The following is a 54,040-nucleotide window of genomic DNA, read 5'->3' as shown; positions in this document are numbered from 1 at the left end:
GCTCGCCGAAGGCGGCGGCCAGGTCGTCCAGCCCCGAACCGATGTTGTGCTGCCGGTCGATGTTGGAGCCGAGGCTGAGAAATACCGTGGTCATCAGGTGCGCTCCCCTCGCTCGATGATAACGCCCACATCCCGCGACCCGCGCAGGGCGCCGGGCTTGCTGAGGCGCAGCTTCAGCCAGGCCACCCCGAACTCCTCGCGGACCACGTCGGCGACCCGTTCGGCCAGGGTTTCCACCAACTGGAAGTCGCTGTCTTCGATGAACTGAATCACCCGCTTGCCGATACTCTTGTAGTCCAGAGCGTCGTCAATGTGATCGCTGGCGGCGGCCTTGCGTATGTCGGTGGCCATTTCCAGGTCCAGGCTTACGGTCTGGCGGATGCGGCGCTCCCAATCGAAAATGCCGATTACCGTGTCCACCTTCAGATCACTGATATAGACGATATCCATGTTGGTCCTTGATAATGCCCGGGGTTTCGAGACTTTAAAAAAACAGGATTATAGCCGGTGGACACCATAGCATTACAGGAAAGCTGGGGCTGGTTGCTGCCTTTGTGCGCGGCCGCTTACCTGCTGGGTTCGATCTCCAGCGCCATTCTGGTGTGCCGGCTGTTCGGCTATCCGGACCCGCGCACCCAGGGGTCCAGCAACCCCGGCGCCACCAATGTGCTGCGCATCGGCGGCAAACCCGCCGCCGCCCTGACCCTACTGGGCGACGTGCTCAAGGGCACCGTGCCGGTGCTGGTGGCTTACGGCCTGGGGCTGTCCGCCACGGCGGCGGCGCTGGTCGGCTTCTGCGCCTTCCTCGGCCACCTGTTTCCGGTGTTTTTCCAGTTCCGGGGCGGTAAGGGCGTGGCCACCGCCTTCGGTTTGCTGTTTCCACTGCACTGGCCCAGCGGCCTGGTGGCGGGGGCGGTCTGGCTGGTGGTGTTCGGCGCCACGCGGATCTCCTCGGTGGCGTCGCTGCTGGCGTTCAGCGCCGCGCCGATCAGCCTGTGGTTCTGGCTGCCCACCGCGTTCTGGCCGATGGCGGCCCTCACCCTGATCATGGTGATCCGCCACCGGGCCAACCTGGCCAAGCTGCTCAGCGGCGAAGAGCTGGGCTTCCGCGGCAAGCGCTGAACTGCAAGCTGCACAGGCCTTGTGGGAGCGGGCCCTGCCCGCGAGAGGCAAGCAGAGCTTGCCGCTAAAGGCTGGCCAGCTCCGCCAGCGGCCAGCGCGGCCGCACTGCGATCGGCAGGCCGCAGCGCTCACCGCCGGCGAGGCGCAGCGCGCCGGCGTAGGCAATCATGGCGCCGTTGTCGGTACAGTAGGCCAGCCCCGGATAGAACACCCGCACGCCCTTCTTGGCCATGGCCGCGTCCAGCCGCTCACGCAGCATCACGTTGGCGCTGACGCCGCCGGCCACCACCAGCCGCTTGGCGCCGGTCTGCTCCATGGCGCGGCGGCACTTGATCACCAGGGTGTCCACCGCCGCCTCCTGGAACGCCAGGGCGATGTCACAGCGGTCCTGTTCGCTCAGGGCGTCGACGCCGCCCAGATCGTTGATGGTGTTCAGGGTGAAGGTCTTGAGCCCGGAAAAGCTCATGTCCAGGCCGGGCCGGTCGGTCATCGGCCGGGGAAAGCGGAACCGCCCGGCCGTGCCACTCTCGGCCAGCTTCGCCAGGCGCGGGCCGCCGGGGTACCCCAGGCCCATCATTTTCGCCACTTTGTCGAAGGCTTCGCCGGCGGCGTCGTCCACGGACTCGCCCAGCGGCGCGTAGTCGCCCAGGGCGCGCGCCTCCAGCAGCAGCGAATGGCCGCCGCTCACCAGCAGCGCCACGAACGGGAAGTCCGGACCGTCCTCTTCCAGCATCGGCGCCAGCAGGTGCCCCTCCATATGGTGCACCGGCACCGCCGGCAGGCCCCAGCCGTAGGCCAGGCTGCGGCCGACGCCGGCGCCCACCAGCAGCGCCCCGGCCAGCCCCGGGCCGGCGGTGAACGCCACGCCGTCGAGCTGCTCCGGGGTGGTGCCGGCCTCGCTCATTACCTGGCGCACCAGCGGCAGCAGCCGGCGCACATGGTCGCGGCTGGCCAGCTCCGGCACCACGCCGCCGTAGGCGGCATGCATGTCGATCTGGCTATACAGCGCCTGGCCGAGCAGGCCCTGTTCGGTGTCGAAGATGGCCACGCCGGTCTCGTCACAGCTGGATTCGATGCCCAATACGCGCATGGAGACTCCCTGAATAAGGAGGCGCATGATACCGCCAAGCCCGCCTCTTTGCATTTCCTCCGAGCTCAGGTAGAATTCGCGCCCTGCTGTCCGGGCCCTCCACCTGAGCCCCTCAGCGCACTCATTAATCCAATTTCAAGGTAGGTGATACTTCATGCCTCAGGTGAAAGTGAAAGAAGGCGAACCCTTCGACGTGGCCCTGCGTCGTTTCAAGCGTTCCTGCGAGAAAGCCGGTGTGCTCTCCGAAGTCCGTCGTCGCGAGAACTACGAGAAGCCCACCCAGGAGCGTAAGCGCAAGCGTGCCGCCGCTGTAAAGCGTCACCTGAAGAAGCTCCAGCGCGAGCAACTCGCCCGTAAGCGTCTCTACTAAGCCGCTCCGGCCGTAGAGACCGCCCGCTAACACGGGCCGCACAGTCAGGAATCGCCATGAGCGCTCTTAAAGAACAGCTCACCACGGCCATGAAAGACGCCATGCGCGCCAAGGACAAGGCGCGCCTGGGCGTTGTGCGTATGGCCCTGTCCGCCATCAAGCAGATCGAAGTGGATGAACGCATCGAGCTGGATGATGAGCGCGGCCTGGCGGTGCTCGACAAGCTGATCAAACAGCGCAAGGATTCCGCCACCCAGTACCGCGACGCCGGCCGGGACGACCTCGCCGACATCGAGGAGGCGGAAATCCAGGTGCTGCAGACCTTCCTGCCCGCGCCGCTCAGCGAGGCGGAGGTCGACGCCCTGATCGATGACGCCATCGCCCAGACCGGCGCCGCCGGCATGCAGGACATGGGCAAGGTCATGGGCGTGCTCAAGCCGCAGCTGCAGGGCCGTGCCGACATCGGCGCCGCCAGCGGCAAGGTGAAGAAACGCCTGACGGCCTGATCGGGCCGTCCGCCCGATCTTGATTCGCGGCCCCGCCGCGAGGAATATCCCCCCATGGCCGGTCGCATTCCCGAACACTTCATTCAGGATCTTCTCGCGCGCAGCGATATCGTGGCGCTGATAGACAGCCGTGTGCCGCTCAAGAAGACCGGCCGCAACTACGCCGCCTGCTGCCCGTTCCATCAGGAAAAGACCCCGTCGTTCACGGTCGCCCCGGACAAGCAGTTCTACTACTGCTTCGGCTGCGGCGCCTCCGGCAACGCGGTGGGCTTTTTGATGGAATACGACCACCTCAACTTCCCCGAGGCGGTGGAGCAGCTGGCGATCCGCGCGGGCCTGGAAGTGCCCCGCGAGGAAGGCCACGACGCGCGCAAGGACAAGGCCAAGCGGGACCGTCTGCAGACCCTTTACGACCTGCTCGCCCGCGCCGAACGCTTCTACCGGCAGCAGCTGAAAAGCGCCCCGGAAAAGCAGAAAGCAGTGAATTACCTGAGGGGCCGCGGCCTCACCGGGGAGATCGCCGCCCGCTACGGCCTGGGCTTCGCGCCGCCGGGCTTCGACAACCTGATCAACGGCCTGTCCCTGGACAAGGAAGGCCTGGAACAGGCGGTCACCGCCGGCCTGCTGGTGCGCCGCGAAGACAACGGCCGCACCTACGACAAGTTCCGCGACCGTATCCAGTTCCCGATCCGCGACCACCGGGGCCGCACCATCGGCTTCGGCGGCCGGGTGCTGGGCGACGGCAAGCCCAAGTATCTGAACAGCCCGGAAACCCCGGTCTTCCACAAGGGCCGCGAGCTCTACGGCCTGTGGGAATGGCGGCAAAGCCGCGACCGCAGCGACCGCCTCTACGTGGTGGAGGGCTACATGGACGTGATCGCCCTGGCCCAGCACGGGGTGCCCAACGCGGTGGCCACCCTGGGCACCGCCACCAGCGAGGACCACGGCCAGCTGCTGTTCCGCCAGGTCAACGAGGTGGTGTTCTGTTTCGATGGCGACGAAGCCGGACGGCGCGCCGCCTGGCGGGCGCTGGAATCGATCCTGCCGGTGCTGGACGACGGCAAGCAGGCCCGCTTCCTGTTCCTGGACGAAGGGGAAGACCCGGACACCCTGGTACGCACCCAGGGCCCGGAGGCGTTGTTAGCGCTCACTGACAAGGCCGACGCCCTGTCCACCTACCTGTTCCGGCACCTCTCCGAGGGGCTGGACCTGGCCACCGTGGACGGCCGGGCGCGGCTGGCGCGGCTGGCGCTGCCCTACCTGGACAAGCCGGCCGGGCCGGTCTACCGCGCCCTGCTGGAAGAAGAGCTGGCGCGCCTCACCCGCCTGGAGCAAAGCTCCCTGGAAAAGCTGCGCCAGAGCCTGCCCGCCCAACGGGGCCGCCCGGCGGCGCCCGCGGAGCCGAGCGCCCCGCCGCCAGCGGACGACTACGGCTATGGCGACGGTTACGAGCCGGCAGGCGATCCGGCAGGCGACCCCGGCGGCGAACCACCCCCGGACTGGGACGCCGCCGCCGTGGCCCGCGCCGCCCGGGCACGGCCCAGGCGCCCGCAACGGCAACGAGGCAGCGCCGGCGGCCTGGGGCTGGTGGAACGGCTGGTGCTGGTGCTGCTGTCGCACCCGGAAGTGCTGGAGGAGCGCCCCCTGCCGGAGGGCCTGGAAGAGCTGGATATCCCCCAGCTGGACCTGCTGATCCAGGTGGCGGGCACCGCCCGCGACCAGGCCAGCTCGCCGCCCGCCCTGCTGGGCGCGGTGATGGCGCTGGAACAGGGCGAATCCCTGTCGGTGCTGCTGCGCGAGGCGCTCAAACCGCCCATGGACGCGACCACGGCACGGCGCTACTGGCACGACGCCCTGGAGCACCTCAACGCCCTGGCGCTGGAGCAGGCCCTGGAACTGGAGCAGCGCCGCCCGACACCGGACGGGGCGCGGCTTTCAGAGCTGATCAAGGCGCTCGCCGAGGCCCGCAACCGGGCCCGCCAGGCGCCCATCAGCGACTGACGCCGCCCGTGCCGGGCTCTGGCGCCACCCCTTGTACAAACTGGCCCCGGACCCCATATCCCAGTATAATACGCCGTTTCCCAACGACATCTCGTTTTCCTCGACACTCTTCCAATCTGCACGGGCTTTTTCGCATGACGACTCAGAAACAGCAGCAATCACAGCTGAAGCAGTTGATCGCGCTGGGCAAGGAACAGGGCTACCTGACCTATGCCGAGGTGAACGACCACCTGCCCGAGTCCATCACCGACACGGATCAGGTGGAAGACATCATCCAGATGATCAATGACATGGGCATCAGCGTGGTGGAGAAAGCCACCGACGCCGATCAGATCATGATGGATGAGAGCGCGGAAAGCACCGACGAGATGGCCGCCGAAGAAGCCGCCGCCGTGCTCGCCTCCGTGGAGAACGAACCGGGCCGCACTACCGACCCGGTGCGCATGTACATGCGCGAAATGGGCACCGTGGAGCTGCTCACCCGGGAAGGCGAAATCGAGATCGCCAAGCGCATCGAGGAAGGCACCCGTGAAGTCATGCACGCCCTCGCCTTCTGGCCCGGCGCCGTGGAAATGGTCCTCGACGAGTACCAGCGCATCACCGACGAAGAGCGCAAGCTCACCGACGTGATCGCCGGCTACCTGGACCCCAACGACGACGGCGCCGCCGCCACCAACGCCAACAAAGAGCCGCGCTTCAGCCAGAAGAAGCGCGAGGAAGCTGAAAAGGCGGCGAAGGAAAAAGAGCGCGAGAAGGAAAAAGAGAAAGCCAAGCAGAAGGACGACGACGAAGAGGACGACGCCGACAAGAACACCGCCGACGCTGACGAGGAAGAAGAGGACGAAGGCGGCCTGGACCCGGTCCTGGCGGCGGAGCGTTTCGCCGAGCTCAAGAAGCTCTACGAGAAGGCGCAGCGTTCGTTCAAGCGCAACGGCCGCGACCACGCCAGCACCGCCAAGGCCCAGGAAGCCCTGGCCGCGCACTTCACCCTGTTCAAACTGGTGCCGCGCATCTACGACCAGCTGCTGGTCGGCGCCCGCACCCACCTGGACACCGTGCGCCGCTTCGAGCGCCACATCATGGCGCTGGCGATCCGCCGCGCCGGCGTGCCGCGCCGTGACTTCATCAAGATCTTCCCCGGCAACGAAACCAACATGGACTGGGTGGATCAGACGCTCAAGAGCAAGAAGTCCAAGGACTACGCCGACAAGCTGCGCCTGGTGAAAGAAGACATCCAGCGCAACCAGCGCAAGATCATGACCCTGGAAGAGGTCATCGGCCTGCCCGTGGCCGACATCAAGGAGATCAACCGCCGCATCTCCATCGGCGAAGCCAAGGCGCGCCGGGCCAAGAAAGAAATGGTCGAGGCCAACCTGCGCCTGGTGATCTCCATCGCCAAGAAATACACCAACCGCGGCCTGCAGTTCCTGGACCTTATCCAGGAAGGCAACATCGGCCTGATGAAAGCCGTGGACAAGTTCGAATACCGCCGTGGCTACAAGTTCTCCACCTACGCCACCTGGTGGATCCGGCAGGCGATCACCCGCTCCATCGCCGACCAGGCCCGCACCATCCGGATTCCGGTGCACATGATAGAGACGATCAACAAGATCAACCGGGTGCAACGCCAGATGCTGCAGGAAATGGGCCGCGAACCGACCCCGGAAGAACTGGGCGTGCGCCTGGAAATGCCGGAAGACAAGGTCCGCAAGGTGCTCAAAATCGCCAAGGAACCGATCTCCATGGAGACCCCGATCGGCGACGACGAGGACTCCAGCCTGGGCGACTTCATCGAAGACGGCAACGTGGACTCGCCGGTGGATTCCGCCACCTCCCTGGGCCTGGAAGAAGCCACCCGGGAAGTGCTGGCCAACCTCACCGCCCGCGAAGCCAAGGTGCTGCGCATGCGCTTCGGCATCGACATGAACACCGACCACACCCTCGAGGAAGTGGGCAAGCAGTTCGACGTCACCCGGGAGCGGATCCGTCAAATAGAGGCCAAGGCGCTGCGCAAGCTCCGCCACCCCTCGCGCAGCGAACATCTCCGCAGTTTCCTCGACGCGGACATGTAATTCGGTATATAACTACCGGCCCGGACAGTCCCGCTGTCCGGGCACCCTTGTGGGAGCGGGCCCGGCCCGCGAAAGCAGGCGTAGCCTGCGGCAACAACAATCAAAACTATCTCGGGCCTATAGCTCAACTGGTTAGAGCAGCGGACTCATAATCCGTTGGTTGCAGGTTCAAGTCCTGCTGGGCCCACCATCTCCCCATTTCCCGAACCACCCATCCAGAGCCTAACCCCAGCGCGCCTGCGAATAACGGAACACCGGCAGCGAGACACGCCAGCGGATGGCCACCATGCGCAGCAGCAGGCCGACGCTGAACGCGGCCAGTTGCGTCACGCCCTCGCCCACGCCCTGGCGCAGCAGGAACAGGTACAGCACGGCCACCACCAGAGACACACAGGCGTAGATTTCCCGGCGCAGCACCTGTGGCACCCGGCCGCACATAATGTCCCTGATGATCCCGCCGAAGATGCCGGTGGTGATCCCCGACATGACCACCACGATGGGCTCATAACCCAGCTCCAGCGCGACATTGCAGCCGATAATGGTAAAAGCGACCAGGCCGATGGCATCGAGAACCAGAAACAGCTGGCGCAAGTGGCGCATGAACCGGGCGATCGCAATGGTAACCAGGCCACCGATGAGGGTCATGTAGATGTAGCTGGGATGCTGGGTCCAGGTGACCGGGAAGTTGCCCAACAGAATGTCGCGAACGGTACCGCCACCCAGAGCGGTGAGAAAGGCGATCACGGCCACCCCGAACAGATCCATGTTGCGGCGTCCGGCGGCCAGGGCTCCGGACATGGCTTCGGCGGTGATGGCAATGAGATAGACAGAGGTCAGCACACAGTACTCCTGCGTTTACTTGGCCTCTCCCCCTGTCCTGCTACCTGAGAGTTTACAGAGCGGGTCTGCTTGCCCCTTCGGTGGACTGCGTGAGCAGCCTCTCTCCAGACGGCGTTGGATGGTGTCCGCAGTACCTGTGCCTGAGCGTTTATGGGAGGTTGCGCCTTCGGCGGGGCCCGCGGCCCTCTCTCCTGCGGATGAGCGGAGTATAGAGGCGGACAGGTCGGCCGTCGAGAAACCCGAAGACATAGTGACACCGCGCCGACGGGCCTATTTCAAGAATCGGAATAACGGTAGCAAGCCACAAAGGTATTGCGACATCGTGAACGCTCGTACTTTTTTCGTACTAACCACTGTTCAGTGTGCGATTTTCAGGCTACCTTCACGTTATGTTCACACTAACCGTCAATGCGGCACATCCGCTGGCTGCAAGGGCCCTAAAACCAACACTGGCGTATAAGAACGAGTATGCAGCTATGTCACATTCCAATGGCAACCATACCGCGAACGTGATCCAGCGCCTGGTAAGTCACGACCACGACATAACTCTGTTTTCCAAGCGCCTGGCCCACTCCTTGAAGGCGGAGGTAACGGGCTCGATACAAAAACCGGACTGCTTCTCCTGGAAGTCAGCGCCGCCGGAAGAGACCTGACGCATTACGTTCGTGATGGTTATTTTTCGTTCGATATCGAAGCAAAAATCACTCCCGAGGGTCACGAAAAAGAGGTACACAGTTTCGACAGGATCCCGGCAGAGGTGCACAAAAAGGATGCCGATACATACCTGATTCGATGCCGGCTTCCGGAATCGGTCTTTGTTACCGAAAGCCGTGGCGCATTGCGAATACCCTTCATACTCGGCATGAACGCCAGGGTATCGATCTCGGCCTATGAATCCGAGCTGACTATAGAAGCGCGGGTTCGGAACTTCTCCGCGGGCGGCTGTCTGGCCGACATGTCGATCGAAGACAGTCTTTCACTATATGTGGGGCAAACAGTGCCGGACCTGGCCATCACCTTCCCCAATGGTGAATGTCTTTTTTCGAAAGGGCGGGTCCGCCACATACGTCCGTTCGGCAGCCTTGGACGCGCGGCGGTCGGCCTTCAATTCATCGACGTGTCCAGCTCCATGAGCAAGGAGATATTCCAACATATCGCAGAATGCGAACGGGAAGCCGCCAGCCGGTCCGGTCTGAAGGAGAACGTCACACCTTCGGAGCTTTTCATTGCAAAAAGAACCGGCGCCACGGCCACCAGTATTAGTAAAAGCGAGAAGTCCAAAATGTCCCGGCAGCCCGCCATGGTTCCAGAAGTGTTAAAGGTCGCTCAGCAGCTCAAAGTCATCATGATGTTCATAAAAAACCGCGGTATCTTCAGCGAAGACACGCTGTTCGAATGTGGTGACATCTTGATAGACGGCGTGAAAGAGAACCGAAAACAGTTGCTCTACGCACTCTCTTTCCTCAGAGGGCAGCCCGAATGGGTGCGTCACGCGGTGCAATCATCGGGCCTTCTCGCCGACATGTTGATCACGCGGGACCCATACTCAAGGCAGATTCGAGAGGCTGTCATCGGCGCCTTGATCCATAACATGGGCAAGCCTCTTTTAATCGGCAAACAGATACCGTCTTTAAAAGTGAATATGAATCCCGCCCAGAGAGACCTCCTCAAAAGGCACCCGGATACCCTTCTAAAGAAGCTGGCCGCTTTGAACTGGGAGCCGACAAAAACCTGCCGGGATATCATCGAGAACGCGAACGAGCGCCTGGATGGCAGCGGTTACCCCGCCGGCAAAGCCGCGTCACGGCTCTCGGGCCAGGCCAAGCTGCTATCCGTCATCAAGGTGGTAAATAAACTCACCCATGAGCGAAACGGCGCGGCGCCGATGCCGCCTTTGGATGCGTACCGCTGGGTCTATGTCCGTCCCGACCTCTATGAGACCGAAATCGTGGTCGAGTACATTAAACATTACGGTTTCTACCCGATCGGGAGCCTGGCCAGATTCTCCGGCGGCTTTCTGGCCTGGGTCATGGATATAGACGGCAAAGGCACACCGAATAAAGTGCAGCTCACAAAAAACCTGGCGTTTCCGGACACCTCCATTGATACCGTGTTGACGTCCGCGGACTTCCACCAGATCGGAACCCTGCAAGGCATCGTCAACCCGGATGATTTCGGCGTAAAACCAGTGTTCTGAGACAGCCAACGGCAATAACCGATGGCAAAAAAAGGCGGGGCTGGTAGGGTAGCCGAATGACGCTTTCAAACCTTCAAAACCGGGCTATCGACACCGACCAGTGGTCGGCGTCGACGCACGCCTTCCATACCTGACGCCGCACCCCAATGGAACGTCCCCGGGGGTTCGGCGCCGCCGGGGACAAACGCACCCTCACGTTTCCATTGGAGAATATGGCATGGCCAACCTGCCCCCTATTACTATTTCCACCCTTGACCGCGACCGCCTTTACGCTCTGCTTGAGCACCACCACGAGGACCAGGAAGTGGTCGAGCACCTCTATGACGAACTGGACCGGGCCGAGTGCCGCCCCCTGAAAGAGATGCCCGACGACGTGGTGACACTGCACCGCTGGGCCTATTTCAAGAATCAGGACAACGGCCGGGAGCACCGTCTTATGCTGGTGATGCCGGACGAAGTGAGCGAAGGCCCGGACCGGCTGTCCATCCTGAGCCCGGTGGGCGCGGCCCTGCTCGGTTTATCCGTGGGCGCCACCATCGACTGGCCCAGCAAGGGCAAGGTGCTGCGTTTGACGCTGATCAGCGTGGCTCGAGGCCTCTGATGCGCCTGCGCCCCGACCCGTTCACCCTGATCCTGCTGGCCGCCATCCTGGCCGCATCGCTATGGCCCGCCGAGGGCACGTTGGCGGCGTGGCTGGGGCGGCTCGGCACCCTGGCCGTGGCGGTGCTGTTCTTTATCCATGGCGCGGCCCTGTCGCGGGACCAGATCCGCGCCGGCGCCACGCATTGGCGCCTGCATCTGTTTATCGCCGCGCTGACGTTTCTACTGTTTCCGCTCCTGGTCCTGCCGATCGACGGGCTGGCGCCGCGCTGGATCCCCGAGGATCTGGCCCTGGGGTTTCTTTACCTGGGCGTATTGCCGTCGGCGGTGTCCTCGTCGATCGCCTTTACCGCCATGGCCCGGGGCAACGTGCCCGCCGCCATCTGCAGCGCCGCGGCTTCCAACGTGTTCGGCATGATGCTCACCCCGTTCTTGTTGATGTTACTGGTGAGCACCACCGGCGACGGCGGCTTCGATACCTTGCAAGCGCTCAGGGATATCGTCCTTCAGTTGCTGCTGCCTTTTGCCCTCGGCCATGGGCTGCGCCGCTGGCTCGGTCCCTGGCTGGACCGGCACCCCGGCTTTTCCGCCCGCTACGACCAGGGCGTTATTCTGCTGATCGTCTACGCGGCCTTTTCCCAATCGGTGGCCAGCGGTCTGTGGCAGCAACTGCCGGCCACCGCCATCGTGCTGGCCGTGGCGCTGTGTCTGCTGTTGCTGGTGATACTGCTGGCGCTCACCACCTGGCTGTCGCGGCGCGCCGGTTTTAGCCGGGCCGATGAAATCGCCGCGGTCTTTTGCGGCTCGAAAAAGAGCCTGGCGTCGGGGCTGCCGATGGCCAAGGTGCTGTTCGCCGGCCATCCCGGGTTCGGCATGATCATTCTGCCGATCATCTGCTACAACCAGATCCAGATTCTGGTGGGTGCCGCCCTGGCGCAACGCTATTTAAAGCAAGCCGAGGACAGCCAGTGAACCAGGAGGAACAGGCGCGTCACTGCTTCTCAAGGTACATCTTCAACGCCACCGCGTTGTTGTGCTCGGTATCCTTGGCGGCATAGAGCAACGTCAGCGTGCCGCCATGAGCGCTTTCCAAAACAGACTCGACGGCCTCGCCTTGCTGGTCCAGCTCGGCGTGGAATTTCTGGTAGAACGCCGCCCAGCGCTGCGGGTCGTGGTTGAACCACTTGCGCAGCTCGCTGGAGGGCGAGAGTTCCTTGCGCCATTCATCCGCCCGCAGGTCTTCTTTCTTGATACCGCGCGGCCAGACCCGGTCCACCAGCACGCGGTGGCCGTCTGACTTTTCCACGCCGTCATAGACGCGCTTGCACTGAATCCGGTGCGGTTGCTTCATGGACACTCCTTGTTTCGGGCGCGCCGGTACGGATGAAAAGCCGGGTTAACCGCCCAGGCTTTCCCAGGCGCGCTGCGCGCGCATGGCGCGCGGCTTGCCGGCGACCTGGAACAGCGGGCGGTCGCGCCGCCAGCGTTCGGCGGCGGCGTCCCGCTCATCGGCCCAGAGCGCGTCCGCTTGCTGGTAAAGGTCGTTGGTGCGCGCCAGGGCGCCGGTCAACGCGATATGGGTGGCCGGCGCACCGGCGGGTTGCGCCGCCACGGCGGCGAGCCCGGTCAGGCTGGCGATGAGACTTTCCAGAAAAGACCGGGGCCAGCCCCGGGCGCGGCCTTCCCGCACCAGCCAGGCCTGCACCGCCAGGGCGATGAAGGTGTCCTCCACGGTACGGAACGGCTTCACGAAGTCGCTGTAGCCGTCACCGGGCATCAATGCTTCGGCCTTGGCACCGTCGAACACGGCGGCCACATGGGGGACTTCGGGAACGAACTCCAGCGGCGGCTTTTCCACCAGGCTGACGCCCTGGGTGTGGGTGCCGACGCGGGCGATCTTGAGCGCCGGGAGGTCGGTCTCGCCGCCGCCGTCCACGCGCCCCACCACCAGCAGGCCGGTGCAGGCGGAGCCCAGGGTGGTCCAGGTTTTCCGGCCGGTGACGGTAACGCCGCCCGCGCCGTCGTCGGCGATGCGCGTTTCGATGTCCCGGGGGCGGTTGCCGCCGGCTTCGGTGGCGCACATGGCCAACAGTTCGTGGTCGTCCACGGTGCCGCCGTTCACTTGAATCAGCTGTCGCAGCGCCGACTGATAGCCGGCGGCGAACGCCCAGCCCACCCGGTCGGCGGCGAAGCCGCCGCGCAGGGCCAGCCCTACCGGGTCATGGCGCTCGGCGGCCAGTTGGCGCCATTGTTCGCACCAGGCTTGCAGGCCGTCCGGCGCGGGGACCTCGGTGGGCCGGGTCAGACAGAACGTCAGGTCGTCATTCATGGTCAAAACGCCGCTCTCCCCACCGACGCACCGCCGTCGATAAACAGGGTCTGGCCGGTGATGTAGCCGCTGTGCTCGCCGAGCAGAAATTCCATGGCGGCGGCGATTTCGTCCGGCTTGCCGAAGCGGTCCATGGGTACGGACGCCAGATAGCGGGCCTCGCCCTCGCTGCCGGGCGGATTGTTTTCGCGGAACAGTTCGGTCTCGGTGGGCCCGGGGGCCACCGCGTTAACGGTGATGCCGGTGCGCGCCAGTTCCAGCGCCCAGGTGCGAGTGAAATTCACCAGCGCCGCCTTGGCAGAGGCGTAGGCGGTGCGCCCGGGCATGCCCAGCACGGTCAGGCTGGACACATTGAGCACCCGGCCCCAGCCCTGTTCGCGCATGTTCGGCAGCACCGCCTGGGTGGCCTGGATGGCGGAGTGCAGGTTGACGCCCATGACCGCGTCGAAGCTGTCCAGGTCGATCTCGCCGAGCGGCTGCGGGCGCACCAGGCCCACATTGTTGACCACACCGTCGAACCGGAAGCGGCGCGCCAGGTCGGCGAACACGTCCTCCGCCTGCTGGCGGTCGGACAGATCCGCCGACACCAGGGTGCCGGGAAAGTCCCGGTCGTCCGCGCGGCGGGCGATGCCCACCACGCCGTGGCCGGCGGCCGCCAGCCGCTGGGACAGGGCCCGGCCGATGCCCTTGCTGGCACCGGTGATCAAATAGGTTCTTGTCGTGGTCATTCAACGCTCCAATTGAAAAGGCCCGTTCAGCGGGCCGGCACGCCCTTCACGGTGGCGCCGTCGGGGACATCGTGCAGCACCACGGCGCCGGCGCCCACCACCACATTGTTGCCAATAGTGACGCCTTCGCGCACCACCGCGCCGATACCGATAAAGCTGCCCTCGCCGACGGTGACGTTGCTGGCCAAATGGGTGCCGGGGCAAAGGTGGGCACCGTCGCCGATCACGCAATCCCGGTCCACGGTAGCGCCGGTGTTGACGATCACCCCCAGGCCGACGCGGCTGTCCACGCTGACCACGCCGCCGGCCAGCACCACCGCGCCGGGGGTGATCTCGGCGAAACGGCTCACCGACGCCTGGGGGTGGATGATGGTGGCCAGGCTCACGTTCTTCGACACCAGTTCGCGCAGGCGGCTCAGGCGGGCGTCATTACGGCCGATGCCCACCGCCACCGAATCGATGTGCACCAGGGCGTCGAGCAGCGCGCCGCTGCAACCGACGATCTGCCAGCGCTCGTTGGCCTGTTTGTCCGGCCAGGCGTCATCGTAGAACTCGATTTTCCGCCACCCGGACGCCATCGCCGTATCGGCGAGCACCTTGCCGTGCCCGCTGGCACCCAGAATCGCTAACGACCTTGTCATACCCACCTCCTCACGCCGGTGCTGGTCCCTTCGTTGTACCACAAAAGCGGCGGCGGGGAGCGTGGCGACATGCGACGTCCACCGCGACGAAAAAGACAGCGGTCCGCCCCGGTGCGTACAATAACGGCTCTCGCACGCCACGACCGATCCCATGACCGACCAGCGCTTGATACCGCCCTGCCTGCACGACCTGGACGTTAGCGCCTGGGACGCCGGCCTGTATCTGGCGCGCTGCCGGTTTCGCCCGGAACAACTGCGCGACAACGCCTTCCAGCTGGCCCGCGTCCCCGAGCCGGACACCCTGCGCGGCGCCATCGCCAAGCGCCGCTGCGAGTACCTGGCCGGCCGGGTGTGCGCCGCCACCGCCGGCCAAGCGCTCACCGGTGAGAGCCTGATTCCGGCGCTGGGCAAAGACCGCGCGCCGCTGTGGCCGGCGCCCCTGGTGGGCGCCATCACCCACAGCCACGGGCGTGCCGCGGCGCTGGTGGGGCACCGGGATCAATGGCAAGGGCTGGGTCTGGATTATGAGGCCTGGCTGGCGCCGCGCCGGGCGCTACGCCTGGCCGGGGAGATACTGACCGAACAGGAACGCCAGGCCCTGCAGGGCCTGGATGAGGCCGAGCAGGCACGCCGGATCACGCTGACGTTTTCGGTGAAGGAGAGTCTGTTCAAAGCGCTCTACCCGCTCACCGGACGGCGCTTTTACTTCCAGGACGCGGCCCTGGACGGAGAAGACCGGATCCGCCTGCTGACCACCCTGTCCGCCGACTGGCGGCAGGGGGAAATTCTGCCTTACCAGCGGCGGGACGAAGAGGCCGGGGTGCTGAGCTGGATCCGGGTTCCCGCTTAGAACAGGTCCTGATCCAGGCTCATCATGGTGCCGGCACCGGCCTTGATCTGCTCGGCCAGGGCGCCGGCGCGGGGCAGCAGGCGCTCGTAGTAGAAGCGGCCCACGGTGACCTTGGCGCGGCCGAAGTCGTCGTCGCGTTGCGCGGCGGTGACCATCATGCGCGCCCACAGCCAGGCGTAGGTGACGTAGCCGAACAGGTCCAGGTACTCCACCGCGTTGGCATTGACCGCGTCCGGGTTGTCGCCGGCCTGGCGCAGCATCTCGGCGGTGGTGCTTTCCAGCAGATCCACGGCGCTGACCAGACGTTCCTTGATGCCGTCCAAGCCCGGCTGGTTGCCGTTGTCATCGATCCAGCGGCGCATGTCGGCGAGGTACGCTTCCACGTATTTACCGCCGTTACGGGTCACTTTGCGGCCGGCCAGATCCAGCGCCTGGATGCCGTTGGTGCCTTCGTAAATCTGCGAGATGCGGCAGTCGCGCACGAACTGCTCCATGCCCCACTCACGCACGTAGCCGTGGCCACCGAACACCTGCTGGCCGATCACCGTGGTGTCGAAGCCACGGTCGGTGAAGAACGCCTTGGCCACCGGGGTCATCAGGGCGACCCGGTCCTGGGCGGCTTTTTTCTCGGCCTCGTCCTCGGAGAACTTGGCCTTGTCCAGCTCCATGCCCACATAGGCGGACAGCGCCCGGCCGCCTTCGTTGAGGGCGCGCATGGTCAGCAGCATGCGGCGCACGTCGCCGTGGACGATGATCGGGTCGGCGTTGCCGCCTTCGTTCTGGACGCCGGTGGCGGCGCGGCCCTGAAGACGCTCGCGGGCGTAGTCGGCGGCGCTCTGGTAGCTCACCTCACCCAGACCCAGGCCCTGGATGCCGATGGACAGGCGCTCGTAGTTCATCATCGTGAACATGGCCGCCAGGCCCTGGTTGGGCTCGCCGATGATCCAGCCCTTGGCGTCGTCGAAGTTCATCACGCAGGTGGCGGAGCCCTTGATGCCCATCTTGTGCTCGATGGAACCGGCGGCGACGCCGTTGCGCTCCCCGGCGTCGCCGTTGGCGTCGGGCAGGAACTTGGGCACCAGGAACAGGGAAATGCCCTTGGAGCCGGCGGGGGCGTCCGGCAGCTTGGCCAGCACCAGGTGGATGATGTTGTCCACCATGTCGTGCTCACCGCCGGTGATGAAGATCTTGGTACCGGAGATATTGTAGGAGCCGTCGTCGTTGGGCACCGCCTTGGAGCGCATGATGCCCAGGTCGGTGCCGCAGTGCGGCTCGGTGAGGCACATGGTGCCGCTCCACTCGCCGCTGTAGAGCTTGGGCAGATAGGCCTGCTTGAGCTCTTCGGAGGCGTGCGCGTCCAGGCACAGGGTGGCGCCGTTGGTGAGCGCCGGGTACAGCGCGAACGAGGAGTTGGCGCTGTGCATCATCTCCTCGAACAACACCGCCAGGGATTTGGGCATGCCCTGGCCACCGAATTCCGGGTTGCCGGAAAACGCGCTCCAGCCGTTCTCGGCGTAGGTCTTGAAGGCTTCCTTGAAGCCTTCGGGGGTGGTCACTTCGCCGTTGTCGAAGTGGCAGCCCTGCTCGTCGCCTTCCCGGTTGAGGGGGAACAGCAGGTTTTCCACCATCTTGCCCGCTTCATCGAGGATCGCGTCGGACAGATCGCGGGTCACCTCGGCGGTGGCGGACATGGAAGCCCAGAGCTTATCGGCCTCGAACACATCGTTAAGGACGAAGCGCATGTCTTCCAGGGGCGCTTTATAGGTGGCCATTGGCATATCTCCCGAAACAGCTTGGTCGCGGGACGATAGTTTAGTCCCGGCGAACAGGGCGTAAATGTTTATTTGTGACCCGCCGTTCATCCTCTTCCCGGGGCTCCGGGCGGCGCCACAGCCACAACATCAGGGCGCACAGAAACAGCGGGACGCCGATCTTGACCGGGTTGGGCACGGGGGACAAGGCGATGATGCCGATACTGACGAGCATCATGGTGGAGGCGGCGCATTTGCCGCGCCGGGATATGGCGCCGCGCTCACGCCAATGGAGGATGGGCGGCCCATAACGGGGATGATCCAGCAACCAGGTCTCCAGGCGCGGCCAGCCCCGGGCGCCGGCCCAGGCGGCCACCAGCATGAACACCACGGTGGGCATGCCCGGCAGAACCACGCCGATCAAGCCCAGGGCCACGCACAGCAGCGCCAGGGCACGCCACAGGAATACCTTGATCATGGGCTGATTACAGCACGGCGGCCCCCCGCCGGGCCAGCGGCGGCCTATTGCTCCTCGAAGGAGGCGTAGTAGGCCGCCAGGCTGTCGATCAGGGCGCGCACCGCCGGCAGCATGCCCCGGCGGGACGGAAATACCGCATGGATGATGTCCCGTGGCGGCGCCCAGTCCGGCAACACATGGACCAGGTCGCCGCGCGCCAGGGCATCACGGACGGTCAGCAGCGGCAGTTGCACCACCCCGACCCCACCCAGCGCCGCCCGGCGCAGGGCCACCATATCGGTGGTGACGAAGCGCGGAGCGTGACGCACCGACAGCGGCTGGTCCCGGGGTCCGTACAGGTGCCATTCATAGCGCGGCGCCGGACTGCCCAGCCACAGCGTGGGCCAGCCGGCCAGGTCCTCGGGGCCGGCGGGCACGCCGTAGCGTTCGATCAGATCCGGACTGGCGAGCAGGCCCAGATGCCGCTCGGACAGCACCTTCATCACCAGGTCGCTGTCTTCCAGCGGCGGCTGGCGGACGCGGATCGCCACGTCCACCGCTTCGTGCACCAGATCGACCCGGCGGTTGGTGGCCTCCAGATGCACGGTGACACCCGGGTAATCGCGCATGAAGCCGGCCAGGAACGGGCCCACGTGCACATGCAAAAGCGTCACCGGGCAAGCCAGCCGGATCACCCCGCGGGGCTCCGCCCGCACGCTGTCGATGGCCTCCTGGGCGGCTTCCGCCTCCACCAGCATGGCCTTGCAGTGCTCGTAGTAGGTTTGGCCGGTCTCGGTGGTGGAGAAGTGGCGGGTGGAACGGTGAATCAGGCGCACCCCGAGCCGGTCTTCCAGGGCCGCCACCCGGCGGCTCAGTTTGGATTTCGGCACGCCGATGGCGCGGCCGGCCGGCGCGAAGCCGCCGTGCTCCACGGTTTGCGCGAAGTAATAGAGATCGTTCAGGTTTTCCATTGCGCCGCCATCATCGTCCCACAAGTAGAACAAAGCGTAGCATTTTAGCCTACTACCCGGCACACCGTCCCATTTATAGCATTCAAACCATGGAGAGGCAGCCGGCTTCTCCAGCCATCAAGGAGCTATATCATGAGTACTTACAATCGCTTGAATAAGGACGACGCGGCGGTACTGCTGGTGGACCATCAGGCCGGCCTGTTGTCGCTGGTCCGCGACATCGACCCGGACCGCTTCAAAAACAACGTGCTGGCCCTGGCGGACCTGGCCGAGTACTTCCAGCTGCCCACCATCCTCACCACCAGTTTCGAGGACGGCCCCAACGGCCCGCTGGTGCCGGAACTCAAGGCGCAGTTCCCGGACGCGCCCTACATCGCGCGGCCCGGCCAGATCAACGCCTGGGACAACGAGGATTTCCTCAACGCGGTGAAGGCCACCGGCAAGAAGCAGCTGATCATCGCCGGCGTGGTCACCGAGGTGTGCGTGGCGTTCCCGGCCCTGTCGGCTCTGGAGGAAGGCTTCGAAGTGTTCGTGATCACGGACGCGTCGGGCACCTTCAACGCCATGACCCGGGACGCCGCCTGGCAGCGGATGGCCGCCGCGGGGGCGCAGTTGATGACCTGGTTCGGGGCCGCCTGTGAATTGCACCGCGACTGGCGCAACGACATCGAGGGGCTGGGTACGCTGTTCTCCAATCACATTCCGGATTACCGCAATCTGATCACCAGCTACAACACCCTGACCTCGAAAGCCTGACCCGGTGGGCGCTCGCCGAAACGGCGGGCGCCCCCGGCAGCGGGGTTAATAGCCGCCGCTGTCCAAGGTCTCCGGCAAGTCAGTACTCACCCCACCACGGGCGGCCGCCTGGCCCTTGCTCATCAGTTCCTCGACCGTCATCGATTCCCCATTGAGAGTGACCTCGCCCTGCTCCAGCGTCAGGCGGGTACGCAACCGGCCGTTCTCCTGGCGCAGCCAGCCGCCGCTTTGGTAGTCCACCAGGCCGGCGCGCAGGCCGGGCGGCAGCAGCGCGGAGGCGGCGTCGAAATCAACACTCAGGTCCACCAGCCGGGCCAGCGCCGCGGGCGGCAGCATCTGCAGCTCGGCGAAGCTCGGGTTGAGGCCGTCCAGGCCGTTGTAATCGAGGGCGCTGTCCAGGGTGAGCTGGCGTTCGCCGGCGCCGTCCATCACCATCTTGACGGTCATGCCGGTGCGTTCGGGATGCAGCAGCTGGGTGCTCATCACGGTGATCATCTCTTCCCCCAACGCGGCCATCCGCTCGCCCTTCTCCTGCATCGCGGCGGCGTCACCCTCGCCGCTCATCGCCTGCATCATCATTTCCAGTTGCAGACTGTCCAGCTCCTGGGAGATGCGCTGCACGCGGATGGCGGCGGCGCGGTCGAAGCCGTGCCAGTCAAAGCCCAACCAGGCGCTGTCGACGCGCTCCGGCACCTGGTCACCGCTCAGCGCGTCCAGCCACAGGCCGCTGTCGCCGCTCAGGGTGTCGCCGTCTTCCCGGGTGCGGGTGCGCAGGGTCACGTTGCCCGCCACCTGCTCGCGGCCACCGGCGCTGACGCTGAGGCCGTTGGCCGCCATGGTCATGTCGATCAGCGGCAGCACCTCGCCGAGCATGGCCTTAAGGCGGACTTCCGCGTCCAGCTCCGGCAGCACCAGGGCGCCCTGCGGGCCGGCCACGCGCAGGTCGCGGCCGCGCACAAAGAAGTCGCCGACCTTGGCGACCGGGTCGTCGACCCGACCGTCCATGCGCAGCTCCGCCAGCGAGGCACTCAGCTCGGGGCTCTCGAACCGGAACGGCGACACCAGCACCCGCAGGTCCACGCCGCCGTCGAAGGTATACCAGCTGTGCCCGATCACCGGCGGCTGGCCGGCGAACAGGCCGTCGACCATCTGCTTGATTTCCGGCGGCAGCGGGCTCAGGTCCAGCTCGCTGCGCGCGTAGGCGAGCCCCAAGGACGGACCGTCGGGGCCGAACAGCAGCGGCCCGTAGTGAACCTCACCGCGATCACAAAGCTTGCCGGAGTAGGCCTGCAGCATGGCCATATCCGGCGGCAGCCGGTCGAACACCAGACAAATACGCGTGTCGGCGCCGAACAGCCCCTTGTCGTACTCGGCGATATCCAGCCGCACCAGGTCGGAGCCCGGTAAGATTTCCTGGCCCGCCACCTGGGCGCGCACCGTGTCTTCCACCTTATTGCCGATCACATAGCCGGCGGCCAGCCAGAGCCCGCCCAGCACCAGGACCGCGAGAAGCAGCTTTTTCATTTTTCCCCCAGAATATTATTGTTCCGGCCGGCAGCCGGTTCCCCCAGCCCCTAACTATAGCGGTATCGCCGGGAAATTTTCACCACGCGGTTCGCAGCTTCCAGCCGCACAAAAGCGTCTCTGGAATCCTGCCGGGTGGCTAAAGCCACCCTTTCGCTTGCCAGGCAAGCTCCCACAGGTGCCACACACCACAAAAAAAAGCCCGGCGCGAAGGCCGGGCTTTTCGATCGGACCAGTGACGGCCGCCATCAGAACGCGAAATGCTCCGCGTCCAGCTCCATCAGGCTGTCGATGCCACCCTCGATGGCGCCTTTGTGGCCGGCGATACGGGGCAGGATGCGCTTGAAGTAGAACCGCGCGGTGCTGATCTTGGCCTTGTAGAAGTCCTCGTCACCGGCACCGGCGTCGAGCTGCGCCTGGGCCTTGCTGGCCATCAGCGCCCACAGGTAGGCCAGGGTCACGTAACCGGAGTACATCAGGTAATCCACGGAGGCGCCGCCGGCGGAATCCGGGTTCTGCATCGCCTGCATACCGATGGCCTGGGTCAGATCACCCCACTCTTTGTTGCTGGCCGCCAGCGGCTCGATCAACTCCTTGAGCTTGTCGTTGTCGGCGTTGGCTTCGCAGAACTTGTGGATGATCTTGGTGAAGTTGCGCAGCGCCTGGCCCTGGGTCATCAACACCTTGCGGCCCAGAAGGTCCAGCGCCTGGATGCCGGTGGTGCCTTCGTACAGGGTGGAGATGCGCGCGTCGCGCAGGTTCTGCTCCATGCCCCACTCGCGGATGAAACCGTGGCCGCCGTAGATCTGCACACCGTGGTTGGCCGCTTCCAGGCCCACTTCGGTGACGAACGCCTTGGCGATCGGGGTCAGCAGCGCCATCAGGGCGTCGGCCTCTTTGCGCTCTTCCTCGTCCTTGGCCAGCTTTACGGTGTCGCCCAGCTGGGCGCAGAAGTACACCAGCGCGCGGCCGCCTTCGGCGAACGCCTTGCTGGTCAGCAGCATGCGGCGCACGTCCGGGTGCACGATGATCGGGTCGGCCGGGCCGTCGGCGTTCTTGGCGCCGGACAGGCTGCGCATGGCGAGGCGGTCCTTGGCGTAGGTCAGGCCGCCCTGGAAACCCAGCTCGGCGTGGGCCACGCCCTGGATGGCGGTACCCAGACGGGCGAAGTTCATAAAGGTGAACATGCAGTTCAGGCCTTTGTTCTCCGGGCCGATCAGGTAGCCGGTGGCGCCGTCGAAGTTCATCACGCAGGTGGCGGACGCCTTGATGCCCATCTTGTGTTCGATGGAGCCGCAGGCCACGCCGTTGCGCTCGCCCACGCCGCCGTTACCGTCGGTGAGGAACTTGGGCACGATGAACAGGGAGATACCCTTGGTGCCCTTGGGCGCGTCCGGCAGGCGGGCCAGCACGATGTGGACGATGTTGTCGGCCATGTCGTGTTCGCCGGCGGAGATGAAGATCTTGGTGCCGGTGATCTTGTAGGAGCCGTCGGCCTGGGGCTCGGCCTTGGTCTTGAGCAGACCCAGGTCGGAACCGCAGTGGGCTTCGGTCAGGCACATGGTGCCGGTCCATTCACCGCTGGTGAGCTTGGGCAGGTAGGTCTGCTTCTGCTCGTCGGTGCCGTGGGCCTCGATGGTCGCCACCGCGCCGTGGGACAGGCCCGGGTACATGCTCCAGGACCAGTTGGCGGTGCCGGTCATTTCGGAGATGGCGATACTGGAGGAGCCCGGCAGGCCCTGGCCGCCGAATTCCGGGTCGCCGCCCATGGCCGGCCAACCGCCTTCCACGTACTTGGCGTAGGCTTCCTTGAAGCCTTTCGGGGTGGTCACCACGCCGTTCTCGAAACCGCAGCCTTCCTCGTCACCGGAACGGTTCAGGGGCGACAGCTCGTTTTCGGCGAACTTGGCGCCCTCTTCCAGGAAGGCGTTGAGCAGTTCGCTGTTCACTTCTTCCAGACCCAGTTTGGCGTAGTGGCCGTCCAGGTCGAGAACTTCGTTCAGCACAAAGCGCATGTCGCGCAGGGGAGCCTTGTAATCAGGCATGTCGGATCTCCCGGAATGGTTTGCAATGCAGGGAAACCGGCCCCGGAGGTCTGTGGAAAGAGCAGCGAAACGGGGCGGGTCCATCGTCAGGACGGCAATGGTAGCGCCGCCCGAAAGCCGGTGCCCACAACTATTTGTGACCCGTAAGTCAAACAAGCGTTTGAAACCACTTTTCGTCCGGGAAGGCTGGTATAGTTCCGCTCAGTATCAGGGCACACGAACAGGAGCGACCCGCCATGATCGACCCCAACCTGCTGGATATTCTGGTCTGTCCGGTGAGCAAGGCACCGCTGATTTTCGACGAGCGGAAGAACGAATTGATGTGCAAGGCGAGCGGCCTCGCCTACCCGGTGCGCGACGGTATTCCTGTCATGTTGGAAGAAGAAGCTCGCACCATGGAAGACGACGAACTTCGCTCCCTATAGGCCCGAGAACCACCGCCAAGGATGCCCCGATGAAACGGCTGCTCTCCTCATCGCTGTTACTCTTTTCCTTTGTTTTCGCCGCCGGCCAGACCGCCTTCGCTCAACAGACGGAGGGCGGTAACGGCGACGCCACCGCCGAGGACAACGCCGCGGCGGCCGCCCAGGAGCAGGCCCGCAAGCGCGAGGCCTGTCTGCTGCGCGCGGCCCAGACCGCCGGCGACGACGTCACCCTGGAACAGCTGCGCGGCTGGTGCGACGACGGCGCCCCCAAGCAGCGGCTGCCCCACGAGGACGCCCTGCGCGCCCGCCTGGCCCTGGAGCAGACCAGCCAGGAAAACCCGTTCGTGATCACCCCGCACCGACGCAACTACCTGATGCCCTACAGCCACTGGAGCAACCCCCAGTGGAACGACCCGGACCGCGAGGACCAGAACCTGGATTCCGGCGAGGTGAAGTTCCAGTTCTCCCTGAAAGCGCCGGTGTACGACGACTTCTGGGACGGCAGCACCCTGTACATGGCGTTTACCGGGGTGTTCTTCTGGCAGGCTTACAACAGCGAGGACTCGCGCCCGTTCCGGGAGATCAACTTCACCCCGGAGGTGTTCCTCGCCAAACCCATCGACTGGCAGCTGGGCCCGGTGCAGTCCGAGCTGCTGGCGTTCGGTTTCCGCCATGATTCCAACGGCCAGGACGAGCCCACCTCACGCAGCTGGAACCGTCTCTACCTGCGTCATGTGTCGCAGATCGGCTCCTACTATGTGTCGGTGATGCCCTGGTACCGTATCCCCGAGGAAGAGAAGGATTTCCCGCTCGATCCGCGCGGCGACAACAACCCGGACATCGAAAAGTACATGGGCAATTTTCAGCTGGAGGTGGCCCGGGTGTTCGGCAACCACGTGCTGGAGCTGATGGTGCGCAACAACCTGCGCTCCGACAATAAAGGCGCCGGGCAGATCAACTACTCGTTCCCGATCAACGATCGCTTCAAGGGGCTGGTGCAGGTCTTCACCGGCTACGGCGACTCGCTGATCAACTACGACGATTACGAAACCCGCTTCAGCCTCGGCATCCTGCTCACCGACACCCTTTAAACCTCCCCGGGCAGGAGCGGGCTGTGGGAGCGGGCCTTGCCCGCGAAAGGGAGCGAAGCTCCCGGCAGGATCCCAGAGCACTCTCTAACGGCAGCACAAACAGCCTCTCTGGAATCCTACCGGCCGGCTTTGCCGGCCTTTCGCTTGCAAGGCAAGCTCCCACAAACCTCGCTTCGTAGCGAATCCTGGCAGGGTTGCCTCCCCGCTCTAGGGCAGAGGATACAGGTCACCATCCAGAGCCATCACCACCTTTTCCCCTCGTGCCGGGCGAATCGGCCAGCCTCCAGTAAGACCGCCGAAGGCAGGTAACACGGTGACACCGTCGCGCAGCCAGAATACGGGGGCGCGCACGCTGTCGGCGCCGCCATGCAACCGGTAAGCCGGGTGCAGATGGCCACCGAGGACGTGTCGACCGCTGACCGGATAGGGGTCATGGGCAAGCCGGAAAGGTCCCAAGTCCAAATGCGAGTGCCAGATCATATCCAGGTCGAGGCCCTCGGCGTGACGGTCATGATTGCCAATCACGACCTCCGGGGTCAGTAACGCATGGCGCGCCCGCCAAGCTGGCCAAGCATCCAGAAACGGCTCACCCCGACTTGGCCGATGGTGGAAAAAATCCCCTAGAACGATCAGTCGTGCCGGCTGAAAATGCTCGATTAAAATACTGAGCCGGTCCAGGTCCGCGCGGCTCTCGCCCCCCGGTACCGCCAACCCACGGCGACGCAGGAAGGCGCCTTTGCCAAAATGCGTGTCGGCAACCAGCAACGCGCTTTCGCCGGGATAGAACAGGGCCCGGTCGCCGTGCAGCCAGACGGTCTCACCGGCCAGGGTCAGTGCCAGGCTGTCGCTCATGCGTCCCCCGCCCGCCGGTCCGCGTGTTTCTCCAGGCGCTCGGTCATGCGCGCCACCCGGTCGCGCCAGCTCTCCGTGCTCAGCCGGTTACGCAGGCGCTCCACCCACAGCGGAAACGCCAGCGGCGTGAACCGCTCGGGAGCGGTGAGCACCAGGGCCTGGTCGCGGGCCCGCTCCAGCACCGCCCGCAACCGGCCGATTTCCAGCTGGCTTTCCAGCACCTCGCGGCGCGCCTGATCCAACAGCAGGTGGTCCGGGTCGTAGCGGTCCAGGGTGTCGTAGAGCAGGCCGCTGGACGCCTGCAGCTGCTTGCCGGTTTTGCCCTTGCCGGGGTAGCCCTGGAACACCAGCCCGCTGATCCGCGCGATGTCCCGGAAGCGACGGCGCGCCAGTTCGCCGGCGTTGAGCGCCGCCAGCACATCCTCCACCAGGGATTCCGGCGTCAACAGCGCGCGCCAGTCGTCCTCGTGCAGCGGCGGCACCTTGGCCGCGGTGAGCAGCTCCAGCCCGTAATCGTTCACCGAGATCGAGAAGGTGGCGGGAAACCGCTGCCCCAGCCGCCAGGCCAGCAACGACGCCAGCCCTTCGTGGGCGAGCCGGCCGGCGAACGGAAACAGGAACCAGTGGGTGCCTTCGCGGGAGCGGCTGCGCTCGATCAACAGTTGGCGCCGCGACGGCAGTGCCGACTGGTCAAGCTGCACTTCCAGCACGTCACGAATCGCCTGCACTTCCTGATCCCGGTAATCGCCGCCGGCCACCTCCTCGAGGATATCCAGCACCGTGTCCGCCAGCTCCGTGGACAGCGGCAGCCGCCCGCCCTGCCAGCGCGGCACCAGCGAGCGCCGCCCCTTGGCCGCGCGCACATAGGCGGTCATATCACGCACCCGGATCAGCTCCAGGGCCCGGCCGGAAAACAGGAACACATCGCCGGGCTTCAGGCGGGCGACAAAACTCTCCTCGATGGTGCCGATGCTGCCGCCGCGTGGGTATTTAACGCGCATCTGGTAATCGCTGGTGATGGTGCCCACCGCCATGCGGTGGCGGCGCGCCAGCCCCTGGTCGCTGACCCGGTAGACGCCGTCTTCTTTCACCACCCGCCGGAACTGGGGGTAATGCTCGAGCACCGCGCCGCCCCGGGTAATAAAGTCCAGGCACCACTGAAACTGGGTGTCGGTGAGGCCGGCGAAGGCGTGGGTGGCGCGCGCCTCCGCCAGCACCCGGGGCGCCTGGAAGCCGTCGCCCACCGCCAGGGTCACCAGGTGCTGCACCAGCACGTCCAGGCACAGGGTCAGGGGCGGGCGCGCCTCCACCCGCTCGGCGGCCCAGGCGCGCCGGGCGGCGGCGATCTCCACCAGCTCGAAGGCATGGCTGGGCACGCACAGGATTTCGCTGTCGGCGCCGGGCCGGTGGCCGGAGCGCCCGGCGCGCTGCATCAGCCGCGCCACGCCCTTGGGGCTGCCCACCTGCACCACCCGGTCCACCGGCGAGAAATCCACGCCCAGGTCCAGGCTCGAAGTGCACACCACGCAGCGGAAGGCGCCGTCGCGCAAACCCTCTCCAGCTTCTGCCGCAGGCGCCGGTCGATGGAGCCGTGGTGCAGCCCGATCTCGGTGATCCAGTCCAGCCGCGCCTTGGCCAGCGCCTCGAACCACAGCTCCGCCTGGGCGCGGGTGTTGGTGAACAGCAGCGCCGTCCGGCCCTGTTCCAGGTAGTCGATCACCGGTTGCAGTTGCGCCAGCCCCAGATGCCCGGCCCAGGGAAAGCGGTCCACCTGGTCCGGGCAGAGGCCGCGCACCGTCAGTGTCTTGGGGCTGTCGCCGGCGATGCGCTCACCGCCGGGTGGCCCGCCTTGCCCGCCGCCGAGCAGCACCGCCATGGCCTGGTCCAGATTGCCCAGGGTGGCGGACAGCCCCCACACCGGCAGGCCGGGCCGGCGCGCGCGCAGCCACGCCAGGCACAGCTCCAGCTGGACGCCGCGCTTGCTGCCCAGCAGCTCGTGCCATTCGTCGACGATTACCGCGTCCAGGTGCTGGAAGCGCTGCGCGGCGTGCTTGTACGACAGCAGCAGCGACAGGCTTTCCGGCGTGGTGATCAGCGCTTCGGGCAACCGCTTGCGCTGGCGCGCCCGGGCGGCGGAACCGGTGTCGCCGGTGCGGGTTTCCACGCGCCAGTCCAGGCCCACGCCGTCCAGCGCCTCGCGCAGATTGCCGGCGGTGTCCTCGGCCAGCGCGCGCAGCGGGGTGATCCACAGCACCCGCAGGCCGCCGCCCCGGTCGCCGCGATCCAGCGCCCGGGACACCGGCCCCAACCAGGCGGCCAGGGACTTGCCCGAACCGGTGGGGGAATGGATCAGGCCGGAGCGGCCGTCGCGGAACACCGCCCAGGCGCGGCGCTGGAACGGCGCCGGCGACCAGCCCTGGCGGGCGAACCAGGCGTCCACCGCCGCCAGACCGTCAGCTGCCGTAGGCATCCAGCAATTCCTTGACCTGGGTCAGGCTGTCCGCCTGGTCCGGCGTCAGGTCCTGGCGCCAGCGGGCGATGCGCGGAAAACGCAGGGCGATGCCGGATTTATGGCGCGGCGACGGCTGGATGCCCTCGAACGCGATCTCGAACACATGATGTGGCTGCACCGACCGCACCGGGCCGAATTTCTCCACCGTGTTGCGGCGGATCCAGCGGTCCAGGCGGCCGATCTCCTGGTCGCTCAGCCCGGAGTAGGCTTTGGCGATCGGCACATAGCCGTCGCCGTCCGGCACCGCCAGGGTGTAATCGGTGTAGAGATTGGCGCGGCGGCCGTGGCCGGGCTGGGCGTAGAGCAGCACCGCGTCCAGGGTCAGCGGATCGATCTTCCACTTCCACCAGTCGCCACGCACCCGCCCGCTGCGGTAGGGGCTGTCCCGATGCTTCAGCATCAGCCCTTCCACCTGGTGCTCGCGGCTGTCGGCGCGCAACGCGGCCAGCGCCGGCCAGTCCGGCGCGTCCACCAGCGGGCTCAGTTTCAAGGCCGGCTCGTCGGCGTCGGCGATCAGGGTTTCCAGGGCCGCGCGGCGCTCGTGCAGGGGGCGCGCCCGCCAGTCCCGGCCCTGGTACTCAATCAGGTCGTAGGCGAGAAACGCCACCGGCACTTCACGCAGCAGCTTCTCGCCCACTGTTTTGCGCTGAATGCGGCGCTGCATTTGCGAAAACGGCAGCACCCTGTCGTGCCAGGCCACCAGTTCACCGTCGAGCACCGCCTCGGGCAGCGCCCCGGCGGCGGCCTCCACTTCCGGGAAGCGGCCCGCCATGGGCTCCTCGCCCCGGGACCACACCCAGACGCCGTTAGGCCGCGCAATCAACTGGGCGCGGATGCCGTCCCATTTCCATTCCGCCTGCCAGTCGCTCAGCGGGCCGAGGCTGTCCGGTTCGTCCTTCAACGGCGACGCCAGGAAGAACGGGTACGGCTGGCCGTCCCGCTCCTCGCGGCGCTCCTCACTGAGCAGGTGGGTAAAGAAGCTGGCGCCGGGCTCGAACTCGCCCATCAGCCGGCGCGCGATCAACGCCCGGGGCAGCCCGCTCAGTTCCGCCAGGGCCCGCTCCACCAGCCCCCGGGAGACGCCCACCCGCAAACTGCCGGTGAGCAGCTTGTTGTAGAGAAAACAGGCCTCGCGGGGCAGCCGCCGCCACTGCGCCATCACCCGGGCTTTCTGCTCCGCCTCGTCCTGGCCGCGCAGGGCCAGGACGCCGCCTTCCACCCAGGCGGTCAGCGAGGTGTCCGCGGGCGCCGGTTCCGGGGCCGGGTCCATCAGCAGGCTGATGGTTTCCGCCAGGTCGCCCACGTGCTGGTAGGTCTCTTCCACCAGCCACTCGGGCAGGCCGCAGGCTTCGGTGACCCAGGCGCGCAGTTTGCGCGCGCCCACCAGCCGTTTCATGCGGCGGCCGGTGAGCATGTACACCGCCCAGGCGCCGTCGTCCGCCGGGGCCCGGTCGAAATAGCGCTTCAGGGCGTCCAGCTTGACGCTGGTGCGACTGGTGGCGTCCAGCTCCGCGAACAGGGCGATGAAGTCGCGCATCAATCGCCCTCCCCGCCGTACAGCGTGCTCAAGGCGCGCGCCTCGATGCCTTCCTCTTCGTTGAGATAACGCACCAGTTCGTCGCTGCGCCCATGGGTGGTGAGCACCGTGCGGGCGCCGCTTTCGCGCACGGTGCGCAGCAACGCCGGCCAGTCCGCGTGGTCGCTGAGTTCAAAGCCGTAATCGTAGCCGCGCCGCCGGCGGTTGCCGCGAATGCGCATCCAGCCGGAAGCAAAGCCGGTGCTGGCGTTCTTGAAACGGCGCATCCAGGGGCTGCCGGCCGCCGACGGCGGCGCCAGAATCAGCTCGCCGCTGAAATCATGCTGCCGAGGCAAGGCGGACACCGGCGCGGTGGCAAGCATCGGCACACCCGCGCGACGGTACAGCTCGGTCAACGCCACCATGGCCCCGTGCAGATACACCGTGCGGCCGGCGTGTTCAGGCCGCTCCGCCAGCGCCGCCAGCACCCGTTGCGCCTTGCCGAAGGCGTAGGTGAACAAAATGCAGGGCCGGTCGGGATGGTCGTCCCACCAGCGGCCGATGCCGGCAGCCACCTCTTCCACTGGCGGCCAGCGGTAACAGGGCAAGGCGAAGGTGGACTCGGTGATCAGGGTGTCGCAGGGCACCACCTCGAAGGGTGCGCAGGTGGGGTCCGGGTCACGCTTGAAGTCGCCGGTGACCACCCACACCCGGCCATCGTCATGGGCCAGGCGCACCTGGGCCGAGCCGAGCACATGGCCGGCGGAGTGCAGGCTCACGCGCACCGGCCCGAAGCGACGGCTTTCGCCATAGTCCAGGGCTTCGAAGTGATGTTGGCGGCCCAGGCGGTGGCGCAGAATCGGCACGCTCTGGTGGTGGGCCCAATAGCGGGCGCTGCCGGAGCGGGCGTGATCGGCGTGGGCGTGGGTGATCACGGCCCGGGGGACCGGTCGCCAGGGGTCGACGTAGAAGTCCCCGGCGGCGCAGTAGAGGCCCTCCCGGGCCGGATAGATCAAAGGGTCATCCATGTCCGCGATGGTAATAACGCCCGGTGAGGCGGCGGTGAAAACAAGGTAAAAGCCGTTGATCGACGCCATGGGCGGCGGGCTTCACGTTGTTTTTCTGGAACAGGCGCAACACTGTGCTCATGACTCCGACACGATTGATCACCGGTGCCAGCCACGGCATCGGCCTGGCGATGACCGCGCGCTGTCTGCGCGCCGGGGACCGGGTTTTCGCCGTCAGCCGCGCCCCGGACCGCAGCGACGCGCTTGCGGCGCTCGCCGCCGAAGCGCCGGACCGCCTGCACCCTCTGGCCGCCGACCTGTGCGATGAAGACGCCGTGGCGCGCCTGTTTGAAACGGTGCGGGCGCACACCGACACCCTGGACGCCCTGGTGCACTGCGCCGGCCTGCTGCACGACGCCGAAACCGGCCTGTCACCGGAGAAGCGGGTGGAGGACGTGAACCTGGCCGCCCTGCAGCGGGTGTTCGCCATCAACGGCTTCGCCCCCATTTTGCTGGCCCGATACGCGCTGCCCCTGCTGCGCCACGACAGCCGCGCGGTGTTCGCATCGCTGTCCGCCCGGGTGGGCAGCATCGAGGACAACCGGCTGGGCGGCTGGTACGCCTACCGGGCCAGCAAGGCGGCGCAGAACCAGTTCCTGCGCACCTTCGCCGTGGAGGCCCGGCGGCGCGCCAAAAATCTGATCGTGCTGGCGCTGCATCCGGGCACCGTGGAGACCGGCCTGTCCGCCCCGTTCCGCGCCAACGTGCCCCCGGAAAAGCTGTTCAGCGCCGACTTCGCCGCCCAGTGCCTGTTGAGGAACATGGAGAACGCCGGCGAGGAGGACAGCGGCGGCTTTTTCGCCTGGGACGGCGCGCCGATTCCCTGGTAGCCCCTGGGCCCCTCGCTAGGCCCCATTGGGTCGTGGGAGCGGGCCTTGCCCGCGAAAGGGAGCGCAGCTCCCGGCAGGATCCCAGAGACCGCTCTAACGGCCGCACAAACAGCCTCTCTGGGATCCTGCCGGCCGGCTTTTGCCGGCCTTTCGCTTGCAGGGCAAGCTCCTACAAACCGAGCTTCGTAGAAAGGTTCGGCGCCGGCGCCTGACTGAAAAAACCGGGGACCATAAACAGCGGCCATAAACAGCCTGTCCGGGCCGCGCTACAGTGGTGCCAATTCAACGGCAGGGTCTGTTATGCAACCGGATTATCAAGTCGCCATCATCGGCGCCGGCTTCGGCGGCCTGGGCATGGCCATTGCGCTCAAGGACCGGGGCCAGCACGCCTTCGTGGTGCTCGAAAAAGAAAACGACGTGGGCGGCTGCTGGCGCGACAACACCTACCCCGGCGCCGCCTGTGACGTGCCCTCGCACCTGTACTCGTTTTCCTTCGAGAAGAAATTCGACTGGTCTCGGCGGTTCGCGCCGCAGGCGGAAATTCTCGCCTACCTGCGCCATTGCGCGGACAAGTACCGGCTGCACCCGCATATCCGCTTCGGCACCAGCGTCAACGGCGCCCGCTTCGATGAGGCCACCGGCCTCTGGCATCTGGACACCAGCAACGGTCCGATCACCGCGCGCGCCCTGATCACCGCCACCGGCCAGCTCAACCGGCCCGCCTGGCCGAACCTGCCGGGGCGCGACCGCTTCGCCGGCGAGACCTTCCACAGCGCCCGCTGGGACCACGATGTGGACCTCACCGGCAAGACCGTGGCGGTGATCGGCACCGGGGCCAGCGCCATTCAGTTCGTACCGGAAATCGCCAAGCAGGCGAAACAGGTGCTGCTGTTCCAACGGTCGGCGCCCTATGTGATTCCCAAACCGGACCGGCCCTACTCGGCCACCGAGCAACGCCTGATGGCGCGCTTCCCGCTGCTTCAGAAACTGGACCGGGCGCGGGTGTACGCGCAGAACGAGGCGCGGGTGCTGGGCTTCACCAGCCTGCAGGGCGCCATGCGTTTTCACGAATACCTGTTCAAGAAGCACCTGAACGCGTGCGTGCCGGACCCGGACACCCGTGCCAAGCTGACGCCGGATTACCCGATGGGCTGCAAGCGCATCCTGATTTCCAACGACTACTACCAGGCGTTGACGAAATACCGGATTCCGGTGATCACCGGCGGCGTGCGCGCGATCACCGCCGACGGCGTGGAAGACACCGACGGGGAGCACCACCAGGCGGACGTGATCATTTACGGCACCGGCTTCCAGGCCACCGACTTTCTGGCGCCGATGACGATCACCGGCCGGCGCGGCCAGGACCTCAACCAGGCCTGGCGCGACGGCGCCGAAGCCTACCTGGGCATCACCGTGCACGGCTTCCCCAATCTGTTCATGCTGTACGGCCCCAACACCAACCTGGGCCACAACTCGATCATCTATATGATCGAGTCACAGATCGCCTATGTGGTCAGCGCCCTGGAAACCCTGGAACGGGACGGCCACCGCTTCGTGGATGTGCGTCCCGGCGTGCAGGACGATTTCAACCGCCGGCTGCAGGCGCGCATGCGCGATACCGTCTGGGACCAGGGCTGCGAGAGCTGGTACAAGACCGCCAGCGGCAAGAACACCAACAACTGGCCGGGCTTTACCTTCAGCTACCGGCAACGCACCCGACACCTGGACCCGGAAGACTATGAGTTGCACCCGTGAAACCGGCGGCGCCGCGCCCACGCGCGGCCAGAAACTACTGGCGGCGACGCTGCGCGGCAGCCTCAGCGTTCTGCTGAAACCCGCGTTCCTGTCGCGCAGCCCGGTGGCCTTGCAACGGCACTGGCTGGCGGCGCTGTCGCGTACCACCCTGCCCGCCCGGGGCGTGCCCAGACGGCGCACGGTGCTGGGCCCGGTGCCGGTGGAACTGACCGGCAACGGCCACAGCGGCACGGTGCTGTATCTGCACGGCGGCGGCTACGTGAGCGGGGGACCGGTCACTCACCGAGCGCTGACCAGCCATCTGGCGAAACTGGCGGACGCCAGCGTGGCGGTGGCCGACTACCGGCTGGCCCCGGAGCACCCGTTCCCGGCGGCCCTGGACGACGCCCACCGCGCCTATCTGGCGCTGCTGGAGAAGGGCCACGCGCCGGAGCGGCTGGCGGTGGCCGGCGACTCCGCCGGCGGCGGCCTCACCCTTGCCCTGCTGCAGCGGCTGCGCGACGAAGGCCAGCCGCTGCCCGCCTGCGCGCTGATGTTCTCGCCCTGGGTGGACCTGACGCTGGCGGAAACGCCGCGCACCGTGCCCGGGGAAGCCATGCTCAACCGGCAGTGGCTGACGTTCGCCGCCGAGGCCTACGCCGGTAATCAGCGCGACAGCGCCGGCGCGTCCCCGTTGCTGGGCAACCTGGACGGGCTGCCGCCGCTGCTGATCCAGACCGGCAGCGACGAGATTCTCGCCAACGACAGCGAACGCCTGGCCGAGGCGCTGGACGGCGCCGACTGCGACGCCCGCTACCAGCGTTACCCGGGCCGCTGGCACGTGTTCCAACTGCACGCCGGCATGCTGCACGACGCCGATCTGGCGCTGGCCGAGTGCCGCGACTTCCTGCACCGGCACTGGCGCTGATCAGTCCAGCGCCGACACCGTGTCGCGGCGCAGGGCCGCCAGCGCCTCGCTGATGCGCACCGGATAAACGCCGCCGGCCTCCTCCACCGGAGCCAGTGAGCGCACCGCCGCCGGCAGGCTGGCCAGCTGATCGCGCAGCCGCTGGCGGGCCTGATCCGGGTCCGGTAGCGGCGCCACCGCCTCGCCGTTTTCCACCACCGGCCGCAGCAGCGGCACCCCGTCGCGGGCTTCGTCGCGGCCGGTGATCTCGTCGTATTGGCAGCCGCCGTCGCCGTCACTGAAGCGCCACACCTGCTTGGCGCCCGGGTAGAGCGGTTTGCCCGGCGAGGTCTTGAGGCGCGGGCGGCCCTGGTATTCGGTGAGCTTGTAGGCAAAATCCAACGACGGGGCGTCCGCCACCGAGCCCATTTCCGTACCCACCCCGAAACCATCAATCGGTGCGCCGGCCTGCACCAGCGTCTGAATGCGGTGCTCGTCGAGGCCGCCGCTGACCACGATGCGGACCCGCTGGAGCCCGGCGGCATCCAGCTTGCGCCGCGCCTGGCCGGCCAGTTCGCCCAAGTCACCGGAGTCGATCCGCACGGCGCCCACGTCCAGCCCTTCGTCGCGCACCAGAGCGATCACCCGGTCGACACCGCGCAGGGTGTCATAGGTGTCCACCAACAGGGTGGTGCCGGGGTAGTCCCGGGCGTAGCGGCGCAGCGCCTCGGTTTCGTCATCGTGGGACTGGATGTAGGAGTGCGCCATGGTGCCGCGCACCGGCAGGTCGAAACTCAGGCCGCCCAGCACGTTGCTGGTGCCGGCAATGCCCGCCACCCGGTAGGCGCGCACACTGCGCCAGGCCGATTCCAGCCCGTGCATGCGGCGCATGCCGAAATCCACCACCGACACGCCGTCGGCGGCCAGCACCATGCGCGCCGCCTTGGAGGCGAGCAGCGTTTCCAGGTTGACGTAGTTCATCAGCAGGCTTTCCAGCAGCTGCCCCTGGATCACAGGCGCCCGCACTTCCAGCAGCGGCTCGTTGGGGAACACCACCGAGCCCTCCGGCAGCGTCCGGATTTCCCCCTCGAAGCGGAAATCGGCCAGCCAGCGCAGGAAGCCGTCCTCGAACAGCTCCAGTTGCCGCAGCCGCTCGAGCTGTTCGGGGTGGAAACGCAGCCCGCGAATCAGGTGGGCGGCGTACTCCTGCCCGCAGGCCACCGCGAAACGGCGCCCCGCCGGCAGCTTGCGGAAGAACAGACTGAACACCGCCTCGCCGCGGTGGTCGTCGCGCCAGTAGGCCTGCGCCATGGTCAGTTCGTAGAGGTCCGTGAGCAGGGCCAGTTCCCGCTCCGAAGGCCAGAGAGCGTCCATTGATACTCCTGCGGTTGGTGAGCCGCGCCGTCACAATGCGACGCCACCCCTGTGTCTGACCTCACCGGGGCGGCTTTTCAAGTCCCGGTGGCGGCCTCCAGGGCGCGCCGGTGCGCCGCCAGGGAGGCCGCGTCGAACAGCACGAAGCGCACCCGCTTCACCCGTTCCAGCCGTGCCCCTTCCGCAACCCCCTTGGCCAGGGCCACGGCGGCCGCCTCGTCCATCGGGTAGCCGAAAGCACCGGTGGAAAGCGCCGGGAAGCCCAGGCTGGTCAGCCCGGCGTCCTCGGCGAGCCGCAGCGCGTTGCGATAGCACTCCGCCAGCAACCGGTCGGCGGGCCGGTCGCGGCCGTACACCGGCCCCAGGCAGTGAATGACGTGGGGGTTGGGCAGCCCGTGGCCGCCGGTGAGCACCGCCTGGCCGGGCTCGATCGGCGCCAGGGGCGCGCATTCGCGGGCCAGTTGCGGCCCGGCGGCGCGGTGAATGGCGCCGGCCACGCCGCCGCCGGTGGCCAGGCGGGCGTTGGCGGCGTTGACGATCGCGTCCAGGTCGGGCTGGGCGGTGATGTCACCTTGTACGCATTGGATATCCATGACGTGCCTCCTCGAAAGGGTGTTGCCGGAGCGGGGCCGGCGGGGACAGCGCGACGGCAGCGACTGCGGTATCATTCCGGTTGGGGACCGCCCATGATCTGTTGGAGTCGTTATGCCGTTACTCGCCCGTTTAAGTCTGCCCGTGCTGCTGCTTCTTACCACCGCCTGCCAGAGCTTTTCCGGCCTGGAAGCGCCGGAAGTGAGCCTGTCCTCGCTGCGCCTGGAAAGCGCCGGCGTGTTCGAGCAACGATGGCAAGCCGTGCTGCGCGCGCGCAACCCCAATGACCGGGCAGTGACCATCAAGGCCCTGGATTACGAGATCCTGGTCAATGGCGAGCGCCTGGCACGGGGCAACAATAACGAAGCGACCACGCTGCCGGCACTGGACGATGTGCTGATCACCACCAGCGTGTCCACCAGCCTGCTGGGCACCCTGCAGCAACTGCAACGCCTGCAGCAGAACGCCGGCGAGCCGCTCACCTATCAGCTCAAGGGCAGCGCGCGGGTGGCCGGGCTGGCGTTCCCGATTCACTTCGACCGGGAAGGGGAGTTCACTCTGCCGATGGCGCCCCAACCGGCAAACTGATTGTCCGAGACCGACGTTTTATCCTGGGGGAGCAACATGGACAGCATTCTGATCACCGGTGCCGCCAGCGGCATCGGCCTGGCGACCGCGCGCCGGTTTCACACCAACGGCTGGCGGGTGGGCCTGCTGGACGTCAATGAGGGCGCCCTGCAGGCGGTGCACGCGGAACTGGGCGAACGCTGCTGGTACCGGCGGCTGGACGTCACCGACATGGGCCAGTGCGAAGCGGCGGTGGCGGCGTTCGCGGAAAGCGCCGGCGGCCGCCTGGATGTGCTGTTCAACAGCGCCGGGGTGCTGCGCATGGGCCATTTCGAGGACCTGAGCGCCGAACAGCACCGCTTCACCCTGGACGTGAACGTGGCCGGCACCCTGCAGATGTGCCTGGCGGCCCTGCCCTACCTGAAACAATCCCGCTCGCCCCGGGTGCTCAACATGAGCTCCGCCTCGGCGCTGTACGGCGTGCCGCACCTGGCCAGCTATTCAGCCTCCAAATTCGCGGTGCGCGGCCTCACCGAGGCGCTGGATCTGGAATGGCGCCGCCACGGCATTCGCGTACAGGACCTGATGCCGCCGTTCGTGAACACCGGCATGGTCAACAAGCAGACGTTCGAAGCGCCGGTGGTGCGCCGCATGGGCGTCAAGCTGAGCGCCGACGACGTGGCCCGGGCCGCCTTCGACACCCTGCAGGGCGACCCGCGGGTGCATGTGCCGGTGGGGCTGCCGTTCCGCTTCACGGTGCTGCTGGAGAAGGTCGTGCCGCAACGGGCCACGCGCGCCTTGATGGCCTGGCTGAGCCGCGACTAGTAGCGGATTTCCACTTTGCGGCGGCCCCACTGCAGGGCCGCCTCCCGGTCCTCGCCCAGATAGACGTCGATCTTGTTGCGCCAGCGGGCGTGCATCTTGTCGCGCACGTACCAGGTGCCCTCCAGGCCTTCGATTTTCACCGCGGTGCCGTAATCCAGGCCGGCGGCGAGCAGGTCCCGGGACACGGCGATGGCTTTCATGCCCGGCACCAGGGTGTCGCCCCAGGCCGCCAGACTGTGGTCCTCGCCGTGCCCCTGCCCGGGCAAGGAGTTAAAGGCGGTGGCGGTGACCGTGCGCCGCTGGGAAAACTCCTCCGCGAGCGCCGGGCCCGCCAGCAACACCCCGAGAAGCACCCACCCGGCATTCACGAGGCCTTGCCCATACTGTTCCGATGTCCGCATTGAAACTCCTTATTCTGCTGTCGCTGATCGGCGGCCTGTCGGCCTGCGCCGGGCGCGCGCCGGTGCCGCCGCCGCTGGAGCTGCGCGCCTGGGACGCCCCGGGCCGGCCCAAGGCGGTGATTCTGGCACTGCACAGCTTCGGCGACTACAGCGCCGCCTTCGACCTGGCGGCGCCGGATCTGGCCGCCGCCGGCTACCAGGTGTACGGCTTTGATCAGGCCGGCTTCGGCGCCCGCACCCTGGCCGACGGCCGCTGGGCCGGGGAAGCGCGGCTGGTGGTCGACGCCGCCGACACCGCGCGCCGCCTCGCCGAGCAGCACCCGGACACGCCGCTGTTCCTGCTCGGCGAAAGCCTGGGCGGGGCGGTGGCCATGCTGGTCGCCAGCCGGCACCCCGAGATACCGCTGCGCGGCCTGATTCTGGCGGCGCCGGCGGTTCGCGAGGGCATTCGACTGCGCTACGGCTGGAACGTTCTGATCGGCTCGGCGGCGACCCTGGCGCCGGGCTACCACCTGGATGTGGAGCGCGCCCCGGATGACCCGCACCTGGCACCGGCGGCCGCCCGGCGGCGCGCCAACGACCCGCTGGTGATGCACGAAGTACGCATGGACGCCTACTGGGGCCTGATCCAGCTGGCCGACAGCGCCAGCGACGAAGCCGACCGCATAACGGTCCCCACCCTGCTGCTGTACGGCGACCTCGACACCTCGGTGCCGGCGGTGGGCATTCAGCGGTTGCGTGACCGGCTCGGCGCGCACGGCGATTATCAGACGTTTCCGCGGGGGCCGCACCTGCTGCTGCAAGGGCGCCACTGGCCCAGGGTCACCGCCACCATCAAGCGCTGGGCCGGCGCCCGGGCAACACCGGGCTAACAGGCCGCAGCGCCCGTGCACCGGCGCTTTCCGGGTACCGCTTTGGGTAATTTTTCTATGCTAGGCTGGCGGCTTCGCACAGGAGGGAACGCAGATGAATAAACGGGTTCTGATCACCGGTGGCAACTCCGGTATCGGGTTTTGCACCGCGCAACAACTGGCCGGGCGCGGCGCGGAAGTGGTGCTTGCCTGCCGCGACCAGACCAAGGGACAGGCGGCGCTGGCGCGCATCAAGGGCGGCCACCCCCAAGCGCGGGTGCGGCTGTTCCCGCTGGACTTGTCCGATCTGGCCCAGGTGCGCGGCTGTGCCCGCCGCCTGAACGACGAGCTGGACGGCATCGACGTGCTGATCAATAACGCCGGCGTGGTACCCACCCGGCAGCAGTTCACCCGCGACGGCTTCGAGATGCAGATCGGCGTGAACTATCTGGCGCCGGTGCTGCTCACCCACCTGCTGTTGCCGTTGCTGCAACAGCGCGAGGACGCCCGGGTGATCCATGTGGCGTCGGTGGCGCACTGGCTGGGCCGTATCAACACCAAGACCTGGCGCGGTCGCCGGCCCTATCTGGTGATGGACGCCTACGGCCAGTCCAAACTCGCCAACATCCTGTTCAGCGACGTGCTCGCCCAGCGGCTGGCGGCCCAGGGCATCACCAGCAACGCCCTGCACCCGGGCGGCGTGGACACGCCGATCTTCCGCCATGTGCCGGACCTGGCGATGAAACTGATCCGCCCCACCCTGACCACGCCGGAGAAGGCCGCGCGTCTGCCGGTGCGCATGGCCCTGGACGAGGAGTTCTACGGCGTCACCGGCGGCTATTTCGATGCCAAGGGCCCGGCCGCCCGCTCCCCGCGGGCGCGCAACAAGAAGCAGGCGGAACGTCTCTACCTGGACACCATGGCGGCGCTCGACATCAACCCGCTGTAACCCCGCCATCGTCGGCGGGTGGGGCCTCCAGGGCCTGCTCGTCGACGTGTTCCCGCAACGCCGGGTAGAGCGCCAGGAACACCGCTTCCAGCCGGTCGTGGTGGCGCTCGATATCCTCGATCGCCCCATCGAACCGGTTGGCGAAGCGCACCCGGGCGGCGATCCGATCCAGCGCCCGGCCCACGTTCTCCAGCTCCGCGTAGTGCCCGAACCAGTCGTGCTCGACGATGCGCCCGGTGGTGGCGCGCATGGTTGCCGGCATCAGGGCGGCGCCGTCGCGCAGCAGGCGGTAATCCTTGTCGATGGCCTGGTCCAGCGGCGTGTCGTGGAAGCGCGACCAGTGGCGGATCAGGAAGTGATCGAACAACACGTCCAGCGCCACCCCGGCGAACCGGCGCCGCTGCGGGGAGAACAGCGCGCGGCTCTCGATCACCAGGGGATGGTGATCGGTGAAGCGGTCCACCAGCCGGTGGTTGTGCAGCCCCAGGCGCACCGCCTCGGGCAGATCCGGCTCGCGGACACCGCGCATGAAATCCCCCAGCAGGTTGCCCACCTTGGAGGGCACCGTAGGTCGCGCCAGCGTGAGGTGCGCGAAGTAGTTCATGCTAAAGGCGGCCCAGCCGCAGGTTGAGATTCTGGCGCACCGCCGGCCACTCCTGGCTGAGAATGGAAAACACCACCGTGTCCCGGTAGATACCGTCGGCGCTCACCGTGTGATGGCGCAGCACGCCGTCCTGCTTGGCGCCCAGCCGGGCGATGGCGTTGCGCGAGGCGTGGTTGTGCCAGTGGGTGCGCAGCTCCACGGCGATCGCCTCCAGGCGTTCGAAGGCGTGGCCGAGCAGCAGCAGTTTGCATTCGCTGTTCACGGCGCTGCGCTGGAAGCGGCGCGCGTACCAGGTGTGCCCCAGCTCCAGCCGGCGGTTGTCCGCATCGGCACGGAAAAAGCGGGTGCTGCCGATCACCCGCCCGCTTTCCCGGTGGCGCACCGCGAACGGCAGATCACCGTGCCGCTCGCGGCCCTCCAGGGCGGTGTCGATATAGGCGGTGACCCGGTCCGGCGACGGCACGAAGGTGTACCACAGTTTCCAGAGCTCGCCGTCGGCGGTGGCGTCGGCCAGGTCTTCCGCGTGTGCCGCCGTCAGCGGTTCCAGCAGCACCTGCTCGCCCTCCAGGGTGACCGGTTCTATCCAGTGGGCCATAGCGTCTCGTCCTGCGGCTTGGGAGAGACATCAGGATACCCGATGGCGCCCCTACACGTCCCCCGGCGTCAGCCGGACCACATGCCCTTCGCGGGGCTCCCCGCCGTTGTCGTGGAGGTCTCGAATCACGGCGCCGGCGGCCGCCAGCCCGTGGTGCACACGCAGGGTCATCCAGCCGCCGGCCGGGTCACTGACCGCGTTCAAAAAGCGCCGTTGGGCGGCGCCGAACCGTTCACTGAGCACCTCGGCGCCCCAATCCTGATTGCGCTTGCGGATTTGCACCGGAGCGAAGAAGAACCGCGGCTCCGGCTCCGGCCATCTTTCCGCGTCCAGGAAATCGGTATTGGTGGCGGAGCCGGCGTAGCAGTCGTACACCAGGGCCGCGCCGAAATGCCGGTGCACGTTATCGCGCAGGGAGTCACTGCCGGAAAAGTCCACATACAGAGTGGGCACCCCGGCATCCAGTTGCGCCAGCTGATCGTAGCCGAGCACCTGGTCATAGAGGCCAAGCTCACCGACATAGTCCCGGTGGTGCTCGGACGTCAGCCCGATACGTTGCGGCGCGCCACCCGCTTGCGGGGCGCCATCGGCAAGGGCGAAGGCGGTGCCGTAGGCGGTCTTGCTGGAAGCACTGGAAAACACCAGCCGGCGGGCGCCGAAAAAGTCGTTGTCGGCGAGGAAGTCGGCCAGCATGTAGGAGGTGAAAAACAGCGGCCGCAGCAGCATCTGGAAATCCGCCTGTTCCGCCACGTAAGCGCTGTCGGTGCTGCAGCGGGTGTACTGGTTGTACGGCGACGGCAGGCCCTGGCGATGCTCGGAGACATCGTAGAAGCCGCGCTCCGTGATCCGGTCCGGCCGCACGCGCAGCAACCCGGCGATCGGGAAATAGCCGTAGAATCGCTCCCCTTCGGCGACGCCCTCCACCCGTGATTTCGAGACGGTGGCGAAGCCCCATACCGGCATGTGCCCCCAACCTTCCTCGCCGGTGGGAAAGAACGACCAGTAATGCATGGCGTCGCCGAAGGCAGCGTACGTGATGTTGTTAGTGGTCAACGCGAAGGTGTCCAGGGCCAGCAGCACCTCACCCTGGGCGGGGGGCTCCATATCCTGCTGCTGAATACGGCTGGCGCCCAGGTCGGTTTTATCGGTGAGCAATCGGGCCATTGTTTGCGTCATACTGATCTCCAGATTAGGGGCTCATCGAGAGCCGGTTCCGCTAGGGACTATGCTAGCAACCACACCTTGTTCACGGGTTCGGATTCGTTATGCCCAGACGCTCCGCCGGCAAACCCTTGCCGCAGCCGCATAAACGGCCCTCCCAGGCGCGGGCCGTGTTCACCGTAAATACGCTTTACGAGGGGTTTGTTCGGATTTGGCGCCGGGACGGCCCCGATGCCGCGACCACCCGGGCGATCGCTGAAGAGAGCGGCTACGCGGTGGGCACCCTGTATGAATACTTTCCCAACCGCACCGCGTTGTTGTCCGGGTACGTACGCTACTGCATGGACCGGCTTTGCGAGGACCTGCGCCAGGGCAACGAGACGCTGACAGCCGCCGCCTGGGAACAACGGCTGGAGCGACTGGTAAGCATTACCTTGAACGAGGACGGGCAGGCGCCCTACTTCGACCGGGACATGCTGCTCATGGAAGGCCGGATCGCCGCCCCGGAACACCATGAACTGGCGTTCCGGCAGCTGGCGCGGGTCTGGTGGGAATGTGTGACGCAGTGGCCGGACCGGCCGGCGCCGGTGGACCAGGCGACCGTCGACACCCTGGTGCTGACGCTTTGGGGCGCGCGCCGCTACAGCTTGCTTCTCGACGGTGACAGCGGCGACAGACGTCGCCGCGTCGAGCAGTGCACGCGGATGGCGCGGGCCCTGCTCACCGCAGAGGCTTAGTCGCCGCCGGCGGCCTCGGTGCCGGCCTTCATTTGCCGGTCGACCCGTTTGAGGGCGGCGGGAATGGCGTCGCAGTCGCCGCCGTCGCTGGTGCAGGACACGCAGCCCACGGCGTCATTGGCGGCCATGGTCAGGTTCACCCGGTAGGCCAGTTCCGGCAGCTTGGCGGCGCGGTTACGCAGCTCGGTGGCCTGGGCGCCCAGCCCGGCGTGCTCGGCCTGGCACGCCTTACGCTGCGCCGGGTCCTCGGAATCATAGTCGCGGTGCAGCTCGACGCCTTGCTGATGCAGGCTTTTCAGCTCCTCAATCATGGCGTTGACCTGCTCCGGGTTCTGCGGCGGTACCGCTTTGGCCAGGCCGGTGACGGTCAGCAACAGGGTGATAACAACCCAGGATGTTTTCATGGTGCACTCCTTTTTTATTCTGCGTTTTTTATTGTTCCCGCCCGATACATTCCGGCGGGGCGCCGGGCCTCAGCCCGGCGGCCAGCTGAACGGACGCCCGCCCAGCACATGCACGTGCAAATGGAACACGGTCTGGCTGGCGCCGGCGCCGTTGTTCACATTAAGACGGAAATCCTCCAGTCCTTGTTCCCCGGCCACCTGACCGGCGACCAGCAACAGGTGTCCGAGCAGTGCCTTGTCGCCCTGCTCGGCGTCGGACAGCTTGGGGATGGGCTTCTTGGGAATCACCAGGAAATGGGTCGGCGCCTGCGGGTTGACGTCCTTGAACGCCAGACACAGGTCGTCCTCGTAGATAATATCCGCCGGGATTTCCCGGTCGATGATCTTGGAGAAAATCGTTTCGCTCATGGTCTTTCCCTTTTACCACGCGGGCTGGCGCGCGGACGTTCAATATTCAGGCAGAGGCGTTCTCAGAGGCTCCCAACCATAGAACAAGCCGCAGCCGGTTGCCAGAAGGGTGGACCGGCGGCCGGGCCGCGTGTTCCCGTTCACAACACCGGGAAGAACGGCTGCTTATTTATCGAAGTTGGGGTGAGTCCCCGCGCCCCGACTGACTATAATGGCGGGGACAACCGCTCACCCTCCAACCGACGGGGCTCTATGGCCACGCTTTTCGTTGAAAATCTGACCGTTGTGGACTTTTCCTACCTGCACGCCAAGCGCGGCATGGTCGGGGAGTCCTGGATCGTGGACCTGGAGCTGTCCGGCGACCTGGACGCCCAGGGCATGGTGTTTGATTTCGGTCACATCAAGAAAGCCCTGAAGCAGGCGGTGGACGAACGGGTCGACCACCGCCTGCTGCTGCCCGGGGAAAGCGATCTGCTCGGCCTGCACCGCCGAGAGGACGGCCATATCAGCCTGGAGTGGCGCTACCTGGCCGGTGAGATCCGCATGGTGGCCCCCGCCGACAGCATTCTCGAGCTGTCCGGCACGGCGATCACCAAGGCCGGCGTGACGCTCTATCTGATGGACCTGATCCGCGATTCGGTGCCCGACAACGTCACCGAGGTGCGGGTGGTGCTGCGCGAGCAGGATACCGGCACGGCGCCGTTCTACCACTACTCCCACGGCCTCAAGAAACACGACGGCAACTGCCAGCGCATCGCCCACGGCCACCGCTCCGGCATCGAGATCTTCGAAAACGGGCGCCGCAGCCGCTACTGGGAAAAGCTCTGGGCGGACCGCTGGGAAGACATCTACATCGGCACCCGCTCGGACCTGGAAGGCACCTACTACGTGGAAGACGTGCCCCACCACCGCTTCCGCTACGACGCGGAGCAGGGCCACTTCGAACTGGTGATCCCCGAGGACCACTGCTACCTGGTGGACACCGACTCCACGGTGGAAAACCTCGCCGAACACATCGCCGAGGAACTGGCCCGCGAAGCCCCCGGCAAGCGCTTCCGGGTGCGCGCCTTCGAAGGCGTCGGCAAGGGCGCCATCGCCGAAGCCGGCGAAGACAACCCCGGCCGCGCCAAGGCGGGCTGGCTCCAAGGCTCTTCAGTGCTGTGACCAGCACTGAAGAGCCAGGTAAGAGTTAACAGTGAATAGTTAATGGCGAAACAAGGCCCTGCGGATTCGCAACGGCCTATCTGCGTATCAGCAAGCGCCCGTGCCATAAGCGCGGCCCCTCCCCCATCAGCCCGGAGCGCGCCCTCCCGCGCAACTATTAACTGTTAACTATTAACCGTTAACTGCTCTCATGGGTCTTCCGCAAGGATTTGCTCCGCTTCTTCCTGGATCAGGCGGCGCAGCCAGCGGTGGGCGGTGTTGTGGTGCAGCAGGGGCGACCAGGCCATTTTCAGTTCGAATTCGGGGATTTCGAACGGCGGCGCCTTGATCACCAGGCGGGCGTTCTGGGCCTGCATGCGCGCCACCCGGCTGGGCAGGGTGGCGACCAGATCGTTGTTCATCGCCAGCAGGGCCGGCATCTGGTAGTGGCGGGTGAAAATGCTGATCTTGCGGGTGCGGCCGATGCGCTGCAGGGCGTGGTCGATCCAGCCCAGGCCGCCGAGTTTTTCCGGGTTCATGCCGAAGCCCACGCCGAAACCGGTTTTCGACACCCAGATATGCTGGGCGGACAGGTAGCTGTTGAGGTCGAAGTGCCGGGCGATGGGGTTGTCGCGGTTGAGCAGGCAGGAAAACGAATCCCGCCACAGGGTCACCTGGTGGAACGAACCGGGGATCTCGTTAAACCGGTTCACCGCCATATCCACCCGGCCCTGCTCCATGTCCGGATAGCTCACGTCGGAGGGGGTCAGGAAGTCCAGCACCACGTTGGGGGCCTCTTCACGCAATCGACGCACGATATGAGGTACTAAGGTACCTTCAGCGTAATCACTGGTCATGATGCGGAACACGCGGCGGCTTTCCGCCGGCCGGAACACATCCTCGGGCGTGAACAGGGACTCCGCCTGACTGATCAGCTGACGGACCAACGGCTGCAGTTCCAGCGCCCGGTCGGTGGCGGTCATGCCTTCGCTGGTGCGGATCAGCAGCGGGTCGCCGAACATGTGACGCAGGCGCTTGAGGCAGTTGCTCATCGCCGGCTGGGTGATGCCCAGCTGCTCGGCGGCGCGGGTCACGTTCTTCTCGCGCAGCAGCACGTCCAGGTACTTGAGCAGGTTGAGGTCGGCGCTGGCGATATTCATGGCGTGAATGCCCGGAGCAGAATATAAAAAAGAAGGGTATACCAAACCGGAGCAAGATGTTAACCGTGTCGCTTTCTGGGCGTCCACTGGGACAGACGTATCGATTTAAAGCAAAAAAATGCGTATCGTGATGTTTTTCCCAGGGTGTAGTACGCACTATGAAACAGGCGGAACGTACCCGGTCCGAGAAGTTCGTGGTTCGCTTTCCTCTCGGTATGCGGGACTGGGTCGCCCAGGCGGCCGGCGTGAGTCACCGCAGCATGAATGCGGAGATCGTCGCGCGACTCAGGCACAGCATGGATAACTGGCCGGATCAGCTGCCCGGCGACGAGCCCGCGGTGCCGGCGGGGGATGAAGAGCGTTTCCTGCTTGATCACTTCCGCCGCCTGCCCGCCGCCAAGCGACGCGCGCTGATCGCACTACTGGACGGCAACCGGCCGACTGTCTGAAAACTGACCATAGCGACGGCGCGTTCGGCGCGCGATGGTTTAGAGACCAAAGTCCCAGTACTCTAAACTTATCTTGCGAAGGCCCGATGGTTGCGATGCCGACCGGCTGGTGAATTGATCACACCGGCGGTGTCGGGGGGGATAAAAGCAGTTGGAAAACGAACCTCAACGGACGAGTACCTTACCCAACGGCAACGACATAAGGCTGCCCTGGCACCTGCGTCTGCCCGCCCCGCTGGAGCACGATTTCGCGGACTATTTCCGCGGCAGCGTGGCCAGCGTGACACCCTGGGCGGCGGCCAGCCTGGTGGCGCTGCTGATCCTTGCCTTGATCGTGGAATACACCATTTCGCCGGAGGCCGCCGCGATTACCTGGCGCCCGCGATTATTGTGCGTGATGCTGATCGTGGCCACCGCCCTGATCGCACGCCGGGCGGATTGGCGCCGCTGGCTGCACGTGGCCAGTCTCGCCGTGGCGTTCGCGGTGGCGCTGACCGGCAACTGGATGGGCCTGCACGTGGACCACGCCATGGCGTTCGGGCTGTTCCTGCAAACCCCGCTGGCGATCCTGATGGCCTGTGTGGTGTTGCGCGTGCCCTTCCATCTGGCCGCCGCCAGCAGCCTGGTGATGCTGGGCATTCTGTTCCTGACGCTGTTCGGCAGCGACCGCGTGGACCGGGACCTGTCGCTGGTGTTACTGCTGTTGTCGGTGGCCAGCGCCAGCATGAGTCTGTTCGGGCAATACATCTACGAGCGGCTGCTGCGTCAGCACTTCCTTTCCGAGAACGTGCTCTTTCAGCACCGCGACGAGCTGCACTCCGCCAACCGCATCCTTGAGAACCAGGCCACCGTGGACGGTCTCACCGGCTGCCTGAACCGCCGCGGCATGGAAAACCGCCTCGACGAGGTGCTGCACGGTTTCGGCCGGGGCGGCGTGTCCGAACGCATCACCCTGGTGCTGTTCGATATCGATTTCTTCAAGCAGTACAACGACACCTACGGGCACCTGGCCGGCGACGACTGCCTGAAAACCGTGGCCTCGATTCCCCGCTCCATGGCCCAGAACAGTAAGGATTTCGTGGCCCGTTACGGCGGCGAGGAGTTCGTGGTGGTGCTGGTGGATACCAGCCTCAAGGACGCCCTGGTGTTCGCGGAACGCATGCGCACCCGCATCGAACAGTTGGGCCTGCCGCACACCGGTTCCCGGATCAGCCAGGTGGTGACCATCAGTGTCGGCGTGGCCAGCGCCGGCAATTGCGACAACGACGCCACCAATCTGATCAAGTGCGCCGACGAAGCGCTTTATCAGGCCAAGGGCGCGGGCCGCAACCGGGTGGCCTACATGAGCGACCAGGGCCGCGTGGTCACCCTCTGACGGCAAGGCGCCGGCCTAGTAGTAGGGCGAGGGGTCGTCCACGTCCAGTTGCTCCGGATCCAGGGCGGTGCGCGCGTAATCGCGCCACACGCCGGCGTCCAGAAACAAGCGGTACAGGTCCGGGTCCAGGTGCTGGTTGTCGCGCATGCGCTGCATGATGCCGAGCGCCTCGGACAGTTTGAGCGGCTCCTTGTAGGGTCGCTCGCGGGAGGTCAGCGCCTCGAACACATCGGCGATCGCCATGATCCGCGCCGGCACCGACATCTGTTCGCGGGTCAGCCCGCGCGGGAAGCCGCGCCCGTCCATACGCTCATGGTGGCCGCCGGCGTATTCCGGCACCCGGCGCAGCTTGCGCGGGAACGGCAGGGATTCGAGCATCTCCAGGGTAATGTCCATGTGCCCGTTGATAATGCGGCGCTCCTCTTCGGTGAGGGTGCCGCGCGGAATGCAGAGGTTGTTGACCTCGTCCTCGGATAACAGCGGCCGGCGCTGGCCGTGGGCGTCGATCCACACGGTTTCGGCGATACGCCGCACCCTCGCCTGGTCCTCCGGGGCCATGGATTCGCCGCCTTTATTGATACGCTCCAGAAAGGTGAGGTCATCGCTGAGGGTCTGCACCGCCTCTTCCATGCGCTCGCGGAATTCCGGCTCGCGGGCCGGCTCGGTGAGCGCGTCCCTTTCGTAGCGGCGTTCCGCTTCACTGCGCAGCACCGCGAAGCGGGCCGCCACCATTTCGATGCGGTCGTGCAGGCTGTGCAGTTTGGTGGATTTATCCAGCACCGAATCCGGCGTCGCCAGCTTGCCGCAATCGTGCAGCCAGGCGGCCACGCTCAGCTCGTACCAACCGTCTTCGTCGAGTTCGAAGTCGGCAAAGCGGGTCTGGTCGTCACAGGCGGCGCGCGCCAGCAGCTCGGTGAGCAGGGGCACCCGCTCGCAGTGCGCGCTGGTGTGCGAGCTCTTGGCGTCGATGGCGCGGGCGATCACCTTGACGAAGGCGTCGAGCAGATCCTTGAGTTCCTGAACCAGCAGCAGGTTGTTAAGGGCGATGCCGGCGTAACCGGCCAGCGCCTCAAGCAACGCCAGCGCCGGGGCGGGGACCGCGTCGCCGTGTGTCACCCCGTCCGGATGGGGGTTCACCAGTTGCAACACGCCCACCACCGCCCCTTCGTGGTTGCGCATCGGCACCAGCAGCAGGGAATCGACCTGCCGGACCAGCAGCGGCACCAACAGCGCCAGGTCCTGCGCGTGGAAGCGGTCCTCGCCGGTGAGATGCAACGGCTGCCCGGAGCGCGCCACGCGCACCGCGGGCCGGTGGGCGTGCTCGTCGTCCAGGGGCAGGCGGGGGCCTTCCAGGGCGCACACCGGCGCGCCGTCCGGGCCGTTGCTGCAGTGCCGGGCGCAGTCCAGCCATTCGGCGTCGCCCTCTTCACGGTAGAGCCAGAGCACGCCGGCTTCGGCGCCGGCCAGCACCTGCGCCTCTTCCAGCACGGCCTCGATCAGGGGCGCCAGATCGCGCTGCTCATTGATCTGCCGGGCCACCCGTAACAGAGGCGGAAGATGGGGGTCCGGCACCCGCTGCAACTTGTTCATTCGGTTTCCCTGTCGGTTCGACGGGATAAGCATAGGCACAGGCTGTCGCCAGCGTAAAGGAACCTTGCTTGAACGTGAGAAGGCGATTGCCTACCATTCCCCGGTTCTGATGGGGATTTTTCCCCCAGCCAACCCATTACTCGGATTCCGTGTCACCCATGAGCGTGAGCTATCGACTGCCCGACGGGGCAACTATGGAGTTTGATCAGCCGGCCTCCGCCCTGGAGATCGCCGGACGGATCAGCAAGAAACTCGCCAAACAGGCCCTGGCGGCGAAAGCCGACGGTCGTCTCACGGACGTGTACCTGCCGCTCACCGACGGCAGCGAAGTGGAGATCATCACCCGTGAGCACGAAGACGCTCTGGAACTGATTCGCCACGACGCCGCCCATGTGATGGCCGAAGCGGTGCAGGAACTGTTCCCGGACACCCAGGTGACCATCGGTCCGACCATCGAGAACGGCTTTTATTACGACTTCTACCGGGAAGCGCCCTTTACCCCGGACGACCTGGGTGCGATCGAAAAGCGCATGCAGGAAATCGTACGCCGTAACGAAGACATCCGCCGTGAAGTCTGGGACCGCGACGAAGCGGTCTCTTTCTTCCTCAAGCAAGGCGAGGACTTCAAGGCCGAGATCATCCGCGACCTGCCCGCCGACCAGGAAGTGTCCCTGTACCGCCAGGGCGATTTCATCGACCTGTGCCGGGGCCCGCACCTGCCCGCCACCAGCAAGCTCGGCGACGGCTTCAAACTGATGAAGGTGGCCGGCGCCTACTGGCGCGGCAACGCGGACAACGCCCAGCTGCAGCGCATCTACGGCACCGCCTGGCGCGACAAGAAGGAACTCAACGCCTACCTCAAGCAGCTCGAGGAGGCGGAGAAGCGCGACCACCGCAAACTGGCGCGGGAAATGGGCCTGTTCCATATCCAGCAGGAAGCGGTGGGCAGCATGTTCTGGCACCCCAAGGGCTGGCGTCTGCGCAAGAACCTGGAAAACTACATCCGCGACAAGATGGTCAAGTACGGCTACGAAGAGGTGGCCACGCCGCAGCTGATGGACCGCATCCTGTGGGAAAAATCCGGGCACTGGGATAAGTACGGCGACGACATGTTCACCGTCTGCACCCACGACGACCGGGAGATGGCGATCAAGCCGATGAACTGCCCCGGCCACGTGCAGATCTTCAACCAGGGCATCAAGAGCTACCGCGACCTGCCGATCCGCATGGGCGAGTTCACCGCGCTGTTCCGCAACGAAGCCCACGGCGCCCTGCACGGCCTGATGCGCGCCCGTTCGTTCAGCCAGGACGACGCCCATATTTTCTGCACCGAAGAGCAGATCAATCCGGAAACCGCCGGCTTTATCGAGATGCTGCGCGAGGTCTACAAGGACTTCGGCTTTGAGGAGTTCCGCATCAAGTTCTCCGACCGGCCGGAAAAACGCGCCGGCTCCGACGCGACCTGGGACAAGGCCGAAGCGGCGCTGCGCGGCGCGGTGGAATCCCTGGGCCTGGAGTGCGAGCTGAATCCCGGTGAAGGTGCCTTCTACGGCCCCAAACTGGAGTTCGTGCTGCGCGACGCGATCGGCCGGGACTGGCAGTGCGGCACCCTGCAGGTGGATTTCGTGCTGCCCGAGCGGCTGGACGCGGAATACGTGGCCGAGGACGGCTCCCGCCAGCGGCCGGTGATGCTGCACCGGGCGGTGCTCGGTTCGCTGGAACGCTTCCTGGGTATTTTGATTGAGTCCACCGCCGGCCATTTGCCGCTGTGGATGTCACCCAGCCCGGTGGTGGTGGCGACCATCACCAACGCGGTGGACAACTACGCCGCCGAGGCGGTGGCGCTGCTCAAAGCCAAGGGCATTCCAGCGGAGCTGGATACCCGCAACGAAAAAATCGGTTTCAAGGTTCGCGAGCACTCCAAGGCCAAAACCGCCCGCATCTGGGTGGTGGGCGAAAAGGAAGCGGAAGAGCGCAAGGTGGCGATCCGCAGCCTGGGCTCCAAGGACACCCAGGAGCTGGGCCTTGAAGACGCCGTGGAGCAGTTGTTTCAGGAAACCCGCGCGCCGATCTGAGGGACGCCCATGTTCAAGGACAACGAACAACAACCGGAAGGCTTCAGCGTCCCGCTCAGCGAGGCGCTGGACAACCTGGCGTTCAACGACGCCGGCCTGGTGCCGGTGATCGCGCAGCAGCACGACACCGGCGAGGTGTTGATGTTCGCCTGGATGAACCGGGCGGCGATCGAGGAAACCCTGGCCACCGGGCAGGTGTGTTACTACTCACGCTCGCGCAAGACGCTGTGGCGCAAGGGGGAATCCTCCGGCCAGACGCAGACCCTCAAGGCACTGCGGGTGGACTGCGACGGCGACGTGCTGCTGGCCAGCGTCGAGCAGACCGGCGCGGCTTGCCACACCGGGCGGCGTGATTGCTTCTTCTGGAAACTGGACAACGACACCGCGCGCATCGATAAGTCACCGCTTGTCGATCCCAAGGACCTTTATGACCACTGACGGACCAGCATGCTGACACTGCATAACACCCTCACCGGCCACAAGGACGCGTTCCAGCCGCTCGACCCGCAACGGGTAACCCTCTATGTGTGCGGCCCGACGGTCTATAACTACGTGCATATCGGCAACGCGCGGCCGGTGGTGGTGTTCGACGTGCTCTACCGGCTGCTCTCCCGGCTCTACCCGAAGGTGGTCTACGCCCGCAACATCACCGACATCGACGACAAGATCATCACCGCCTGCGCGGAAACCGGCGAGCCGATGACCGCGCTCACCGAGCGCTTCACCGACGCCTTCCGCGAGGACATGGCGGCGCTCAACACCCTGCAGCCGGACATCGTGCCCAAGGCCACCGATCATATCGGCGAGATGACCGCCATGATCGAAACCCTGATCGCCAAGGGCCACGCCTATGAAGCGGACGGCCATGTGCTGTTCGCTGTGGAGTCGATGCCCGACTACGGCAAGCTGTCCGGCCGCAATCTGGAAGACATGCGCGCCGGCGCCCGGGTGGAAGTGGCGGACTACAAGCGCCACCCCGGCGACTTCGTGCTGTGGAAACCCAGCAGTGACGACCAGCCCGGCTGGGAATCGCCCTGGGGCCGCGGCCGGCCGGGCTGGCACATCGAGTGCTCGGCGATGATCCACAAGCACCTGGGCGATGTGATCGATATTCACGGCGGCGGCCAGGATCTGATCTTCCCGCACCACGAGAACGAAATCGCCCAGGGCTGCTGCGCCCACGGCACCGAGTACGTGCGCTACTGGATGCACAACGGCTACATCAATATCGACGGCGAGAAGATGTCCAAATCCCTGGGCAACTTCCGGTTGGTGCGGGATCTGCTGGCGAAGTTTCCCGGCGAGGTGCTGCGCTTCGCGCTGCTGTCCAGCCACTACCGGTCGCCACTCAACTTTTCCGCCGAATTGCTGGAGCAGGCGGAAAGCAGCCTGGATTCACTCTATTACGCCCTGCTCGGCCGTGGCGAAACCGTGCACGCCGACCCGGACTTCCGGCTGCCCGAGGATCACCCGGTGCTCACCGCGCTGCTCGACGACCTGAACACCTCCGAGGCGATCAGCGCCCTGCACGCCGTCGCGGCGCGCCTCAACAAGGCGGCGCTGGAAGAAAAACCGACGCTCAAAGCGGAACTGCAGGCCGCCGCGCAGCTGCTCGGTCTGCTCGAGGCCGATCCCAGCGCCTGGTTCCAGGACAAGAAAGCCGGCGACGACGGCCTCGACAACGCCACCATCGACGGCCTGGTGGCGGAACGCACCCAGGCCAAGAAAGACAAGAACTTCGCCCGCGCGGACGAAATCCGCGACCAGCTCAAGGACGCCGGCATCCAGCTCGAGGACACCCGCGAAGGCACCCGCTGGACGCGCGGCTGAGCGGACGGCGCGGCCCTAGAAACGAACCCCGTCGAAGACCGCCGGCAGGTCGTCCTGGCCGGCGTTCTTGAAGCGCGGCTTCTCCAGCTGCGCCTGCAGCCCTTCCAGCGTCACCAGCGGCGCCTTGGTGGCGACCAGATTGGCCAGCCACACCGGCACCTTGCCGCCCGGGTCGACGAAGGTGCGGAATTCCACCCGCGTCCAGCCGTCGGCCAGCGGCGTCACCACGAACCGATTATCCAGCGCCGGGATGCGCACATAGCCGTCGCTGGGCGGCCGCGCGCCCTCGGCGTTGACGCTGTGCAGGGTCACGGCACCGCTTTCCGGCGCCTGGCTGACGCTGTTGTCGAGCACCACGTCGCGGTCGGACACCGGCCAGATGCCGTTGAAGCGCATATAGGTGCGCTCGCCGCCGGTGTCCGGCACCGCCTCGCTGGCCTGGACCTGGAAGATCCACTCCGGAAAGGTGTCCACGGCGGTGATCGCCGCCAGCACCGGCACCGGCCCGTGCGGCACCTCCACCACGCCGCGAAACGCCTTCACCGGGCTGTCCGGCACATCCCGGGTCCAGGTGGAGACCTGGTCGCGGGCGTCGGCCTCCCGGTTGGGTTGCCAGGATTGAGCGGCGGCGGAGACGCTGACGGCCAGGAGTAGCAGCCCTGTGCACAGGGACACAAGCGGGTTCAACACGGCGATTCCTCGGTTCGGTGAGAGACAGGCCGCTCAGTATGGGACCGCGCCGCCGGCGCACAAGCACACCGCGCTGGATTGGCCCCTTTTGCACATCACGGTGGTCACACCGGCCCGATAACCGCTATGATGCCCAGCCGACTCAACCCCTGTTATGACCGGATGCCAACGTGAAACGCCTTCTGCTGGCCGCCCTGCGTGTGTACCAGACCGTACTGAGCCCCTGGCTGGGGAATCAGTGCCGGTTCTATCCGACCTGTTCGGAGTACGCGCGTCAGGCGGTGGAAGCCCACGGCAGCCTGCGCGGTTCCGGTCTGGCGGTGAAGCGGCTGTGCAAGTGCCACCCCTGGGAGTCTGTAAACCAAATTGTGTAACTGCCTACGACTGAGTAATCTTTTCAAAAGGATACCATCGTGGATACGCAATTGGACCAAGAAAAACTCAGAGCCATGGCCGCCGAGTTGGCCAAGGACATCA

The 54,040-nt window shown here is 66.1% G+C and carries 56 protein-coding genes, 1 tRNA gene and 2 riboswitches (1 of these 59 cut by a window edge); of the genes, 28 read left to right on the top strand and 29 right to left on the bottom strand.

The window, feature by feature from the left end; genetic code table 11:
• Window positions 1–94 carry the start of a 2-amino-4-hydroxy-6-hydroxymethyldihydropteridine diphosphokinase gene (gene folK / locus ACEQZD_RS02450; protein ID WP_370183748.1) on the bottom strand. It extends 398 nt beyond the left edge of the window, so only the first 94 of its 492 coding nucleotides appear in the window; its start codon is at window positions 92–94; its stop codon lies beyond the left edge, outside the window.
• The gene (folB, locus tag ACEQZD_RS02445; RefSeq protein ID WP_067605199.1) at window positions 94–450 is read right to left on the bottom strand and encodes a dihydroneopterin aldolase; all 357 of its coding nucleotides are present in this window, start codon (window positions 448–450) and stop codon (window positions 94–96) included. Before folB ends, folK begins: the two co-directional genes overlap by 1 nt.
• Before the next feature lie 57 nt (window positions 451–507).
• Between folB and plsY the strand changes: the two genes are divergently transcribed.
• The gene (gene plsY, locus ACEQZD_RS02440) at window positions 508–1,122 is read left to right on the top strand and encodes a glycerol-3-phosphate 1-O-acyltransferase PlsY (protein ID WP_370183746.1); all 615 of its coding nucleotides are present in this window, start codon (window positions 508–510) and stop codon (window positions 1,120–1,122) included.
• 64 nt (window positions 1,123–1,186) lie between these two features.
• On the opposite strand, the gene tsaD is transcribed toward plsY, so the two are convergent.
• Window positions 1,187–2,212 (bottom strand): tRNA (adenosine(37)-N6)-threonylcarbamoyltransferase complex transferase subunit TsaD, encoded by a 1,026-nt coding sequence (gene tsaD / locus ACEQZD_RS02435; protein ID WP_370183744.1) that lies wholly within the window; start codon window positions 2,210–2,212, stop codon window positions 1,187–1,189.
• 154 nt (window positions 2,213–2,366) lie between these two features.
• Between tsaD and rpsU the strand changes: the two genes are divergently transcribed.
• The 5 genes from rpsU to ACEQZD_RS02410 all read left to right on the top strand — a co-directional run bounded on the left by rpsU (window position 2,367) and on the right by ACEQZD_RS02410 (window position 7,351).
• Window positions 2,367–2,582, top strand: coding sequence for a 30S ribosomal protein S21 (gene rpsU / locus ACEQZD_RS02430; protein WP_014993329.1), 216 nt, complete (start codon window positions 2,367–2,369; stop codon window positions 2,580–2,582).
• A gap of 56 nt (window positions 2,583–2,638) precedes the next feature.
• A complete protein-coding gene (locus tag ACEQZD_RS02425; protein WP_142947320.1) occupies window positions 2,639–3,088 on the top strand; it encodes a GatB/YqeY domain-containing protein in 450 nt (149 codons plus the stop codon).
• Between the two features lie 54 nt (window positions 3,089–3,142).
• Window positions 3,143–5,089 (top strand): DNA primase, encoded by a 1,947-nt coding sequence (dnaG, locus tag ACEQZD_RS02420; RefSeq protein WP_142947321.1) that lies wholly within the window; start codon window positions 3,143–3,145, stop codon window positions 5,087–5,089.
• 134 nt (window positions 5,090–5,223) lie between these two features.
• Complete coding sequence (gene rpoD, locus ACEQZD_RS02415; RefSeq protein ID WP_370183741.1) at window positions 5,224–7,161, top strand: RNA polymerase sigma factor RpoD; 1,938 nt, start codon at window positions 5,224–5,226, stop codon at window positions 7,159–7,161.
• A 113-nt stretch (window positions 7,162–7,274) separates the two neighbouring features.
• Window positions 7,275–7,351: transfer RNA gene (locus ACEQZD_RS02410), tRNA-Ile, on the top strand.
• Between the two features lie 32 nt (window positions 7,352–7,383).
• Here the strand turns inward: ACEQZD_RS02410 and ACEQZD_RS02405 are convergent.
• The gene (locus ACEQZD_RS02405) at window positions 7,384–8,001 is read right to left on the bottom strand and encodes a trimeric intracellular cation channel family protein (protein WP_142947323.1); all 618 of its coding nucleotides are present in this window, start codon (window positions 7,999–8,001) and stop codon (window positions 7,384–7,386) included.
• Window positions 8,002–8,023: 22 nt separating this feature from the next.
• Window positions 8,024–8,119, bottom strand: a riboswitch (glycine riboswitch).
• Window positions 8,120–8,205: riboswitch (glycine riboswitch) on the bottom strand.
• Window positions 8,206–8,758: 553 nt separating this feature from the next.
• On the opposite strand from ACEQZD_RS02405, the gene ACEQZD_RS02400 reads away from it, so the two are divergent.
• From ACEQZD_RS02400 to ACEQZD_RS02390, 3 genes are all read left to right on the top strand, one after another.
• On the top strand, window positions 8,759–10,198 hold the full coding sequence (locus ACEQZD_RS02400; RefSeq protein WP_142947324.1) for an HD domain-containing phosphohydrolase: 1,440 nt from the start codon (window positions 8,759–8,761) through the stop codon (window positions 10,196–10,198).
• A 217-nt stretch (window positions 10,199–10,415) separates the two neighbouring features.
• Window positions 10,416–10,799, top strand: a complete 384-nt coding sequence (gene rnk / locus ACEQZD_RS02395) for a nucleoside diphosphate kinase regulator (RefSeq protein ID WP_142947325.1) — start codon at window positions 10,416–10,418, stop codon at window positions 10,797–10,799.
• A complete protein-coding gene (locus ACEQZD_RS02390) occupies window positions 10,799–11,770 on the top strand; it encodes a bile acid:sodium symporter family protein (RefSeq protein ID WP_142947326.1) in 972 nt (323 codons plus the stop codon). The genes rnk and ACEQZD_RS02390 overlap by 1 nt, the downstream gene beginning before the upstream one ends.
• A 19-nt stretch (window positions 11,771–11,789) precedes the next feature.
• Here the strand turns inward: ACEQZD_RS02390 and ACEQZD_RS02385 are convergent, their stop codons facing one another.
• The 4 genes from ACEQZD_RS02385 to ACEQZD_RS02370 are packed head-to-tail and all read right to left on the bottom strand — an operon-like array spanning window position 11,790 to window position 14,496.
• The gene (locus ACEQZD_RS02385; RefSeq protein WP_142947327.1) at window positions 11,790–12,149 is read right to left on the bottom strand and encodes a DUF488 domain-containing protein; all 360 of its coding nucleotides are present in this window, start codon (window positions 12,147–12,149) and stop codon (window positions 11,790–11,792) included.
• 45 nt (window positions 12,150–12,194) lie between these two features.
• Window positions 12,195–13,133, bottom strand: coding sequence for an acyl-CoA dehydrogenase (locus tag ACEQZD_RS02380; RefSeq protein WP_142947328.1), 939 nt, complete (start codon window positions 13,131–13,133; stop codon window positions 12,195–12,197).
• Window positions 13,130–13,855, bottom strand: a complete 726-nt coding sequence (locus ACEQZD_RS02375) for an SDR family oxidoreductase (RefSeq protein WP_142947329.1) — start codon at window positions 13,853–13,855, stop codon at window positions 13,130–13,132. Before ACEQZD_RS02375 ends, ACEQZD_RS02380 begins: the two co-directional genes overlap by 4 nt.
• Before the next feature lie 26 nt (window positions 13,856–13,881).
• Window positions 13,882–14,496 carry an acetyltransferase gene (locus tag ACEQZD_RS02370; RefSeq protein WP_142947330.1) on the bottom strand — a complete coding sequence of 205 codons (615 nt, stop codon included), beginning with the start codon at window positions 14,494–14,496 and terminating at the stop codon, window positions 13,882–13,884.
• Between the two features lie 151 nt (window positions 14,497–14,647).
• Here ACEQZD_RS02370 and ACEQZD_RS02365 point away from each other — a divergent pair, with 151 nt between their 5' ends.
• Entirely contained in the window at window positions 14,648–15,346 is a 699-nt protein-coding gene (locus tag ACEQZD_RS02365) for a 4'-phosphopantetheinyl transferase (RefSeq protein ID WP_142947331.1), read from the top strand.
• On the opposite strand, the gene ACEQZD_RS02360 is transcribed toward ACEQZD_RS02365, so the two are convergent.
• From ACEQZD_RS02360 to ACEQZD_RS02350, 3 genes are read right to left on the bottom strand one after another with little or no spacing between them, the layout of a single operon-like run.
• The gene (locus tag ACEQZD_RS02360) at window positions 15,343–17,118 is read right to left on the bottom strand and encodes an acyl-CoA dehydrogenase C-terminal domain-containing protein (protein WP_142947332.1); all 1,776 of its coding nucleotides are present in this window, start codon (window positions 17,116–17,118) and stop codon (window positions 15,343–15,345) included. The genes ACEQZD_RS02365 and ACEQZD_RS02360 overlap by 4 nt on opposite strands.
• Window positions 17,119–17,158: 40 nt before the next feature.
• Window positions 17,159–17,575 (bottom strand): YbaN family protein, encoded by a 417-nt coding sequence (locus ACEQZD_RS02355; protein WP_142947333.1) that lies wholly within the window; start codon window positions 17,573–17,575, stop codon window positions 17,159–17,161.
• A gap of 44 nt (window positions 17,576–17,619) precedes the next feature.
• The gene (locus ACEQZD_RS02350; protein ID WP_142947334.1) at window positions 17,620–18,525 is read right to left on the bottom strand and encodes a LysR family transcriptional regulator; all 906 of its coding nucleotides are present in this window, start codon (window positions 18,523–18,525) and stop codon (window positions 17,620–17,622) included.
• A gap of 132 nt (window positions 18,526–18,657) precedes the next feature.
• Between ACEQZD_RS02350 and ycaC the strand changes: the two genes are divergently transcribed.
• Entirely contained in the window at window positions 18,658–19,281 is a 624-nt protein-coding gene (gene ycaC, locus ACEQZD_RS02345) for an isochorismate family cysteine hydrolase YcaC (RefSeq protein ID WP_370183736.1), read from the top strand.
• A gap of 45 nt (window positions 19,282–19,326) precedes the next feature.
• Here ycaC and ACEQZD_RS02340 read toward each other — a convergent pair whose 3' ends face one another.
• Window positions 19,327–20,805 carry a DUF945 family protein gene (locus ACEQZD_RS02340; RefSeq protein ID WP_142947336.1) on the bottom strand — a complete coding sequence of 493 codons (1,479 nt, stop codon included), beginning with the start codon at window positions 20,803–20,805 and terminating at the stop codon, window positions 19,327–19,329.
• A 248-nt stretch (window positions 20,806–21,053) separates the two neighbouring features.
• Entirely contained in the window at window positions 21,054–22,850 is a 1,797-nt protein-coding gene (locus ACEQZD_RS02335; RefSeq protein ID WP_142947337.1) for an acyl-CoA dehydrogenase C-terminal domain-containing protein, read from the bottom strand.
• A 236-nt stretch (window positions 22,851–23,086) separates the two neighbouring features.
• Between ACEQZD_RS02335 and ACEQZD_RS02330 the strand changes: the two genes are divergently transcribed.
• Together ACEQZD_RS02330 and ACEQZD_RS02325 are read left to right on the top strand one after the other, a co-directional pair.
• Complete coding sequence (locus tag ACEQZD_RS02330) at window positions 23,087–23,275, top strand: Trm112 family protein (RefSeq protein WP_067606987.1); 189 nt, start codon at window positions 23,087–23,089, stop codon at window positions 23,273–23,275.
• A gap of 29 nt (window positions 23,276–23,304) precedes the next feature.
• Complete coding sequence (locus tag ACEQZD_RS02325; protein ID WP_370183733.1) at window positions 23,305–24,366, top strand: phospholipase A; 1,062 nt, start codon at window positions 23,305–23,307, stop codon at window positions 24,364–24,366.
• 207 nt (window positions 24,367–24,573) lie between these two features.
• On the opposite strand, the gene pdeM is transcribed toward ACEQZD_RS02325, so the two are convergent.
• The 5 genes from pdeM to ACEQZD_RS02300 are packed head-to-tail and all read right to left on the bottom strand — an operon-like array spanning window position 24,574 to window position 30,343.
• Window positions 24,574–25,218, bottom strand: a complete 645-nt coding sequence (gene pdeM / locus ACEQZD_RS02320; RefSeq protein ID WP_142947339.1) for a ligase-associated DNA damage response endonuclease PdeM — start codon at window positions 25,216–25,218, stop codon at window positions 24,574–24,576.
• Window positions 25,215–26,768, bottom strand: a complete 1,554-nt coding sequence (locus tag ACEQZD_RS02315; RefSeq protein WP_370183731.1) for a helicase-related protein — start codon at window positions 26,766–26,768, stop codon at window positions 25,215–25,217. Before ACEQZD_RS02315 ends, pdeM begins: the two co-directional genes overlap by 4 nt.
• Entirely contained in the window at window positions 26,651–27,688 is a 1,038-nt protein-coding gene (locus ACEQZD_RS02310; protein WP_370183730.1) for a DEAD/DEAH box helicase, read from the bottom strand. The genes ACEQZD_RS02315 and ACEQZD_RS02310 overlap by 118 nt, the downstream gene beginning before the upstream one ends.
• The gene (locus tag ACEQZD_RS02305; protein WP_142947341.1) at window positions 27,672–29,267 is read right to left on the bottom strand and encodes an ATP-dependent DNA ligase; all 1,596 of its coding nucleotides are present in this window, start codon (window positions 29,265–29,267) and stop codon (window positions 27,672–27,674) included. Before ACEQZD_RS02305 ends, ACEQZD_RS02310 begins: the two co-directional genes overlap by 17 nt.
• Complete coding sequence (locus ACEQZD_RS02300) at window positions 29,267–30,343, bottom strand: ligase-associated DNA damage response exonuclease (protein WP_221929712.1); 1,077 nt, start codon at window positions 30,341–30,343, stop codon at window positions 29,267–29,269. The genes ACEQZD_RS02305 and ACEQZD_RS02300 overlap by 1 nt, the downstream gene beginning before the upstream one ends.
• 50 nt (window positions 30,344–30,393) lie before the next feature.
• On the opposite strand from ACEQZD_RS02300, the gene ACEQZD_RS02295 reads away from it, so the two are divergent.
• The 3 genes from ACEQZD_RS02295 to ACEQZD_RS02285 all read left to right on the top strand — a co-directional run bounded on the left by ACEQZD_RS02295 (window position 30,394) and on the right by ACEQZD_RS02285 (window position 33,805).
• Window positions 30,394–31,143: an SDR family NAD(P)-dependent oxidoreductase gene (locus tag ACEQZD_RS02295; protein WP_370183726.1), complete on the top strand. Its 750-nt coding sequence runs from the start codon at window positions 30,394–30,396 to the stop codon at window positions 31,141–31,143.
• 300 nt (window positions 31,144–31,443) lie between these two features.
• Window positions 31,444–32,898: an NAD(P)/FAD-dependent oxidoreductase gene (locus ACEQZD_RS02290; protein WP_142947343.1), complete on the top strand. Its 1,455-nt coding sequence runs from the start codon at window positions 31,444–31,446 to the stop codon at window positions 32,896–32,898.
• Entirely contained in the window at window positions 32,882–33,805 is a 924-nt protein-coding gene (locus ACEQZD_RS02285; RefSeq protein WP_142947344.1) for an alpha/beta hydrolase, read from the top strand. Before ACEQZD_RS02290 ends, ACEQZD_RS02285 begins: the two co-directional genes overlap by 17 nt.
• On the opposite strand, the gene ACEQZD_RS02280 is transcribed toward ACEQZD_RS02285, so the two are convergent.
• Window positions 33,806–35,158: a nicotinate phosphoribosyltransferase gene (locus ACEQZD_RS02280; protein WP_142947345.1), complete on the bottom strand. Its 1,353-nt coding sequence runs from the start codon at window positions 35,156–35,158 to the stop codon at window positions 33,806–33,808. It lies immediately after the preceding gene.
• A gap of 77 nt (window positions 35,159–35,235) precedes the next feature.
• The gene (locus ACEQZD_RS02275; protein ID WP_370183723.1) at window positions 35,236–35,751 is read right to left on the bottom strand and encodes a macro domain-containing protein; all 516 of its coding nucleotides are present in this window, start codon (window positions 35,749–35,751) and stop codon (window positions 35,236–35,238) included.
• A 112-nt stretch (window positions 35,752–35,863) separates the two neighbouring features.
• On the opposite strand from ACEQZD_RS02275, the gene ACEQZD_RS02270 reads away from it, so the two are divergent.
• Complete coding sequence (locus ACEQZD_RS02270; protein WP_142947347.1) at window positions 35,864–36,337, top strand: LEA type 2 family protein; 474 nt, start codon at window positions 35,864–35,866, stop codon at window positions 36,335–36,337.
• A gap of 36 nt (window positions 36,338–36,373) precedes the next feature.
• Complete coding sequence (locus ACEQZD_RS02265) at window positions 36,374–37,141, top strand: SDR family oxidoreductase (protein ID WP_335627972.1); 768 nt, start codon at window positions 36,374–36,376, stop codon at window positions 37,139–37,141.
• Here the strand turns inward: ACEQZD_RS02265 and ACEQZD_RS02260 are convergent.
• A complete protein-coding gene (locus ACEQZD_RS02260) occupies window positions 37,138–37,542 on the bottom strand; it encodes a 3D domain-containing protein (RefSeq protein WP_370233154.1) in 405 nt (134 codons plus the stop codon). The genes ACEQZD_RS02265 and ACEQZD_RS02260 overlap by 4 nt on opposite strands.
• Between ACEQZD_RS02260 and ACEQZD_RS02255 the strand changes: the two genes are divergently transcribed.
• Window positions 37,542–38,414 carry an alpha/beta fold hydrolase gene (locus ACEQZD_RS02255; protein WP_370183719.1) on the top strand — a complete coding sequence of 291 codons (873 nt, stop codon included), beginning with the start codon at window positions 37,542–37,544 and terminating at the stop codon, window positions 38,412–38,414. The two genes, ACEQZD_RS02260 and ACEQZD_RS02255, sit on opposite strands and share 1 nt — an antisense overlap.
• 94 nt (window positions 38,415–38,508) lie before the next feature.
• Window positions 38,509–39,342, top strand: coding sequence for an SDR family oxidoreductase (locus ACEQZD_RS02250; protein ID WP_142947350.1), 834 nt, complete (start codon window positions 38,509–38,511; stop codon window positions 39,340–39,342).
• Here ACEQZD_RS02250 and ACEQZD_RS02245 read toward each other — a convergent pair.
• The 3 genes from ACEQZD_RS02245 to ACEQZD_RS02235 are packed head-to-tail and all read right to left on the bottom strand — an operon-like array spanning window position 39,329 to window position 41,717.
• Window positions 39,329–39,946, bottom strand: coding sequence for an ACP phosphodiesterase (locus ACEQZD_RS02245; RefSeq protein ID WP_370183716.1), 618 nt, complete (start codon window positions 39,944–39,946; stop codon window positions 39,329–39,331). The genes ACEQZD_RS02250 and ACEQZD_RS02245 overlap by 14 nt on opposite strands.
• Window position 39,947: 1 nt before the next feature.
• A complete protein-coding gene (locus ACEQZD_RS02240; RefSeq protein WP_370183714.1) occupies window positions 39,948–40,541 on the bottom strand; it encodes a GNAT family N-acetyltransferase in 594 nt (197 codons plus the stop codon).
• A 51-nt stretch (window positions 40,542–40,592) separates the two neighbouring features.
• Window positions 40,593–41,717, bottom strand: a complete 1,125-nt coding sequence (locus ACEQZD_RS02235) for a DUF2855 family protein (protein ID WP_370183711.1) — start codon at window positions 41,715–41,717, stop codon at window positions 40,593–40,595.
• An 89-nt stretch (window positions 41,718–41,806) separates the two neighbouring features.
• On the opposite strand from ACEQZD_RS02235, the gene ACEQZD_RS02230 reads away from it, so the two are divergent.
• Complete coding sequence (locus ACEQZD_RS02230; RefSeq protein WP_370183710.1) at window positions 41,807–42,439, top strand: TetR/AcrR family transcriptional regulator; 633 nt, start codon at window positions 41,807–41,809, stop codon at window positions 42,437–42,439.
• Here ACEQZD_RS02230 and ACEQZD_RS02225 read toward each other — a convergent pair.
• Both ACEQZD_RS02225 and ACEQZD_RS02220 read right to left on the bottom strand, forming a co-directional pair.
• A complete protein-coding gene (locus ACEQZD_RS02225) occupies window positions 42,436–42,843 on the bottom strand; it encodes a hypothetical protein (protein ID WP_194855511.1) in 408 nt (135 codons plus the stop codon). The genes ACEQZD_RS02230 and ACEQZD_RS02225 overlap by 4 nt on opposite strands.
• A 69-nt stretch (window positions 42,844–42,912) precedes the next feature.
• A complete protein-coding gene (locus ACEQZD_RS02220; protein WP_335627978.1) occupies window positions 42,913–43,251 on the bottom strand; it encodes a histidine triad nucleotide-binding protein in 339 nt (112 codons plus the stop codon).
• Between the two features lie 252 nt (window positions 43,252–43,503).
• Here ACEQZD_RS02220 and ACEQZD_RS02215 point away from each other — a divergent pair, with 252 nt between their 5' ends.
• Window positions 43,504–44,415 (top strand): 6-carboxytetrahydropterin synthase, encoded by a 912-nt coding sequence (locus ACEQZD_RS02215; RefSeq protein ID WP_335627979.1) that lies wholly within the window; start codon window positions 43,504–43,506, stop codon window positions 44,413–44,415.
• 188 nt (window positions 44,416–44,603) lie between these two features.
• Here ACEQZD_RS02215 and ACEQZD_RS02210 read toward each other — a convergent pair whose 3' ends face one another.
• Complete coding sequence (locus ACEQZD_RS02210; protein WP_142947354.1) at window positions 44,604–45,554, bottom strand: LysR family transcriptional regulator; 951 nt, start codon at window positions 45,552–45,554, stop codon at window positions 44,604–44,606.
• A 158-nt stretch (window positions 45,555–45,712) separates the two neighbouring features.
• On the opposite strand from ACEQZD_RS02210, the gene ACEQZD_RS02205 reads away from it, so the two are divergent.
• A complete protein-coding gene (locus ACEQZD_RS02205; RefSeq protein ID WP_214013194.1) occupies window positions 45,713–46,003 on the top strand; it encodes an Arc family DNA-binding protein in 291 nt (96 codons plus the stop codon).
• Window positions 46,004–46,154: 151 nt separating this feature from the next.
• On the top strand, window positions 46,155–47,378 hold the full coding sequence (locus ACEQZD_RS02200) for a GGDEF domain-containing protein (RefSeq protein ID WP_370183706.1): 1,224 nt from the start codon (window positions 46,155–46,157) through the stop codon (window positions 47,376–47,378).
• 15 nt (window positions 47,379–47,393) lie between these two features.
• Here the strand turns inward: ACEQZD_RS02200 and ACEQZD_RS02195 are convergent, their stop codons facing one another.
• Window positions 47,394–48,968 carry an HD-GYP domain-containing protein gene (locus ACEQZD_RS02195; protein ID WP_142947357.1) on the bottom strand — a complete coding sequence of 525 codons (1,575 nt, stop codon included), beginning with the start codon at window positions 48,966–48,968 and terminating at the stop codon, window positions 47,394–47,396.
• A 158-nt stretch (window positions 48,969–49,126) separates the two neighbouring features.
• Between ACEQZD_RS02195 and thrS the strand changes: the two genes are divergently transcribed.
• Genes thrS through cysS form a run of 3 tightly spaced genes read left to right on the top strand, consistent with a single transcriptional unit; the run spans window position 49,127 to window position 52,873 of the window.
• Entirely contained in the window at window positions 49,127–51,043 is a 1,917-nt protein-coding gene (thrS, locus tag ACEQZD_RS02190; protein ID WP_370183705.1) for a threonine--tRNA ligase, read from the top strand.
• Between the two features lie 9 nt (window positions 51,044–51,052).
• Complete coding sequence (hisI, locus tag ACEQZD_RS02185; protein WP_142947359.1) at window positions 51,053–51,481, top strand: phosphoribosyl-AMP cyclohydrolase; 429 nt, start codon at window positions 51,053–51,055, stop codon at window positions 51,479–51,481.
• Window positions 51,482–51,490: 9 nt separating this feature from the next.
• Window positions 51,491–52,873, top strand: coding sequence for a cysteine--tRNA ligase (gene cysS / locus ACEQZD_RS02180; protein ID WP_370183703.1), 1,383 nt, complete (start codon window positions 51,491–51,493; stop codon window positions 52,871–52,873).
• 15 nt (window positions 52,874–52,888) lie between these two features.
• On the opposite strand, the gene ACEQZD_RS02175 is transcribed toward cysS, so the two are convergent.
• A complete protein-coding gene (locus ACEQZD_RS02175) occupies window positions 52,889–53,563 on the bottom strand; it encodes an START domain-containing protein (protein ID WP_370183701.1) in 675 nt (224 codons plus the stop codon).
• A 170-nt stretch (window positions 53,564–53,733) separates the two neighbouring features.
• On the opposite strand from ACEQZD_RS02175, the gene yidD reads away from it, so the two are divergent.
• Entirely contained in the window at window positions 53,734–53,937 is a 204-nt protein-coding gene (gene yidD / locus ACEQZD_RS02170; RefSeq protein WP_370183700.1) for a membrane protein insertion efficiency factor YidD, read from the top strand.
• The last annotated feature ends 103 nt before the right edge of the window (window positions 53,938–54,040 follow it).

It is taken from the genome of Alloalcanivorax sp. (assembly GCF_964221125.1).
In the GTDB taxonomy this organism is placed as follows: domain Bacteria; phylum Pseudomonadota; class Gammaproteobacteria; order Pseudomonadales; family Alcanivoracaceae; genus Alloalcanivorax; species Alloalcanivorax venustensis.
The sequence above is the reverse complement of the archived record's forward strand: the minus strand, read 5'-3'. Positions and strand labels throughout refer to the sequence as shown.

Excerpts from the sequence above, each read along its gene's own strand:
- ACEQZD_RS02370 (WP_142947330.1), bottom strand. The coding sequence starts at position 14,496 with ATGACAAGGTCGTTAGCGATTCTGGGTGCCAGCGGGCACGGCAAGGTG.
- ACEQZD_RS02210 (WP_142947354.1), bottom strand. The coding sequence starts at position 45,554 with ATGAATATCGCCAGCGCCGACCTCAACCTGCTCAAGTACCTGGACGTG.
- tsaD (WP_370183744.1), bottom strand. The coding sequence starts at position 2,212 with ATGCGCGTATTGGGCATCGAATCCAGCTGTGACGAGACCGGCGTGGCC.
- ACEQZD_RS02355 (WP_142947333.1), bottom strand. The coding sequence starts at position 17,575 with ATGATCAAGGTATTCCTGTGGCGTGCCCTGGCGCTGCTGTGCGTGGCC.
- hisI (WP_142947359.1), top strand. The coding sequence starts at position 51,053 with ATGTTCAAGGACAACGAACAACAACCGGAAGGCTTCAGCGTCCCGCTC.
- ACEQZD_RS02325 (WP_370183733.1), top strand. The coding sequence starts at position 23,305 with ATGAAACGGCTGCTCTCCTCATCGCTGTTACTCTTTTCCTTTGTTTTC.
- rpoD (WP_370183741.1), top strand. The coding sequence starts at position 5,224 with ATGACGACTCAGAAACAGCAGCAATCACAGCTGAAGCAGTTGATCGCG.
- ACEQZD_RS02310 (WP_370183730.1), bottom strand. The coding sequence starts at position 27,688 with ATGCCTACGGCAGCTGACGGTCTGGCGGCGGTGGACGCCTGGTTCGCC.
- ACEQZD_RS02305 (WP_142947341.1), bottom strand. The coding sequence starts at position 29,267 with ATGCGCGACTTCATCGCCCTGTTCGCGGAGCTGGACGCCACCAGTCGC.
- ACEQZD_RS02240 (WP_370183714.1), bottom strand. The coding sequence starts at position 40,541 with ATGGCCCACTGGATAGAACCGGTCACCCTGGAGGGCGAGCAGGTGCTG.
- ACEQZD_RS02225 (WP_194855511.1), bottom strand. The coding sequence starts at position 42,843 with ATGAAAACATCCTGGGTTGTTATCACCCTGTTGCTGACCGTCACCGGC.
- cysS (WP_370183703.1), top strand. The coding sequence starts at position 51,491 with ATGCTGACACTGCATAACACCCTCACCGGCCACAAGGACGCGTTCCAG.
- ACEQZD_RS02265 (WP_335627972.1), top strand. The coding sequence starts at position 36,374 with ATGGACAGCATTCTGATCACCGGTGCCGCCAGCGGCATCGGCCTGGCG.
- ACEQZD_RS02235 (WP_370183711.1), bottom strand. The coding sequence starts at position 41,717 with ATGACGCAAACAATGGCCCGATTGCTCACCGATAAAACCGACCTGGGC.
- rpsU (WP_014993329.1), top strand. The coding sequence starts at position 2,367 with ATGCCTCAGGTGAAAGTGAAAGAAGGCGAACCCTTCGACGTGGCCCTG.
- ACEQZD_RS02195 (WP_142947357.1), bottom strand. The coding sequence starts at position 48,968 with ATGAACAAGTTGCAGCGGGTGCCGGACCCCCATCTTCCGCCTCTGTTA.
- ACEQZD_RS02350 (WP_142947334.1), bottom strand. The coding sequence starts at position 18,525 with ATGGAAAACCTGAACGATCTCTATTACTTCGCGCAAACCGTGGAGCAC.
- ACEQZD_RS02280 (WP_142947345.1), bottom strand. The coding sequence starts at position 35,158 with ATGGACGCTCTCTGGCCTTCGGAGCGGGAACTGGCCCTGCTCACGGAC.
- ACEQZD_RS02285 (WP_142947344.1), top strand. The coding sequence starts at position 32,882 with ATGAGTTGCACCCGTGAAACCGGCGGCGCCGCGCCCACGCGCGGCCAG.
- ACEQZD_RS02335 (WP_142947337.1), bottom strand. The coding sequence starts at position 22,850 with ATGCCTGATTACAAGGCTCCCCTGCGCGACATGCGCTTTGTGCTGAAC.
- ACEQZD_RS02295 (WP_370183726.1), top strand. The coding sequence starts at position 30,394 with ATGACTCCGACACGATTGATCACCGGTGCCAGCCACGGCATCGGCCTG.
- pdeM (WP_142947339.1), bottom strand. The coding sequence starts at position 25,218 with ATGAGCGACAGCCTGGCACTGACCCTGGCCGGTGAGACCGTCTGGCTG.
- ACEQZD_RS02215 (WP_335627979.1), top strand. The coding sequence starts at position 43,504 with ATGGCCACGCTTTTCGTTGAAAATCTGACCGTTGTGGACTTTTCCTAC.
- folB (WP_067605199.1), bottom strand. The coding sequence starts at position 450 with ATGGATATCGTCTATATCAGTGATCTGAAGGTGGACACGGTAATCGGC.
- ACEQZD_RS02360 (WP_142947332.1), bottom strand. The coding sequence starts at position 17,118 with ATGGCCACCTATAAAGCGCCCCTGGAAGACATGCGCTTCGTCCTTAAC.
- ACEQZD_RS02390 (WP_142947326.1), top strand. The coding sequence starts at position 10,799 with ATGCGCCTGCGCCCCGACCCGTTCACCCTGATCCTGCTGGCCGCCATC.
- ACEQZD_RS02385 (WP_142947327.1), bottom strand. The coding sequence starts at position 12,149 with ATGAAGCAACCGCACCGGATTCAGTGCAAGCGCGTCTATGACGGCGTG.
- ACEQZD_RS02245 (WP_370183716.1), bottom strand. The coding sequence starts at position 39,946 with ATGAACTACTTCGCGCACCTCACGCTGGCGCGACCTACGGTGCCCTCC.
- ACEQZD_RS02205 (WP_214013194.1), top strand. The coding sequence starts at position 45,713 with ATGAAACAGGCGGAACGTACCCGGTCCGAGAAGTTCGTGGTTCGCTTT.
- ACEQZD_RS02275 (WP_370183723.1), bottom strand. The coding sequence starts at position 35,751 with ATGGATATCCAATGCGTACAAGGTGACATCACCGCCCAGCCCGACCTG.
- ACEQZD_RS02230 (WP_370183710.1), top strand. The coding sequence starts at position 41,807 with ATGCCCAGACGCTCCGCCGGCAAACCCTTGCCGCAGCCGCATAAACGG.
- ycaC (WP_370183736.1), top strand. The coding sequence starts at position 18,658 with ATGAGTACTTACAATCGCTTGAATAAGGACGACGCGGCGGTACTGCTG.
- ACEQZD_RS02365 (WP_142947331.1), top strand. The coding sequence starts at position 14,648 with ATGACCGACCAGCGCTTGATACCGCCCTGCCTGCACGACCTGGACGTT.
- ACEQZD_RS02290 (WP_142947343.1), top strand. The coding sequence starts at position 31,444 with ATGCAACCGGATTATCAAGTCGCCATCATCGGCGCCGGCTTCGGCGGC.
- ACEQZD_RS02330 (WP_067606987.1), top strand. The coding sequence starts at position 23,087 with ATGATCGACCCCAACCTGCTGGATATTCTGGTCTGTCCGGTGAGCAAG.
- thrS (WP_370183705.1), top strand. The coding sequence starts at position 49,127 with ATGAGCGTGAGCTATCGACTGCCCGACGGGGCAACTATGGAGTTTGAT.
- rnk (WP_142947325.1), top strand. The coding sequence starts at position 10,416 with ATGGCCAACCTGCCCCCTATTACTATTTCCACCCTTGACCGCGACCGC.
- dnaG (WP_142947321.1), top strand. The coding sequence starts at position 3,143 with ATGGCCGGTCGCATTCCCGAACACTTCATTCAGGATCTTCTCGCGCGC.
- ACEQZD_RS02340 (WP_142947336.1), bottom strand. The coding sequence starts at position 20,805 with ATGAAAAAGCTGCTTCTCGCGGTCCTGGTGCTGGGCGGGCTCTGGCTG.
- ACEQZD_RS02260 (WP_370233154.1), bottom strand. The coding sequence starts at position 37,542 with ATGCGGACATCGGAACAGTATGGGCAAGGCCTCGTGAATGCCGGGTGG.
- ACEQZD_RS02250 (WP_142947350.1), top strand. The coding sequence starts at position 38,509 with ATGAATAAACGGGTTCTGATCACCGGTGGCAACTCCGGTATCGGGTTT.
- ACEQZD_RS02425 (WP_142947320.1), top strand. The coding sequence starts at position 2,639 with ATGAGCGCTCTTAAAGAACAGCTCACCACGGCCATGAAAGACGCCATG.
- ACEQZD_RS02300 (WP_221929712.1), bottom strand. The coding sequence starts at position 30,343 with ATGGCGTCGATCAACGGCTTTTACCTTGTTTTCACCGCCGCCTCACCG.
- ACEQZD_RS02375 (WP_142947329.1), bottom strand. The coding sequence starts at position 13,855 with ATGACCACGACAAGAACCTATTTGATCACCGGTGCCAGCAAGGGCATC.
- ACEQZD_RS02270 (WP_142947347.1), top strand. The coding sequence starts at position 35,864 with ATGCCGTTACTCGCCCGTTTAAGTCTGCCCGTGCTGCTGCTTCTTACC.
- ACEQZD_RS02220 (WP_335627978.1), bottom strand. The coding sequence starts at position 43,251 with ATGAGCGAAACGATTTTCTCCAAGATCATCGACCGGGAAATCCCGGCG.